This window comes from Arthrobacter sp. CAU 1506, assembly GCF_005047635.1.
Lineage (GTDB): Bacteria > Actinomycetota > Actinomycetes > Actinomycetales > Micrococcaceae > Crystallibacter.
The window spans coordinates 1-57671 of record NZ_SUKC01000018.1 but is presented as its reverse complement, the minus strand read 5'-3'; the positions used below and the strand labels follow the sequence as shown (position 1 = coordinate 57671).

Genomic DNA, 57671 nt, shown 5'->3' with positions numbered 1-57671 from the left:
CCCGCTCGGGCGATGCGCGATCACATTTGGGCGAAGCGGAATGGCTCGATCTCGAAGCCGCACTTCGGCTAGTTGCGGATTTTGGCGGAACGGAATGCGTGATATTTGGTTGGTCCATGGGCGCAACCATGGCTTTGGACACCCTACGGCGGTCGCCCTGGGCAGGAATGATCAAGGGGCTCGTGTTGGTCTCTCCGGTCCTGGCCTGGGAGGACGTGCTGCGCGCCAACGCACGCCGCCAGCGATACCCACAATTCCTAGGCTCATTGGTGACTCTGCTCCTGGCGTCCAAGGGTTTCAGCCAGCTGGTCGGTTTGAATACTCCTCTGGACATCCGGAACTCGGATCGCGCCAGGATTGAAAGTCCACTGAACACTCCCACCCTGATCCTCCACAATAGAAATGACTGGTCGGTCCCGTTTAAAACGTCTTCCCGCTTCGCGACCACCCACAAGGGCATGGTGGAGCTCATAGGGTTCGACTGCACCGGGCACACTCAAGAATGGAATTCCGACCCGGTAGGCTGGGATCTGGCAGTTCGCCGATGGTACGAAAATTTATTCCCCACGGGTCGTGAACGCGCTACGGCAGAAAGCCAAGGAATTTGAATGGGGCTGAATTGATGGTTGGCGGAGGCACCCCGCGGGATCGGCTCGAGCGGGCAGAAACACTAGCCCGCAAGGTGAATCTCCTTCTCGACGTCGTGGTCGCCGAAGGAGGCGAGCCCTACGAGTTTGCCGACATTCAAGCGGGCGTACGGGAAAACGGATACGTGCTCTCTCGTACCCGCTGGTGGCGGATACGATCCGGTGAGTCGCCTGAAGCCGTGCCCAGAGAGGCGCTGGTCGCCCTCGCCAAATTCTTCGAAGTTGATCCGGCCTATCTGACCGAGGAGACGGGCGAACTCCCCGAGCGGATTGAGCGAGAGCTGCAACTCCTGAAGAAAATGCGCAGAAACAAGCTCAAAAGCATTGCAGCCAGGACCCTTGGCGACATCGACTCAAAGACCCTCGATGCCATCAACGCTCTCTTGGACGACGTGAACGCCTTCGAAAGCGAAGATCCCCAGTCGGACTGAATCATGTTTGAAACATGTTTCAGTCCTGCTACTGTGGAAGCGTGCCCATCACAGTCAGCAGCATCGCCCAAGGCAGCATCGCCCAAGGTCGGCTATCTCTTTACCGAGGACGCGCCCTGCACCAATCGGGCTCAGTTTCCTTCGACGTAGCTGATGTACTCCCTCGCCAGTCCACGCAGCCGCGCCAGCTGAACGGCATAGACGACATCCCTACCTTGGCGCATTCCAGGGGGCGGGTCAGTCTGCACCAGGCCAGCCTTGGACAGGGCATCGAGGTGCCGGTTGAGGCTGGGGCGGCTGATCTCCATCGCAGCCTGGAGGCGGCCGATGGCCGACGGGCCCAGGATGGCCAAATGGCGCAGAATCTGGGTCTGAGCCCGATTGCCAATGACGCCGATCGCAATCTCAACCTCGCCGGGAAGCACTGGTCGAATGAGGTTTGGCATGCGTCCATCTTGCCTGATGTCTCGGCAGCTAAAGATTCGCACCTTTGCCCCACTTTATTACTAAGCAATAAGGTACGAGTTCCTTCGACGGCGTTAAGCCCATCATGAAGGCCCCGAAGCCGCTCACCGGGAATGCCGTCGCGGTTCCCTTGCTGTTGTTCGGCCTGATCTTCTCCGTCCTCCTGCTCGCACCCGGTAAGCCTGCTGCGGCTGACTGTGGCCCGGCTGTCTCGGTGTCCGTGGACGCCAACACTAAGGTCGATGGCTACAGCCAAGAGCAGTTGAAGAACGCCGCAGCGATCATGGGTGCCGGTAAGGCCCTAGACCTGTCCGTAAAAGGCCAGATGATCAGCGTCATGGTGTCCCTGGGGGAGTCGGGGCTGCGCGTCCTGGACTACGGCGACGGGCCGGGACCTGACTCGCGTGGTTTATTCCAGCAGCGAGACAACGGCGCGTGGGGCTCCTACGCAGACCGCATGGACCCAACCATCAGCGCCACGAACTTCATCAAAGCCTTGCAGAAGGTTGAGGGCTGGGAGCTGTTGGAGCCGACCCTTGCCGGGAACAAGGTCCAGCGCAACGCAGACCCGTACCACTACCAGAAGTACTGGCCCGAGGCCGTAAAGCTCGTCCAGGGGCTCTCGGACGGGAAGTTCTTACTGGAGGGCAGCGGCTGCGCCATCCCTGGGAATTCCGGTGCCGGGGATGACTACCCGTGGAAGGACTCTCCCACTTGGATGCAGGTGGGAGCCGGATCTGCCGCCGCGTCGCCGCTGGGCATGTTTTACCGCGAATGCGTGGACTTCGCCCTTTGGCGGGTGAACCAGCAGATGGGGTCGACCAGCGCACCGTTCAAGTTCCTCAACAGCAACTTCCGTCCGGATGGGCAGGGCCTTGGTTCGGCGCTGATGTGGAAGGCCGGCTGGGATGCCAAGGGCTGGCCCACCGGTTCCGTTCCTCGTGTCGGGGCGGTTGTCTGGTACGCGCCTGGGGTCGGGGGAGCGGATGCGAACTTCGGCCACGTCGCGGTGGTCAAAGCGGTCAAAGACAACGGCACCTACGTCGAAGAGGGCTACAACGGCAACCCGCCCCCGGATGACCACAACTACTACACCCGGACCGTCAGCAGCGATGTCCCTTCAGCCTTCCTATACCTGCCTACCCAAGAGGAGAGAACGTGAAAAAGTCTCTGGCCCTCATTGCGGTGGCCCTGCTCTGCGCCGCGTGCGCCCCGGCGGCGACCACCACGTCTGCACCGGCTGAAACCACGACAAGCACGCCTTCCGCACCGGTTTCGTTGAGCGCGGGCAGTGGCCCGCAGGCTCCAGGGGGCACGGTGCCGGCCACGATCGGCATTACCTGGGATCAGGCAAGCAAGGACGCGGCCGTCGACGTTGCTGAGAAGGCCATGGCGGACTTCGCCCGCCCGGGCGTGGAGGAAAAGCAGTGGGCCAACGACCTGGCCCGTTGGCTCACGCCGCAGGCCACCGCCGATTACTCCGCCGTGGATCCCGCCAATGTCCCCGCCACTAGGGTCACTGGCCCCGCGACGCTGACGGTCGATGAGGCGAACGGCTACGGCGTTATGGCAGCCGTGCCGACTGATGCAGGGACCTACACCGTGCAGCTGCTGCGTACAGGCCAGGAGGCCCCGTGGAAGGTCAACCGGCTCACCCCGCCCACGTCCTAAGCGCACGCACCTCGCCAACCCCGTCAACGTAAGGAATCAGGTTTCATGAGCACCCCTCCAACAGAGGTCCTGGCCTTCCCGAACATCAAGGCCATCATCAGCGACAACGGCACAGCCGAGGTCACCGTCGCAGGAAACTCCCGCCTCGTCCCTGCAGGGCAGACGCTGCAGGACCTGCGCGACAACGCCCTGGCCCTTGTCGTGGCCGAAGCCAGGACGCTGCAGCGCCCCGTCCGCGTCCGCATCGAAGATCCCGAAGGCCACGGCGAACTGATCGTCCACCCGGGCGGCAACGTCGAATCCGTCTCCTACGAGCCCCGGCCCGGCCGCCGCCGGACCGCCGCACCCGCCAGCACGCCCGCTGCGGCCGCCGCCGAAGTCACCGACACCACTCCAGGGCCAACGCCTGCGCTGAAGGCTGAAGCTGCCCAGCCGACGGTGGAACGCCACCCGTGGCCGCCCCTGGCCGGGGAGACTGCGTTGGCCGAGGACGTGGCTCCGGCCGCCGAGGCACCGCAGCAGGCTGTTGCAACCGACGCACCGGTGACCCGACGCAGCTTGAAGGAGACCTCCTTCCTGGTGAGCGCCCCGGTGCTGGAGCCAGCCACGCAGGGCTGGCGCGGGACCTTGACCCGCCTGGGCTTCCGGATGGACCCCTCAGAGGAGGAGCTGTCCGAGCGTGAGGATATCCGCACCGTCAGCCAGCACTGGCCCGGCCCGCGGACCATCGCCGTGGTCAACCGAAAGGGCGGGGCCAACAAGACGCCCACGGTTGTGATGCTCTCGGCGATCCTTGCCCGCTACAGCGGCGCCGCAACCGTGGCATGGGACAACAACGAATCCCAAGGCACCCTGGGATGGCGGACCGAGAAAGGCGCCCACGACCGCAGCGTCCTGGACCTGATCGATTCCTCCACCAAACTCCTGTCCCCGTCCACGAACGCGGCCGAGATCGCCAAGTTCGTCCACCACCAGACCGCCGACAAGTTCGATGTGCTGCGCTCGGACGAAAACGAAGAAGGCGACCACGAAGTCACCGCCGAGGAAGTGGACATCGCCCACCAGGTCCTCACCCGTTACTACCGGCTGGTCATCATGGACTCCGGCAACACCGCCAGGGCCGCCAACTGGCGGCGGATGATCGACCACACCAACCAGCTCGTCGTCCCCGTGACCGCCATCGAGGACCGTGCAGAAGCAGCCCGGCTGACGCTGCAGACCCTCGAATCCCGTGGTGGCCACGACGCCGAGCTGGCACGCAACGCCGTCGTTATCGTCTCCGAATCCACCGACGCCAAGCGCAGCATGACCGGAGACGCCCTCAAGCGCGCCAAAGCCGAGGCGCAGCGGATCGCGGACGGCTTCGAACCGTTCGTGCGCGCCGTCGTCCGTATCCCGTACGACCCCGCCCTGGTCAACGGGCCGATCCGTTACGAAGCGCTCCAGCCCGCGACCCAGCGGGCGTGGCTCGCGGCAGCGGCCGCTGTCGCCAAAGGCTTCTAGAACGATCCCTACGAAACATGAGAGTTGAGAGGAGGACCATGCAACAGACCCTGAACCCCTGGGTCACCCGCCCCACGGCGGACGATCCGGCTGAGGAAACCCCGGCTGCGGCTGTCCCCCCGGCGGCGGTCATCAGCAGACCGCTGCGGGGCATAGTCGAGCCAGACGCGGCAGACCGGTTGGCGTCCCGCAGCATGGCCGGCACAGCCCACCTCTGGGTTGTTGGTACCCATGGGGGAGCGGGTGAAAGCCGGATCGCTGACCTCATCGAATCTGCCCGTTCCACGGATCATTGCTGGCCTGTCCTCCCCGGCGGCGGCAGTCCGCAGGTGCTGCTGGTCTGCCGCGCAGACATGCGCGGCCTGACAACTGCCAGGAACGCACTCACCCAATGGGCGTCAGGTGCTGCCCCGCAGGTCGACCTGCTCGGCCTCGCCGTCCTGGCAGACGCCCCGGGAAAGACACCCAAAGCGCTTCGGGACTTCACCGCCCTCGTAGGCGGCGGGGCGCCACGATTCTGGGCTCTGCCCTGGGTGGACGCCTGGCGGCACACGGACACCACAGCGCTGCCGGCCGTCCGCGAATACCAGCGCTTCATTACCGACGTGGCCGCCCTGGCCACGGCAACCAACAACTGAAAGGTCTCACCATGAACACGTTCACTGCACTCTCAACCAGCGTCATTCCCAACCCCACCCCCGTCGTCCCCGCGCAGGCCGGCGGCCTGTTGACCATCCTGAACTGGGCCTCCGGTATCGGCCTGGTCCTCGGCGTCCTGGGCGTCATCATCGTCGGCATCGGCATGGTCATCCAACTCCAGCGCGGTGAAGGCGCACAGGCGATCGGCAAGCTCGGCTCGGTCCTCATGGGCTGCATCATCATCACCGGAGCCGCGGGCATCGTCCGCGCCTTCGTCTAAGCCAGCACCATCAACGGGAGGTTCCGTATGAGCCAGTCAACAGAGAGCACCACCGAAAGCAATCCGTTCACCAAACCCGGATTCATCATCGCCGCAGTGCTGGTGGTTGCGCTGGTTGCGGCAGGGATCGTCATCTTCCTTCTCCCCAAGGGGCAGAGCGATGCCCGCCCCATACCGGACACAGCGGAATCCGCCTCAGCTGCAGCAAGTCCCAATCCCGCCCGTGCAGACAAAAGCATCTGTGGGCTGCCTTCTTCATCTGACACAGCCCTAGGAGCGGCTCCCCAATCCAAGTGGGAACTGGTCGGCCGCATGGCTGCACCGACTGAGCCCACGACTTCCGGCCCAGGTTTGACCGACACCAGCGGCTTCCGTTCATGCTTTGCACACTCACCGACTGGAGCACTCTATTCTGCGGCGAACGCCGTCGCTCTCGGTTCCTCCGCTCAGGACGAGGTCAAGCTCGCGGAGCGGCTACTGGTACCGGGCGCTGGCAGGGACGCGGCCATCAAGGCTGCGACAACACGAAGTTCATCGACCGAATCCAGTCAAAGCGCACAAATCAGGGGCTTCATCCTGAAGTCCTACAGCCCCACTGAGGCCGATGTTGATCTGGCCTTTCAGCTCCAAAACGGTGCCTTGGCGCACAGCGTCCTCTCGCTGCGGTGGGTGGACGGAGACTGGAAGGTTAAAGCCTCAGATGATGGCCAGATATTCACTGGCACCGCCCAGCTCACCGATCTGAGCGGCTTCATTGCCTGGTCTGGGGTGTAAGCGATGGCTGACTGCAAACTGGGTGACATCACGTGTGTTGCCGGCAACGTGGTATCAGGAGCCGTGGACGACGCTATAACCAACCTGGGCAAGGCCATCACTGAAGGCATGAGCCAGATGGTGACGACGTTATCCACGTTCTGGGTTTCCATGCCGACCGTGAACCTGACCAGTGAGGACGGGTCAGCAGCGAGTCCCGTGGTATCCGCCGTGAACAGTGAGCTGATGCCCTGGACTCTGACTCTGGCCGTCCTTGCGGTGATTATTGGCGGCATCCGGATGGTCTGGGAACAGCGCGGCGCGCCCCTAAAGGATTTACTCCGGTCACTTCTCACACTCACCCTGGTTTCAGGACTAGGTCTGGGAGTCATCGCCATATTGGTGATCGCAGCCGACACCTTCGCGGCCGCGATCATCCAGCGGTCCACGGACGGTAAGGGTTTTGCCGAGGCAATGAATGGCCTGGTTATGACCGGTCAGAGCGGTATCGCCCAGTTCATTCTGATCGTTCTGGGCCTGGTTGGATTGCTCGCATCTTTGGTTCAGATAGTGCTGATGGTTGTCCGCAGCGGCATGCTGGTGATCCTTGCTGGCATCCTGCCCACCACCGCCGCATTCACGAACACGGAAATGGGCAGGCAATGGTTCCAAAAGGCCGTCGGCTGGACCATCGCCTTCATTCTCTATAAGCCGGCTGCCGCCATCGTGTACTCGGTCGCGTTTCTACTGATGGGCAACACCAGCGGCCGTGACGCTCTGGTGGGTTCCATCAGCGGGTTCACGTTGATGATCGTGGCATTGTTCGCGCTTCCAGCCCTGATGCGGTTCGTCACCCCCATGGTCGGAGCCGTTGCCGCTGGCAGTGGGGCAGCGGCAGGAGCCGCCGTAGGTGCCCTTGCCACCGGGGCTGTGTCAATGGGCCGAGTTGGCAGCGGACGCGGCAATGCAGCGCCCACCCCAGCCAGCACCAGCAACACAACCAACACGAACACAGGCAACTCTCCCAAGGGCAGTTCCGGACCTTCAGGCCCCCGCGGTGGGGGAGGGCAACCAACGCCTGGCTCTTCGAGTCCGCGGGGAGCCGCCGGCACCGCAGGCAAAGCGGGACCAGCAGCACCGGCCGGAGGTACTGGGGCCGCGACGGGAGCCACGGCGACGGGCCCGGCCGCCATGGCCGTAGCCACCGGCGTACAGGTGGCGTCCAGGACGTCAGAGGCACTCAAGACGACCGCGCAGGATTCAACCGGGGAGGGCCCCAGTGGCAGCAATTAACACCGAATACAAGGAACCGTCCTACGGCAACTGGCGCGTTCCGCGCTCAGCAGGTCTGGCGAACCTGGGCACTATTGGCACAGCGATTGTCATGGTCGGCCTCCTGCTGGGCATCGTCAGCTTCGCGATCTGGGGCCTTCTCGTTGGCCTGGGAGTTCTGGCCGCGGCCGGGACCGCTGCCTTGTTGCTGACGGTCAAGGACAAGCACGGTCAGTCCGTTATCGACCGCTTCGGCACCCGGATGAGCTTTCGTCTTTCCAAGTCCTCTGGAACGAATCTGTACCGTTCCGGTCCGCTGGGCGTGACCGAGTGGGGCATGTACCAGCTCCCAGGGCTGGCTGCGAAGTCCACTCTTTACGAGTTCACCGACTCCTACAAGCGCACCTTCGCCATGCTGCACGTCCCGGCCACCAGCCACTTCACCGTGGTCTTCTCCACCGAACCCGACGGGGCATCGCTGGTGGACCCGGAGCAGGTTGATGCCTGGGTCGCTAACTGGGGCGGCTGGCTCGCCGGTCTGGCCGACGAGGCCGGCCTGGACGCGGCCGCCGTCACCGTGGAGACCGCCCCGGACTCCGGCTACCGGCTGCGGAATGAGGTCACGTTGAATATCGACCCGGACGCCCCTCAGTTCGCCAAGGACATGCTCCATGAGGTCGTCGAAACCTACCCGGAAGGATCAGCCACGGTCCGCGCCTGGGTGTCCCTGACCTTCAACGCCTCCCTGCGCGCGGGCTCGAAGAAGCGCACCCCGGAGGATGTCGCCCGCGACCTGGCCTCGCGGATCCCGGGACTGTCGGCCCGGCTGCAGTCCACCGGGGCCGGGATCGCCCGGCCCATGTCCGCGCAGGAACTTTGCGAGGTCGTCCGGATCGCCTATGACCCGCCCGCAGCGCTACTCATTGATGAGGCCCACGCGGCCGGCACCCCGGTGTCGCTGACCTGGGGCGAGGTCGGCCCGACCGCGACGCAGGCCAGTTGGGACGACTACCGCCACGACTCCGCGTTCTCTGCCTCCTGGACCATGACCGGTGCTCCCCGCGGGTCCGTGAACTCCTCCGTCCTCTCCCGGCTTCTGGCCCCGCACGGGGACATTGACCGCAAGCGCATCTCCCTGCTTTACCGTCCGATGGACTCCGCCCGTGCCGCAGCGGTAGTTGAGCGGGACCAGAACAACGCCAACGTCCGCATCACCTCGGGCACCCGGCCGACAGCACGGGCGCTGGTGGATGCCCGCTCTGCTGTGCAGACCGCCCAGGAAGAAGCCCAGGGCGCCGGTCTGGTGAACTTCGGCATGGTCGTCACCGCTACCGTCACCGACAAGGAACGCCTGCCGGACGCCGTTGCTGCCATTGAGCAGACTTCCGGTACCGCACGCGTGCTGCTGCGCCGCGCTTACGGCTCCCAGGACACCGCGTTCGCGGCGTCCTTGCCCTTGGGGCTGGTGCTGCCCAAGCACAGCATGGTGCCGTCCGAGATTAAGGACGCCCTCTAATGGCCCGCCTGAAGCTTTTGACAGCAAAGAAGTCAAAGACAGTAAAGACAGCAAAAGCACCGGCGGACGAGACGCTGAAGCGCCCTGCACGGGAAGCTGGCCCTGGCTCGCGGGGCTGGACCGGACGGGGCGGCGGCATGGCCCAACTCCTGCCGTCCGTGCGGGAGTACCGGGGAACCACGGTTCAGGTCTGCGGGCTGTGGCCGTTCTCTTCGGGTGCATCCTCTCCCATGATTGGGGTGCCGCTGGGCCGCCACGAGGAAACCCAGGCAACGGTGTGCTGTGACCCGATCAGCTGGTTCCAGCGCGCACGGCTGATTTCCAACCCCTCGGCCTTCATCCTCGGCAAACCCGGCCTCGGAAAATCCACGGTGGTGCGCCGGATGTTCATCGGCCTCTCCGCCCAAGGCGTGCACCCGCTAATCTTGGGCGACCTCAAAGGCGAGCACGTCAAAGCCGTGAAGGCCTTGGGCGGGCAGGTCATCAAGCTCGGCCGCGGCGTCGGCTACCTTAACATCCTCGACCCCGGCCAGGCCGTCGAAGCGGCCCAGCTGCTCGAGGCACACGGCCACCACGAAGCCGCCACCCGGGTCCGGGCCGACGCCCACGGCCGACGCCTGACCATGGTCGTCTCCCTCATCACCATCAGCCGGAACAACCCGCCCACCGATCAGGAACAAACGATCCTGGACCGGGCACTGCGGGTCCTCGATGAACGCTTCGACGGCATTCCGGTCCTGAAAGACCTGCTCGATGTCATCGTCTCCGCCCCCGACGAACTGCGGCAGGTCGCACTGGACCGCGGCGACATGAACATCTACCTGCAGGAAACCCGGGCGCTGGAAGCAACGCTGCTGGGCCTGACCGGGGGAGGAAAGCTCGGCGAAATCTTCTCCCGTCAGACAACTAACCCGATGAAGCGGGACCGCGCCGTGGTCTTCGATGTCTCCAGCATCGACGAAACCGAAACCGATCTGCAGGCCGCCGTGCTGCTGGCCTGCTGGTCTTACGGATTCGGAACCGTGAACGTCGCCAACGCCCTCGCCGACGCGGGCCTGGAACCACGCCGGAACTACTTCGTGGTTCTGGATGAGCTGTGGCGGGCCCTGCGCGCCGGGAAAGGCATGGTTGACCGGGTCGACGCCCTCACCAGGCTCAACCGCTCCGTCGGCGTCGGACAGATCATGATCTCCCACACCATGTCCGACCTGCTGGCCCTGCCGGCCGAGGAGGACCGGATGAAAGCCCGCGGCTTCGTCGAACGCTCCGGCATGGTCATCTGCGGCGGCCTGCCCGCCTCAGAGATGCCTCTGCTGACCTCCGCGATACCTCTGTCCCGGCAGGAGCAGCAAAAGCTCATTTCCTGGCAGGATCCGCCCGCGTGGGACTCCCGCGGTGTGGACGTCGAGCCGCCAGGGCGTGGGAAGTTTCTCATCAAGGTCGGCGGCCGCCCGGGTATCCCGGTCCAGGTGGGGCTGACCTCGGTGGAGCACGGCCCGGATGGGGTCAACGACACCGACGGGAAATGGCACGGCTCCCCGGAACCGATCATGGACCCGACCGCACCCGTCCTGCCGACTGAAGGAGGCTCACTGTGAGCGCACCGAACCGCAAAGGCATGGGCCTCGGGGACGCCATCCTCGTGTGGCTGGCCATCGGCTTTATCGTCGTCTTCGGTGGCGGCACGTACGCCGCCGCGCAAATCGGATCCTGGATGGCCGGCATCGAGGCACCGCCGGCCCACCCGGTTGACCTGATCGTTGGGCTCATTAAGGGCAAGGTGCCCTGGCCCGTCCAGTCCACCGTCGTCGTCTGCGTGCTGGTGGGGTTAGTTCTGGCGCTGGCCGTCGTCGTGCTGGTGGCGTGGCGGCAGGGTGCGTCCAAGCGTGCCCGGGTCGACAAGGCCGCCCGCTACCTGGGCCGGGGGAAGTCGCTGGCCGCGTTCTCCGAAAAGGGAGCGCAGGCCAAGGCCGAACGGCTGGGCATCAAAGACAACCCCGGCATCGTCGTCGGCAAGGTCGTTTCCACCGGCCGGAAATTCGTCCAGTCCTGGGAAGACCTCAGCCTCGACATCTGGGGACCCCGAACAGGTAAGTCGACCTCCCGGGTGATGCCCGCCATCCTGAACGCACCCGGCGCCGTGGTCTCCACGTCCAATAAGCGCGACGTCGTGGACGGCACCCGTGGCGTCCGCGAGGCCACGGCTCCGGTGTGGGTGTTCGATCCGCAGAAAATCGCCCAGGAGGAACCTCACTGGTGGTGGAACCCGCTCTCCTACGTCACGGACGAAGAGAAGGCCTACAAGCTCACCCAGCACTTCTCGGTCGGTTCGCGGGTCCCGGGGTCCAAGCCGGATGCCTACTTCGATCCCAAAGCCGAAGACATTCTTTCCTCGTACTTCCTCGCGGCAGCGCTGGGCGGGCTGGCCATCACCCAGGTCTACCTGTGGGTGACGGAGCAGGTAAACCGCGAACCCATCAACATCCTCAAACAGCACGATTACGAGCTGCAGTACAAAGGTCTGGAGTCGACGCTGGAACTGGCAGACAAACAAAGGGACGGTATCTTCGGCACGGCCGAGAAAATGATTCAGTGCCTCAAGAGCAGGAACACGCTGCGGTGGGTAGCCCCGACCCGCGGCGCGGGCGTGGCCGCGGATAGGCGCCGCCGGTTCAATCCGCACGCGTTTGCTGCCTCACAGGAGACGATTTACATCCTCTCCAAGGAAGGGGCCGGCTCGGCGGCCCCGCTCACCACCGCCTTGACGGTGGCCATTGCCGAGGCGATGGAAGAACGCGCCGAGCGCAGCGGCGGCCGACTGCCCAAGCCTGCACTGTTCGCCCTCGATGAGCTGGCGAACGTGGTCCGCTGGGCCGGGCTGCCTGACCAGTTCAGCCACTACGGTTCCAAGGGCCTGATCGTGATGGGCATCCTGCAATCTTGGTCCCAGGGCGTCGAACTTTGGGGCGAGGCGAACATGCGCAAGATCTGGTCCGCCGCGAACGTGAAGGTTTACGGCGGCGGCGTGGCTGAAGAGGGATTCCTCCGGGCGCTCTCGGATTTGGTCGGGGACTACAGCTACATCAATGTCTCTGTCTCTTCCGGCAAGTCCGGGTCCAGCCGCTCCCGCCAGGAGGGCAAGGAACGCATTTTCGATGTCTCCAATCTCGCTGAGCTCGACCGCGGCCGGGCGGTGGTCCTCGCTTCGGGGGCGCCGGCAACGCTGGTGCGCACCCTGCCCTGGTACACGGGCCCGCACAAGGAAGCCGTGGAAGCGTCCGTCCGGAAGTACAGCCGGCAGCCCGAAGTTGAGCCAGTCCCGGTCCCGGCCGTGCCGGACGCTAATCCCTGGGTCACGAAGTAAGGAAGCGCCTCCCTCGTGGAAGATGATTTCGGATTATTCGATACCGACGCCCCCGCCCCCGCTGCCAGCCAGAGCGGGGACGGAAAGGCCGGGGAGACAGCGGAGCTTGTCTACGGTTCGGCCGAAGAATTCCTGCATGAACAGCTGCTGCCCACCTATGTCCGCAGCGTCACCGGGAAATCAGCGAAATGGTGCATCGAGTGGTACTTCCACCCCGAAGCAGTCTCACGTGTTGCGGCGATGTGGCGATCCTGGGAGCACCTGCGCCTCGATCCGGCCACCGGCATGAGTGTCTGGTGGCGTGACCATGCAGACCACCACATGAGGGTCCTCCTGGACCCACAAGGACCGTTCTACAACTGCGATATGAAAGAACACCGCGAACCCCAACACCTGGAACCAAAAAAAGCCCCGGAAGATTGGTTCCCAGACGTGCGGGTTCAGGAGAAGTAGCTCTGGCAGAACCAGGTGACTCTAAGCTGTCGATGGTTGGGGGCAATCCGGGTTATCCACGGCTGGAAAATCGGAAGCCGTTGGGGAGCTCCCTCAGCAGCAGCGGTGGATACCCAGCAGGATTGCCCCCGGTTGTTGGCAGCTGGCCTCTACCCTTGGCCCCCCAAGACACCCGGCAAAAGTGAACAGGCTGTTGCACCGTTGCCGAGCACCCTCGCCGGCAGCTTCGGTGGGGCCGTCCGGTTTGTATCTAGACTCTTTGGCGAATAACCCCGCATCAATAGCCCTGCATCCCAGCAGCCGCGCGGGAGTTGTCTCAAGAAAGACTTTCCAACCTGTCAGCAAAAAATTTACTATCACCACCGGTACCGCTGGCGCGGGTCCAAGGGGGTATCCCCCGCTGGGGGGCAAGTACGCTTCCATGATCGCCATCGAGAGAACAGGACAGCAGCAGTGGACGCAAGTCCAATCAATCCGCGGGTTGAGTCATCCCTCTAAACGAACCCTGATTACCGGGTTGACTTTTGGGGGCCGGAAGCGGCCGTGTGGTGGCTGACGGAAGCGACGAATGGCTGCTCACCGATGTGCGTGACGTTTATGAAGCCCTTGACTGGGCCAATGACAATGCTGATGGACGAAGGTTTGTGCTTTATGCCCGGTTCCCCGATGGCCAAAGCATCGGCGTGGCTCGCTTGGCAGGAGAGCGACCATCGCCGTGAATATTCGTCTCAAGAATGCGCAGTATGTCTCTCCGCTGGCCGGGTCAGGAGGGCGCAGGCTAAGGCGATCAGGGCCGGCACGTAGAACCAGCCGATGGACGCCAATCCAATCCAGGGAAAGACTGCCACGAGACCAGTTGCGGCGATGGACATACCCTTCCACTTTCCCGGGCATCAGGAGCGGAAGCCCGGTCAGGATCACCGGGATCAGCAGCAACGGCAAGTAAAGCGCCGGCCGGGTGGCGCCGAGCAAGGTCAGATGTTCGGTCACCACTGGGCCATTCGGATTCCCCGGCGGCGTCCCGAGCCAGCCCTGCGGGGTCGAAGGCACCGTGAAAGAAACCGACGACATCCCGATCCCAGGCGCCAGGATCGAAGTCTGGGAAGCCGACGGGGACAGCTTCTACGACGCGCGGTACGCTGACGGACACGTTTCCGGGCGGGCGCACCTGTTCACCGACATAGCGCCAAGAGCTGTCGGCCGCATAGGGAAAGCAGCAAGCCGGCAGGAAGGTCTGCGGTAGCGGCTCTGAGTAGAGGCCTCACGATGAACCGGGGCGCCATACCGCATCCTCATACTTGAGCCTATGCAGTAACAGGACACCTTCGGCGAAACGCACTAGGGCAACATCCAGCACAGGATTGGTGTCTAAACTATATCCATTGCCCCATGCACATATGGGGCCGGCCAAGGTATCTGCTAGTCGAAAACTCTCTCCATATTCTCCTTTAGGGCCACTAGTACTTCCGTATTGTAGTCCGCCTTAGCCCCAGGGTGATACGCAACTCTCAGATGCTCCTCAGTCCAAGGGAAGTGACCTCGGCGTGCAGCTAACTCAGCGTCAACGGGGCCTCCTTGATCTGCCGCAACGCTGATTCCTGTCATCGGCGCCAACCCAAAGAGCGCCATGACAGGGCCCAGTCGCGCCTTCTCTTGCCCATCAATGAGTATGGTGATTTCCCAGCGAAAATCAGGGCACGAGTTGAAATGTACTTCTACGTTGGCTTCGGCCGCGCTGTCCATCGGTTCTCGAAGTCGGTGGCAGCGGCCGTATTCGTTATAAGTAAGACAGAGCATATTGTCTTCAACGAAGATAACGTAACCACCGCTCTGGTCGCCGTGAGCCACCAAAACCCCGTTCCCTGATTCCACTCGGGCAGTAATGACGAAGGAGCGCAGGTTCGTCAACTTACTGGAACGGTAACGCTCCATGGGCGCGAGAGTGCGCTCCAGGACGATTGGCTTTTCAAGGACGCCTTCGGTGTCGGGCCGGAACCAGGACATTGACCCGTCATCGATGGGAAATACCTGATTCTCCCACGCTGCTGCGAGCCATTCGCTGCTCAGCGCAGATACCATTTCTGGATATTGACTTGCAATGTTCCTGGTCTCCGTGGGATCCGAGTTGAGGTCGTACAGTTCCCATTCATCATCAGTGAGCTTTGTCCCGAAGGGATGTAGAGTCACCAGCTTCCACCCTTTCGATATGTAGAAACGGTGACCCAGGAACTCAGAGTACTGCTCTGAACGAGTCTGCGGAGCGCTAGCGTCTCGTAGCCAAGGAGCGAATGATCTGCCGTGAGGGGGGTGGGCGTCAATATTTTTCCTGCCGCGAAGCATGGGGACACCGGCCAGGTTCAGAACTGTCTGCCCGACGTCGGAAACATAGGCGAACTGGTTGCGTAGACCGTCGTCGCCTGTCCGACGCGGAAGCCCTGACGGCCAAGAGACTACCAGCGGCGCTCGTACGCCGCCATTAAAAGTATGCCCCTTGTAAAAGCGAAAGGGCGTGTTGGAAACACTGGCCCACCCACGCGGATAGTGGACGGAAGAGAACGCTCCACCCAATAAATCCAGTTCCGAGGGCACGTCCACCTCCCAATCAGCTGGAGGCTGCGGCACATCGATAAATTTACTGAGGTAACTACGGGTACCTCGGCTTCCGCCTTCGCCCGACGCGCCGTTATCGGAGGTAAATACGATAATGGTGTTGTCGTATTGTTCGCTGGCTCGCAGATATTCGATGAGTCTTCCAAGGTTTTGGTCCACATTATCGACGGCGGCAGCATACACCTCCATGTACCGTGCGAAGCGAAGTCGCTCATCCTCGTCGAGCTCCTCCCACGGAGCGACTTCATAACCCGGTTCTGATGCTTTTGGCAACGCCGTTCCCTCAGGAAACAAGCCCCGGCGCAGCTGTTCGGAAAAGCGCCGGTGTCGCACTTCGCCCCATCCGGCCTCATACATCCCCCGGTACTTATCCATATCAGCTGGCTTCGCTTGCAACGGCGCATGGACTGCATGATGCGAGTAGTATAGAAAAAAAGGCCTCTCAGCATCGGATGCTTTCAACGTCCGGATCATATCCACGGCCTGGTCAGTCAGGTCATCGGTAAGGAAATAGTCTTCCGGGTACTGGTCTATCGGCACCGGACTGTTGTCCCGAATTAGCCGATGCGGATGGAACAGTTGTGTGAAGGCATCCATGCATCCGTAGTAGCGGTCAAACCCTCGCTGACAGGGCCACGATTCTTTGGTTGCTCCGTCGTGTAGTTTGGACTCCTTGGTGAGGTGCCATTTTCCGACCATAAACGTCGCATAACCGGCGGCTTGAAAGCTCTCGGCAATCGTAGGAGCGTCCTCCGGCAGTTCCAACCGACTGTTTGGATACCCTGGGTCTCCATGCGCCACCGTTGAAAAACCCGCGAAATGTGGGTTGAGTCCCGTCATCAAAGATGCTCTAGCCGGTGAACAAACTGGCGCGGTGTAGTAGTTGGTCAGCAAGTAGCCGCTCTCCGCAAGGCCTTCTACATGAGGTGTAGCGATTTCTGCTCCGTACGGAGAGATGTCGCTGAATCCCAAGTCATCTACAAGCACGATGATGACGTTTGGCGCTCCTACGGGAGGCTTGGGAGACGTCGGCCAATCCGGTACAGATTCGGAAGCCGTTTCACGGATGGTTCCTGGAAAGGCGTTCTTGCGGGCTCGTGAGTTCATCGAATCCTCGAATGTCAGTTCGGTGTGTGGTTACCGGGCCTGTTGGATGAGCTGAAGCACATGAGTGCGCGCTTCCGCAAACGCTGGCAACGCCCGTGTGCTGAACTGGCTGCGTGGTTCGGGGAAGCTGACCGGCAGTATCTCCGTGACGATGGCCGGCTTCTGGCCGATAACGACGATTTGATCCGAAAGATAGACCGCCTCGTCAATGTCATGGGTGACTACGACAATCGTCATATCGTAGTCTTGGCGAATTTGAAGGCAGAGATCCTCCAACTCGAATCGGGTTTGTGCATCTACTGAAGCGAACGGCTCGTCCATCACAAGCACTTCTGGCCGATAAGCGAGAGCGCGGGCTATCGCCACACGTTGTTGCATGCCGCCGGACAGCTGCCAGGGATATTTGCTTCCAGCATGTGCCAGACCAACCACTTCCAGGGCCTCGTCCAGCCTGGATGCTTCCTCTGTCGTGCCAAGCTTGAGATGCCGCAGCGGGAGTCTGATGTTCTGCCGAGCTGTCAGCCATGGCATGAGGGAACGCGAGTAGTCTTGAAAGACGAGAGCCATTTCTGCCGGCGGTCCTTGTATCGTCCTCCCGTCGATCGCTGCGGAACCCGCCGTAAGCGGATGCAACCCGGCCAGGCACTTCAGCAGGGTCGTTTTACCGACTCCGGATGGGCCGACAATGCAGGCGATCTCCCCTGCATGGACCTCAAAAGATAGATCCTCAATTACTTCTACCCTTGACTCACCGCTGCCGTAGCTTTTAGCGAGGCCTTCTACTGAAAGGCGCACCGGGCGATTGGTGAACCTGGCTTGTATGTTCGCAAACGAGGAAGATTCTATGGACGCCTTGCTCACGATGCCGCTCCTTGTTTTTGTGCTTTAAAGTACCAGCTCAGGATGCGCGCCCTAGCCATCTCGAAGAGAGCATTGGCCGCATAACCAATAGTGCCGAGCAACAGAATTCCCGCCCACATGTCGGCGCTTGCGTAGGATTGCTGGGCAAGCAAGGTCATGGCTCCGATACCAGTCGACGTCCCCATCATTTCGCTGGCAATCATGACAACGAATGCACTTTGCAGACTGATTTGTACGCCTGCCATGATCATGGGACTTGCTGCCGGAAGATTCACGACCAGTAGTCGTTCACTGAAGGTCAGGTTGTAGGCGCGCCCTACGTCCCTGAGGCCGGAATCTACTGAACGCAGTCCATCCACTGTGGCAATCAGTGTTGGAAACACCGCGGCTACAACAATGCTCACAAGACGGGTCTCGTTGCCATAGCCAAGGGTCGCAACGAAGATCGGCACGAGGGCTACCGGGGGTACCGCGCGCCAGAAGTGGATCAGGGGGTCCGCCAACCATGCGATTGGTCGCATAAGCGCCAGCAGAACACCGCCGATGACGCCCAACAAAACAGCAATGGCAAATCCCAGAACCAGGTTGGACATGCTGGGCACGACGTCGCTGTGCAGATGGTCGAACAGCCAAAGTTCGTGGAATCGATTCAGGATTTCTGCCAGTGGAGGGAAGAACGGGTTCGATGACCTCTGAGAAGAGATGAACCAGGCGGCCAACAAGACGATAGGTACGCCAATTTCCAGGCAGATATGAAGTGCCCGACGCGGGATGCCACGCTGGCGCTTGTTCGATGTTGTGTCAGTAGCCAGTAGGACTCTCATCGAGTTTCCTCGACTCTCTGGGACGGATGCCAATGTAGAACTCGCCGCTCAGCGACGACACTGATGCTCTGAAAAAGGAGACCAAGCATCCCCGCCACGAGCACTATTGAAAACACCTCAGTTTGCTGTCCTGAAGATGCCGCGCGCATCAGTAGGCGCCCCAATCCTGGCCCTCCTCCGAACAATCCTGCAACGACAGCGACAACCAAGGCGATAGGTGCAGTAATTCGAATCGAACTGCCAATAAATGCCATCGCCGAGGGCAAGACAACCTTGAGAGTGGTTTCCAGCTTTCCGATTCCGAAGGAACGAGCGCTGTCCAGGGCTACTGGATCCGTGTCCACAACACCGGCCGCGGTCTGCACGAGGATTGGGATAACGCAACCTATAAATACCAAGAAGACGCCCATTCCCATGGTTGGTCCGAGAACTAGCACGACCACAGGGAGGATGACTATCGGGGGCACTGGCTTTAAAAACTCAACTATCACCTTGCTGCCATGCCTTACAGTGGCAGACAAGCCAATCAAGATTCCCAACGCAACCCCCGCGACGATGGCCAAGAGTAGCCCAGATAAAGCCATTGCCACGGTCTCCCCAATGACGGCCCAACTGTTGGCCTGGCCAAGAAACTCAAAAGTATGACTCAAGGTCGTGAACATTGCCGGAACTGAAGAACCAAGCAAACCGGACCATGCGATTACTTCCCACGCTGCCAAGAAGAAGACAACACTGACGATTCCAAATACCAAACGAGGTGGACGAGAGAGCTTTAGCATTAGAAGTCGCTACTCCATGATTGAAACGGACGTGCCGGGCTGCCCCTTCAGGAAGCCCAAATCCGCCATCAACTTGGCTCGTGAATCGATGTCATTCGGCTCTAGGTCCGTCGCCCAGTACAAGGGCGTCACCTGAGAGGGATCGACATCGAATCCGGCTATTTCGATGCCCAAAGCGACTGTCTCATCCACGTGCTCGTTTGCGTAGGCGTTTGCTTTGTAGATCGCCCTGCGGAATTTCTCTAGTGCTTCGGTCTTGTCTTCTACGACTTGGTCGGAAGCTACATACATGCCACCAGCGCCAGGTCCGAAAGCTGTTGTTGAGGGTGTCCCCAATAATTTCATGCCATCATCAAGAGCCTGGGCAGTGAAGGGGCTGGTCATTGAAGCGACATCGATGCTGTGGTTCTTGACCGCTTCAATCGCCGCGCTGAAATCCAAGGCGACCCACTCGACTGTCTCCGGGTCCACCCCTGCCTTGATCAGAGCGTCAGTGATGACCATTTCGAACTGGCCGCTCCGCGCCGGCACCGCGACTTTCTTGCCCTCGAGGTCAGCAAAGGATTCAATTCCACTATCGGGGCTCGCAACTATGGCCCCGTCGTCGTACTTCTCGGTGTCTTCCTCTGGCAGTTCATCGGCACCTGCGACGGCAGTGAGACCGATTCCCTGAGACACGGCATTGATGAGCGGAACTGCTGGAAGGTATGAAATGTCAACCTCGCCGCTCTGTACAGCAGCAACCGCGGCCGGCGGGACCGATATCACTGTAGTTTCGATCCTTACTCCTTCTTCCGCGAAGTAGCCTTTGTCGATGGCGATTTGTAGGGCTGCATCCGCCATGGAACCCAGCGTGCTGACTTTTAGCACTTCAACGTCGGATCCACTCCCTTCTGAAGTGTCAGCGTTACCGCAAGCGGTTGCGATGAGGACGGCAGTCGCGGATACGGCCAGGGCGCGGTATATGCGTAGCTTCATATGGAGTCCTTAGCGTGGGACGGGTGTGTGGGTGTGAGCAGTCCGTGTGGGGAATGGAGCCGTGGCGAAAACAACCGAAGGAATTGGTGATCCACTTCACGGTGCATCGGCCATTAGTATGACCAGACCCCTGCGGAAGCCAAAATCTTCTGGTCCGGTGAGTGGACCCAAAGCCGCACGTTACCCAATGGGGTGTTGAGGGCGCCAGATCAGGTCTTCCCGTTACCGTGGCCCGGAGCCGTCGAAAAGATTGGCCCCCTGGCTCCCTCCCACTACGGAACGTAGGTTGACCTCAGGGGGCTCACTGCCGGCCAACGTCTCGACCAGAAACGCGGACCCTAGAGTTCATGCATCAAGACCTGGCCGCAGCAGCGCCCTATGAGGAAGTGAATGCCAATCAGATGTCGAGCGGTCGAGTTCTCTATTAGGTCGCAACTGTCCCCTGTCGCAAAGGTCCTCTGTGGCATCGACTGGGACAGAGGGACACTACGACATCGCACTCGTGGACCTGCAAGGCACCGTGCTGGCCTCGCAAGGGATTGAAGATACGGCGGCGGGTTTGGCAGAACTGCTGGACCTGCTCCACACCTATGGAGACCAGGCAGGCGACCGTCTGCCCGTGGCCCTCGAAACCCGCGCGGTCTCCTCGCCGCGGCCCTCCGATCGCGCGGCCGGGAGGTCTACGCCATCAACCCTATGGCGATGGCCCGGTACCGCGACCGGCACGCGGCCTCACACAAGAAACCCGATGCCCAGGACGCCCGGCGCTGGCCAACATCCTATGCACAGACCGCCACGCCCACCGCCCGCTTCCTCGGGACTCGGAACTGGTCCAGGACATAGCCGTGCTCGTACGGGCACAACAGGACGTGGTCTGGGACCGACAGCAGCACGCCAACCGCATCCGTTCGCTCCTGCGCGAATACCATCCGTCGGCGCTAAAGGCCTTGACAACCGTGACTGTGTCGAGGGCGCCGTTGGTAGTGCTGTGGACGCCGAAGCCACCCGAGGAAGGTTGCCCACGGGAGCTGACGTCTCCTCAGAGACGTACTCTTAGACTGCGAGTCGCAGGGCGCATAGAAAGGGAGACGCGGCACGTCTCTGACGAAATTCCGGCCACTTGCCTAGGCGTCAGTTAGGGCGCCCTTCGGCCGACACAAAAGCCTGCCCGCGCACCGGTAACCGGAGATGAAGCTTTGGTGCGACTACGTACCGGCAGAATTTACGCGTGGTTTGGTGGAATTCGGCGAGCTGATTCCCCTGGGGTGGCCGCGCACTCGAGCTCGCCGCTGGCAGGCATTACTGATCCAGCAAGCCATCCGGTGGAGCTGTTCGGGGGACCGTCCAAGGGCGCGATTCCCTCTCCGATGCAGTCGACCGTGGTGGCCAACAGTAGCGCCTCTGGGCAGCTGACCCTGGTAGTTGTGCTCCTGATGATGTCGGTGAAACGGCTGGGAAAGGAAGCCCATGTGGACACGGCCGCCCGCTACTATGCCACGAAGCAGTTTGGAGGACAAGGATCGGGTGGCGGATTGCCGCGATAAGTTGTTGTCCATTTGGACAACAAAGGAGATGATGATCACATGACTTCAATCATTGAATCGAGTCCCTCTCGTCAGCGGACCGCCACTGGTCCCACAGTGTTCCGCGTTCAGGACACGACTGCGGATGATTCGGTCCTAGGCAAGGTGCACCTCCTTTTGCGGGTTTTTTCTCCCACCTTGACCCGCGTCGGGTTGACCGAGTTGAGCCGCCGTTCAGGCATTCCAAAGGCAACGACGTACAGGCTCGCCAGTCAGTTAGTGGACTTGGGGTACCTCTCCAAGACGGGTAAGGAGTACCAGTTGGGCTGGAAAATCTTTGAGATGGGCCAGCTCGTCACCGGTCCCGCGCGCCTCTCCGCCGTTGCGCGGCCCACCCTCATCGACCTCCGAAGCGCATCGAATGCGTTAATAGTGCACCTTGCCATTGCTCGAGGTAACGAGTGTGTCTATCTCGAGCGGATCGTGGGCCGCCGCGAAGTACCGTTCCTCTTAACCCCGAGCATGCCGATCCTGTCATCGGCATCGGGTCGGGTGCTTATGGCATATCGGGATTCACGTCGACAAGCAGTCACGGAGTTAGTCGGACGGGAAAAGGCAGAAACTGCCCTCGCCCAACTTGAAACGATTCGATCGCGGAGGTGGGCGAGCGACAACGGGGAGCTGGTGCCGGGCCTGAAAACCTACGCCGTTCCCATTGCGCTTGTCGACCGCCAACGCGTGCCCGCAGTCATCAGCGTCACCGTACCCGCAGACCGGAAGGACGACCAGACTATTCTCCACGCACTATGGTCGGCCTCTGCAGATGTCGGACGTTCTCTCGATCGCAGATGAGCGCCCGCCGCTAGCCCTGTGAGCAGGCGGCACCTCGCGCATATCCGGAAGATATCGGGCGTGATAGACGTGGAAGAGCTCCTTCGTCGTGCTGTCACGGCGGTTGATTTTGGGCTTCCCGTTGACCAGATCACTGCCGCGCCGCCGACGCGTAACCTCGGTTGCCGCCAAGTTCCCATCTACACGCCGACGGCAGGGTGTATCGCGCGTCTGTTTCGGGCTAGTCGCGCCGGGGCCCACTCTCACCACCAAATCCGGCGAGCGAGCCGTGGAGCAGTCCACTGAACGGTCCAGGCGATTGGTTCGCTGGACTGTTGCGGAAAGAATCCCCGCAGGGGCACACATCGCCAGTAGAGGAGTCGGCAGCGCTTATGACGATTGGCAGCTGATCGGACTCCCATCCATATGGTCCCTGCGTCAGGATCCGTCCTGACTAGGGCATGTCAGTTAAGGCAGTACCCGGCCCGGGTCGTGACTTGGAACGGCCAGCGCGTAAACGTTGACCATCGCGATTATGGCCGCCCACCAACAAGGAGAACAACGTGAAGTTCGGCATCATCAGCGAAGCCCAGGTCAACCGGGGCATGTCTTATGGAGTACGTCTCCGGGAGAGTATCAAGGAGCTCGTATTCGCCGAGGAGATGGGCTTTGACTTCGTCGGCACCTCGGAACAACACTTTATGGGGGGCCAGTGGTCGATCTCTGCACCAGAGGTCGTCTTGCCGGTCATCGCGGACCGCACCCACACTACCCAAATTCGTCAGATGGCGATCTCCGCACTTTCGTTCAACAATCCAATCCGTGTTGCAGAGCGCGTGGCTACGATGGATATCCTCTCCAAGGGCCGGTTCAGTTTCGCCACCGCACGCTCAAACAATGACAAGTACATGAAGGGATTCGGCGTCAATCCCGAGACCACTCGAGAAGAGTTCCGGGAGCACCTGGAAGTCGTTATCCGGCTCCTCGCTGCAGACGGGCCCATAAGCTTCGACGGAAAATTCTTCTCCTTCAAGGATGTCGAGATCTCCCCAAAGCTCGAGAGCAAGACAATGCCTCCGATCTATGTCACCGCGACCAGCCCGGAGTCACACTTCCTAGCGGGCAAGTTAGGCCTTGGTCTGATGACGGCAGATACCTGGCTCGGGTGGGAGTTCCAGCAGATGCTGGTGGACTCTTACAATAAGGGCCTTGCCGAGGCGGAACCCATCGACAATCTTTATGACGTGAATCCTCACATTACCGCGTTCACCTTCCCGGCCTATTGCGCCGAGTCTAACGAGAAGTCTCTTTCGGAAGCTCGCGTCGCTATGCAAGCGATGCTCAAGAGCGTCGAAGGGATCGCAGCAGGACTGGCCGGCAATAAGGCCGAGGGATACCAGTACTGGGCCAAGCTGCACGACAACATCGTCAACCACTTTGATGACCTCGAGTATCTTAATGAGTCCTCTCCGATGTTCATGGTCGGTGACCCGGACTGGTTCATTGAACGCGCAGAAAAGCTCGAGACCATGGGCATCGATGAGGTCGTGCTGAAAATCGACGGATACGGTCATTCCAAAACACTTAAGACGATCGAGATGATCGGCAAGTATGTCATTCCGCACTTCAAGGCTCGCAAGGGCTCCATCCCTGAGAACGCACAGATGCGTGCAGGCATTAAAGATGTGGGCAAGTTCCAGCTTTGAGCCGCAGAGAGAATGCGAGGTGGTCGGGTTCCGGCGGCTGTTCAGCCGGTGGAACCCGACCGTCGAGTGTTTCCTGGCTTTTGGGGGACTCTCGTGGGCCCGAGTGGGGCAGGAAGCTGCGTGAACTGCTCCATGTAGCCCACCCGTTCTTGTCCAGGCGCTTCCGATTACGGCACCGACACGAGAACCCCTCCCTCGTCCCGCTCACCACCGGCGGGCAGAGTCCAATTCCGTTGCGAAAGAGGTATGACCATGATCGTCCTGGCCACTCGCGAGGGCTTCGACGTCACCGACAAGGACCGCTTCGACAGCCTCCACATCGAGACCGGTGACCTCGTGCATGAGGAGTTTATCGCTCTGGTGCGAGACAGCTCTGACATCCAACCTCATGAAAAGCCGCGTCACTTGTGGATCTCCATCGATTTCCTTCGCCAGGCGCTGGACACCGCTTCCAACGTCCAGCGTGCCTCCGAGCTGGAGGATATGTTTGCTTACGCAGGCACGCAGGGATGGCTGAATGTATCAGGCACTCATGTGGCGGCACACGTTGTCTTGCCCGGATGATAGGGATCACTTCGTTCGGCAGGGATACGTTGCCGTGATGCAAGCGCGGACAATTTTGGCAAGCGTTCAGGAACACCTGCCAAAATTTTCCGCGGAACGAAGTTCAGCGGAAGCGAACGACCGCTGAGAGGGAACTGATGGTCTGCGTCACGAAGCCTCGAAAGCAGTCGCCGCACCAACAACACTTGAACCACGGCGTCGCGAGGGCCGCCGGGTTAAAACTCGTTCAACCCAAACCGCCGCCCGCAGGGCCCCGATTTCATCGCGCGCCTTGCCAACGATTTGGAGGCCGAGGGGCAGCCCCTTAGAGTCCCGAAGCCCCGGAACGCCAACGGCCGGCAGGCCTAATGCCTGCCAGGCCCTGCTGAGGACAGGATCACCCGTGGTGTCTAGGTCAGCAGGGGCTGCGCCGGGTGCACCGGGACCGATGACAGCGTCGTAGCCAACCATCGCGTGGGCGATCTTGTCAGTGGCTCTCGCTATGGTCATCCTAGCCTCGGCGTATTCGGCCTCCGCGATCCCTGCTCCGGTGCGCAATAAATGCGCCAGCGCCGCGCTGAGCAGGTCCGCCTGGTCGCGTTCCCAAGAACGCTCCCGGGCGGCTTCATACGCCATCTCCACAGGATGCGCTGCGGTCACGCGGGCCACCAACTGTTCCAGGGGCAACAGGTCCACGACGGCACCGGCGGCGCGGAGCGCCTTCAACGTCTCGGATAGTGCGGAGGACATCTCCACGCTAACGACATCGAGCGGTGCCGCAGTCCAGAGCAAGAGCCGGGGTGGCCTGAGAGATTCCAGCCCAACGTCTGGATCGCCGGTGAGCGCCGACCAAGCGAGCGCAAGATCGGAGACAGTGGCAGTGTAAACGCCGTGGCTGTCTAGGCTCTTGCTTAGCCCCACAATGCCGTTTCCCGGGTAGCGGCCATGGGTCATCACCAGGGAGGCGACTCCGCAGTAGGCACCTGGCCGCGTCACTGATCCGGCTGTCTGGGAACCGAGTGCGATCGGGACCTGACCAGAGGCGACGGCGGCCGCTGAGCCACTGGAGGAACCCCCAGGTGTGTGCGCGGGGCTGGCAGGATTTCTGGTTGGTCCAGGGGCGAAAAAGGCGAACTCCGTCGTAACGGTCTTGCCGACCGGTACCGCACCGGCAACTCGCCAAGCGGAGACGATGGCAGCGTCCTTATCAGCCGGCGCCGCGTCGGCACGAAGCCCGGACCCGCATTTTGTCGGATAACCTTCGACGTCGATGATGTCCTTTACGCCAAGCGGCACGCCGCCCAAAGGGCCATCGGGCACCAGGATCGTCTGCGGCTCGTGGGCAGCCCAAGCGTGCAGGGTGGGATCCGTGGCCTCAATGCGCGCTATGCTACGTGCCGCAACGCGCTCCCCTGCAGCCCCGCCTCTGCGAAGTTCGGCAACAGCGTCACGTAACGACCAAGGCTGCCAGAAACTCATGCCTCGTCGCCCCACGCTGCATCCGCTTCCCAAAAGTCCATGCCGCTGGGACTCTGTCCGTGTCGCCACTCGGATGTGCGTCTGAGAGTAGGTTCGACTGTGGCAGTGACTCGGTCCGCCGCGTCGGGGCCGTCCTCCGGCACAGCCCAATGGACCCAGTTGAGTTCCAGTCCAGCGGCGTCGCGCGTGAAGAGGTCAACGTGCTTCCATCCCCAGCCATGCGTGTCGTTGTAACAGGTCAGTGTCATATGGGCCGCACGCATATTTCTCGTCATCGCTTAAGCCGGATTGTTGACGCCGTGAAACTTGCGCTGAAAGTAGACCAGGCCGCCAACCTCGGGCGTGGTCACCACCTGGTCAATCTCCACGAAGAGGACCGAGTGGGTCCCGTGGGTCGATACGGTGCCGATCCGTCCGACCAGCGAGGCGGCCGCCCCGGCAAGTACGGGGACTCCATAGGTCGTGAGGTCCCACCGTGCGTCGTCGAAGCGCTTTTCACGCGGGGTGTCTGTGGCGTTGGCGAAGACGAGCGCTACATCCTCCTGCTCGTGAGCGAGCACATTGATAGCGATCGTGTTATTCGTAACGAACGCGTCATGTGCCGAGGCGGACTTGTTGATGCAGACCGCCATGGTCGGTGGAGAGTCCGTAACCGAGCATGCAGCGGTCACGGTGGTGCCGGCACGGCCGGATTCACCCTCGGTCGTGACGACATTCACGCCCGCGGACAGGTTAGCCATCGCTGCACGGAATTGCCGCTGGGTAGGGTTGAGCTCCGCGGTCATCGTGGTCACAGTTCCTCCTGTGGTTGATCATGTGGGGGACAGCCCCGGTGATGATAGTGAGGCTAGATCGGTGGGAGTTCTGCGGTCAGTCCCAGGTTCGCTGACCGAACCGTGCCGTTGGAGAAGCTGCCCGAATCTCCAACGATGGGTACATGACCATGAAGTTGCCCCAAGTCACCGAAGCGATGTGGGAAACCCTCCTTGCCGAGCTCACCGAGAGGAGAGCTGAGTTTCACGAGCAGAGGTACATCCCACGCGACTTCATTGAGAAGGTCGTTCCGTTCGGCGTATATCGCCATGCAACACCAATCCAATTCGGGGGTGAGCCGATGCCACCCTCGGAATTCCTCCGGATCATCGAGCGGTTCGGGCGCGTCGACGGTTCCACCGCGTGGGTGATCGGATTCGCCTCCGCCAACACGTACCTTGGCGCACTTCCAGTGGAAACCCAAGCCAAGATCTACGCCGCCGGGCCGGACATCGTACTCGCCGGCGGTCTCTACCCCATGGCTGAGGCCGAGGTAACCGAGACCGGATACCGCGTCAGTGGACGTTGGAAGTTTGCCTCGGGATGTATGGCCGCCGACTACATATCCGTCGGCCTTCTCGATCCGTCCGCGGGCGGGAAACCTCGCGCCGCGATCGTCCCAAAGGAGCAGCTCAACATCATCCAGGAATGGGATGTGTCAGGCATGAGGGCCTCCGGATCTTTCGACACCTCCGTGGAAAACGCTCTTATCCCATTCGAGTGGACTTACGTCCGTGGTGGAGCGCCGCTTATCGATGAGCCTCTGTTTCGCTACCCCCTCATCGGTTACCAGGCTCAGTGCCACGCGGCCATTGGCCTGGGGGTGGCGCAAAATGCCCTCGACTATGCCCACGACGCCGGCTCCTATCGAGGCATCACGGGTGCCCCACCGGTCGCCCAGCGGGCCTACTACCGCACCGAATTTTCCCGCGCATACGCTGCCCTCCAGTCCGCCCGATCATGGTTCCTCGACGTGGCCGACGAGGTGTGGGTGTCTGTGACCGGCGGTGACGAGGTTTCCCCAGAGCAAATAGCGAGAATTCGGCTAAGCGCGGTGAACATGTCCGACGTCGCCGCACAAGTCGTCCACGACGTCTCGAAGATCTCGGGCGCCAAGATCATCGATAACTCCCACCCCCTCAACATCATCCGGATGGACGCCCAAGTGCCGCAGCTCCACGCCTCGCTGTCGCAGCACATGTACGACGACGCGGGCGCGGTCCTGCTCGGACTCGACCCGACCACCCCAGGCTTCCTATGAACGCCCGTGTCCACCACCGACCTAGGAGATTGAAAGCATGACCATCGAGTTCACCGCAGGGAACATCCACGATCTGGCGCCTGCCGATCTGGTGCAGGGCGACAGGGTGGCTGGCCGAATTTACACTGACCCCGAGATCTTCGAACTGGAGATGAAAAACATCTTTGAGAAGACTTGGGTCTGGGTGGCACATGAGAGCGAGTTGCCCAAGCCTGGCAGTTTCAAGTCCACCTACGTCGGCCGCAACGCCGTTATCGTAACGAAGGACCGCAAGGGAGCGATTCACACCCTGGTTAACCGCTGTCGGCACCGGGGAGCCAGCGTCTGCGAGCAGCGCACTGGCAACGCCAACGGCTTCACCTGCCCGTACCACGCTTGGTCGTACAGCTTGGACGGGAAGCTTCGCGGCATTCCATACCCCGAGGGCTACGAAGGCGTGATGAATAAGGAGGACATGGGCCTGCAGAAGCTTCGTACCGAAAGCTACCGTGGCCTGATCTTCGCGACATTCAATCAGGATGCCGAGCCGCTGGAGGAATTCCTTGGGGACGTGACACTTTGGGCCGACCACTTCCTCAAACAAGGCGCCGGATACCCACTGAAGGTGATCGGTACCCAACGGTTCAAGTTCAATGGCAATTGGAAGATTCAGTTGGAGAACACCACCGACGGCTACCACTTCCCGATCGTGCACCGATCTTGGATGGCGACCGTCGACGCAGAGACCGCGGACATGCTCTCCTTCATGACTGATCCGGAGTCGACCTGCCACGATCTGGGCAATGGCCACAGTGTGATGCACATGGTCCCGGAACACATTGATCTCGACGTTGATGACGGCACTGAGCCCCTCCAGGCCCGCTTCGACGGGCTCGTCGCTGAGCTCAAGCAAGCCGGCGTCGACGACGTGGAGATCCGCAAGCTTGTCCGCTCCATGCACGGAACCGGGTCAAACCTTAACCTCTTCCCGAACGTGGGCCTCTCTTCGGCCTTCTTCCGGGTGTTGCGCCCGGTCAGTGTTGACGAGACCGTTATCGAACACGTGGCGCTCGGACCAGATGCTCCCCCGGAGATAGCCGAACCGGTGATCCGTGAACGAATGCGAATCCACGAGCATTTCCAAGGCCCGTTCGGCTTCGGCACACCTGATGATGCTGAAGGCTGGGCCCGCGTACAACGTGGCGCGCAGGCCAGTCCTGAAATGCCGATCATGGTCAACCGCGGTCTCAATCGGGAGTACAAAGCCCCCGAGGGGTGGGTTACCTCGCACAGCACCGATGAGACTGGCATGCGCGCCGCGTATGCCAAGTGGAAGGAGATGATGAGCAATGACTGAAATTCTCGAGAGCTCTGTAACCGGGAGCGGCGTGTCCGTGTCCGATCCACGGATCGTACGGACGATTAACTTGATCTGGCGCGAGGCCGATCTCCTTGATCGCAAAGATTACTCCGCTTGGGGCCAGCTCTACGCTGAAGACGCCCTTTACGTTATCCCGATCGACACGTCGATCGAGGACTTCGACAACGTTCTCAACTTGGTTTACGACGACGCCCGAATGCGTGCTCTCCGAATCCAACGCTTCACCGAGGGCTACGCTATTTCCGCCGTCGACTCCGCAAGGACCGTCCGGACGGTGTCGCGGTTTGTCCCGGGCAGTGCATCAGAGGACATGATGACGCTGCGGGCCGCCCAAATACTCGTTGCCTACAAGCGAGGCACATACGACATTTGGGCCGCGGACGTTGACTTCCAGATCCGACTTGGAGACGAGCCTACGAGTGACCGGATTGTGAAGAAGGTTGTGCGGTTAGTGGACGCGGAGGACATGGTGCCAGCAGCGGGGTTCCTGTTGTGAACATGCTGGTCCGTGTCGCCGATATCGAGTCGGAGACGCCTGACATACGTACGCTGAGGTTGGTCCGTACAGACGGGACCCTTTTCCCGCTGTACTCCCCTGGCGCTCACATCGACGTAACCGGACCGACCGGGGTGCTGCGGCAGTACTCGCTATGCAGCCCGCCGGGGGACCCATCTTCCCTCCTCATAGCTGTAAAGAGGGAACCAAACTCCCGAGGCGGTTCCGTTGCGCTGCACGAAGTGAAAGTGGGCGACCACCTCAAGATCAGTGAGCCGCGTAACCTGCTCACAATCGCCGAGGACGCGAGCGAACATGTGTTGGTGGCAGGAGGCATCGGGGTGACGCCTCTGCTGTCCATGGCCTACGAGCTGTGGCAGCGCGGCGCGGACTTCACACTGCACTACTTCGCCAGCTCCCGGGAAAAGATGTCATTTCGCGAGTTCCTGGAAGAACGCGCGGAATTCCGGCATCGGGTCAGGCTACATTTCGGTGTCCCCCTCAAGGAACGGACGCGTCTCCTTACCAAAGTCGCCAAAGGCCTGCCCGCCGGAACACACGCCTACACCTGCGGTCCGGGTCCGTTTATGGAACACGTCACCTCGATCCTCGCCCCGGTCGTGGGCGAGGGCAACGTCCACGTTGAACACTTCGTGGCGGAGGGTATCGACACCAGCCGTGACAAACCGTTTGTGGTCGAACTCGACGGTGTCGAATATGACATCCCTGAGGATCAGTCGATCCTCGGAGTCTTGGAGGAAAACGGAGTTGAGGTCTTCAAGTCGTGTGAGGAGGGCATTTGTGGCTCCTGCATCTCCGGTGTCCTCGAAGGTGTACCCGACCACCGCGACAGTTGCCTCTCCAATGCAGACAAGGCCGCTGGCAAGGAGATGGCCCTCTGCGTCTCCCGCGCCTTGACAGATAAGTTGGTCATCGAGTTGTACTAACCATCGCAGTTCACTCATAGGAGTCGCCATGACCGAACAGACTCACGCCGGCAGCCTGGTGCGCACAGCCGAGCAGAAGTCATACTGGCGCCAGGTGCTAGGGCACTACCCGACAGGGATCACAATCATCACGTCGACGGACCGGGGCGGCCGACCCGTCGGCATGATTGTTGGCACGTTCACGTCTGTCTCGGCAGAACCGCCCCTCATTGGTTTTATGCCGCAGCGAACCTCGCAGACCTTTCGTGAGATTGAGCAGACGGGCCGATTCCGTGCTTCCGTACTTGGTGCCAGTCACGAGAAGTTCTGTCGGGACTTTTTCTCTGCACCGAAGGAGAGTCGCTTCAGCAGCGAAGCGTGGGAGTTCGACGCGCACGGCATCCCGCGCCTGACGGACTCTGTCGCCTGGTTTGATGCGACGGTGTACAGCGTTCTCCCTGCCGGCGACCACGTGTTGGTGCTGGGTGAGGTTGCCGACCTCGGTCTAGGGCCACGAGCTGGAGCCGTTCCGCTCGTATTCCTCAACGGGGGTTATGGTACGTTCACCAAGCCTCAGCCCGGGTTCAGCCCGGAGGACTTCGGTGGCCGGTTGCGGGTTGCGAACAGTGTCACAGGACTGGTCCGACAGCTGACGATGGAACTGGGCGTTGAATGCGCGCTATCGACTGTTGTGCACGATCAGGTCGTGGTGCTGGCCGCTGCTGATCTGCGTTCGCCGTACGTCGGCACCTCCTTTCCGTTCGCGGCGCCGATGGGTCCTGGCGCCGCTGCCTGGTCCCCCCTCGAGGTCCGCGAAAGGTGGATCAACAACGGGCTGCAGATAACGGGCAAGATGGATACCACTCTCATCAGCGACATCATCGATTTGACCCGCTTCCATGGGTATGCCATATCGTTTGGACACACTATGGACGACGGCTTCGAAGCAGTTCTCTCATCCGCCAAGGATGATGCACAAGCTTTAAGCCAAGTCTGGGAGGCTCTCGAGATGTCGTACAAAGAATTTCGTTCGGATCCCAGACCTGAGGCGCACGCGTCTGTCTTGCAGATCCCTATTTTCGGCCCCGACGAGCACACGGCGTACGAGCTCGTCGTAAGTGGCTTCGCAGGTAGTCACACTGAACGATTCAAACGAATCCTCGCCACATCACTCAGCTATGGCCAACAAATTACTGGCATGATCGGAGGGACGGCGCCGGCCCACTATTCCCCACAAATCCCCTAACACCCCCAGAGCGCCACGGCTGCCCTGTCACTGTCCACCGCGCCTCACCCACGTTTGTGGATTGAAAGCCGGCGTTCGTCGGCAAAGTTCCCGCCGGCTGCTGACCCCAAGATTACCAAGCCGTGTCCGTACCGTGTCGGGTCAGAACATTAAAGCTTTCGACGGGCATGGTGATCTTGACCCCGGGATCTGTCTGGACTCGGGTTTTCACTTGGGTATGATCTCTAGGTCCTGCCTGCTGCCCAAGACCGACAGCGGCATCCGGATCAGGAGGATGCAGTTGCCACCTGGCCTCTCGATCGGGTGGCCGGCGGGAAGGGGAAGCAGCAGTCTTCACCAGTCCATCGCCTTAGGCCATTGATCCGGAAATCCGGTTCCACTCGTGATTCCGAGGTGAGCTCCGGCCAAGCTAAAGCAGGAGGGCCTGCTCCGAGTCCATGCGTCTGGGGCAGCGACCGCCTATGGACTTCGATCCTGCGCCTGAACGCTTGGACAGGCTGCGCCTGTCCGACGCGCGTGCCGCGCAGGCCGCGGAGAAGGCCATCCGTGGCATTCGGAACTGCTCAGCTCACAGATCAAACTGTTGGCGGTGCCTACGCGGTTCCGGCGGGAATCTTCTATTAAAGAATGAGGTCTTCTTGAGGAGTTACACACCTATCTTGTCAAGGTAGGTCACAACGTGGGCCGAGAACTCCTCATACATATGCTCATCCGCGCACACAAAGCCACCCTCGATCTCGATTAGGTCCACCGAGGCGGCGTTAGTGTAGCCGGCCGCGACCTTGTCTTTGTGTGGGTAGGCCACCGGGTCGCCGGTGTTTGCGATGACGAGCAGCGGGGCGGTAACCAGGTGGGCCCTGTCCTCCATGACGTAGCGGGCACAGGCTATGTGTCCCTCGACCGGATCGACGGCAAGTGCGTCGCGGATAAAACGGTTGAGAATATCGGGACGGCCTTTCGGGTACAGCGGATAACGTTTGGCCCAGAGTGTCATCAAGTGCGATCCGTCTTCCCGGTTGGGTGCACGGTCAACGAAGTCATCTCGTGAGATCAGCGCCCACGCCTCGTCACGAGCTGCCTGGTCTCCGTACTCTCCGGCCGAGAATACACAGGCTAGGACTCGGTCCGGCACGGCCGCCGATATCTCCGACGCCACGAAAGCGCCGGTATGATGACCCACGACAGCAAAACTCTCCAGCCCTAGGGCGTCGGCCAGAGCAATCACTCCCTCGGCGTACATCTCAATCGTCTGCTCGATGCCCGGTTCTGGCTTGGCCGAGGCGCCGAACCCGTACATATCCATCGCAATGGCGCGACGGCCGGAGGCCGCGATGAGCGGGATGACATCGCGAAACTCGTCCCAAGACCGCGGAGTTTGGTGGAGCAGGATAACTGGAGTACCGCTGCCCGCCTCCGCGTAATGCAATTGGCCGAGCGCGGTGTCGGCATAACCGAAACGGACAGTCGGAGCGGGCATGGGAGATCCTCCTCGTTCTAATGAGTCAGTAACACCATCGCCTGTCGACGATAGCCGGATCAAAGCCTCGGTCCTCTGAGTGGTCCTCTGGTGCGTCAAGCGGTCTCGATGATTGCATCATCCGTAACAGGAGGCTAGCTACCGGAGGCCTAACCTTGGTCTCACGAACTCTTCAGAGCTCGCCTATTACGGACGTAACGACAACCATATTTATGGCCCCACGCACACCCCTGGAAAGCCGGTCATACCCCGGAGGTTGCAGTGGGGTTCCGCTGCCGCAGTGGCCGCCGGACTGGCTCGGCTGGTCGAGGGGACGGACGGAGCCGGCTCGGTCCCGGTTCAGGAGCGAACCGGAAGCGGGCCGTTTCAGGGCAGCCGGCCCATTGTGGTTCAGAGCGATTAGGCAGAGTGGACGATTTGGCCACCGACCATAGTGAGTCGTACCGGGCGATCTACCAACGAGTCCACTTCTGGGTCGTCCGGCCAAGCGCCTTCGAGCACCGCTAGATCAGCGGCTTGGCCGACCGCCAGCGTACCGCGCCAATCCTCGGCGTGGTCCCGAACAGCCGCCCCCTTCGTTAGAAGCGCCAGTGCGTCCAGGGTCGTAATGCCCTCGCCATCGTCCTGCGGCACCGGGCCCGCCCAACAGTGCTTTCTGGTTACGGCGTACACGACGGCGGGACGCCAGTCCGGGGATGCTACGGGAGCATCCGATGTAATGCCAGGGAGGACGCCGGCCCGCAGCACGGAACCGATTGGCTCCGTCCGCCGCACCCGGGCCTCGGAGAGCTGGGTGGCGAAGGTACTGATGATGCTCGGGTTGAAGGAGACGCCGATGCCATACTCCGCAAGGGCTTCACAACCGCTCGGCCAGAGTTCAGTGGCATGGATGAGGTAGTGGCGGTGCGGGCTGTTCGGCGCCAGCTCCGCGATCGAATCGATGACGGTCTCGATCGTCTGATCACCGATGCAGTGGATGGCCACCTGCAGCCCTGCGCCATCGACGGTTCGGATAATCTCGCGGAGCTCATTGACCTTGTCAGCATCGCTCTGGCCCGCCAAGACCATGTGGCCACACTGATGGCCAGGAGGGTTCATCTCATGGACCGGCTCTTTGTGCCAAGTGGTGCCATTCTGGGGGGTGCCGTCTGCGAAAACTTTAACGCCGGCTATACGCAGTCGTGTAGGGTCTATGCCGCGACTTTCGAAGACTTTGTGGAGGCCCGCCTCAAGCTGCTCCCTCACCGCCCCGGCGTTGCCGTCACCCGTGCCGACCGGCAGAGTGAGGACTGTTATGCGCAGAGTGAGATCCCCTGATTCGGCGAAGTCGCCGAGCACTTGCATGGCGGCGACTGAGGGCGACCCGTCGAGGAGCGCAGTTGCTCCCGGACCCATTCCCGGCTCGGTCAGCGCCGTGATGCCCATAGCGTGTAAGTCGGCTTGCCCTTTGCGATACGCGTCGAGCAGCTGCTCGACGGGGATCCGCGGAATGGTCTCGAGCAGAGGGATGATGGCGGCGTCTTGGAGGAAGCCCTCGGGGTTGCCCTCGGCGTCCCGATTAATTACCCCGCCCTGCGGGTCTGGGGTCTCCTTTGTGACGCCCGCGAGCTTGAGGGCGATGGAATTCGCGGTGAGAGCGTGACCGCTCCAGTCGAAAATGACGACGGGAGTGCCGGCGATGCCGTTGACGTCGAGAGCGTTGTCGATGTCGTTTGCGGTGATGTTGCGCCCGAGCACGAGTGGGTCGGAGCCGTGACCGCGGATCCATCCGCTCGCATCGATTCGGTCCGGCGTCAACAAGTCCGGGAGCTGGCCGAGGTCCGTGAAGACATCAGTGCCCATTTTTACGTAAGCGTGCGTGGCCACAGCGTAGGCAGTGAAGTGGAGGTGACCGTCGTCGATTCCAGGAATGACGGTGTTTCCAGCCAGGTCTATGACTTCGGTGTCAGGACCGGTGAGGGCTTCGGCGTCTGCGCCAAGCGCTGTGATCACCCCGTTAGCGATTGCCACTGCTTGTGGGCGGGAGGCTAAGTAGTCGGTAGTTGCCCTGTCACCCGGCCGCCAGTTGGTGAGGTCGAGGACGGGTCCGCCGCGGAGAACGGTATCGGCATATTTGGTGCTCATAGTGCTCCTAGTGTCGAGAGTGCAGCGGGGTGTTAGAACCGAATGATGGCGCGGCCGGTGATTTGGCGGGAGCTAAGTCGGTTTAAGGCCGTGGATACTTCATCGAGTGAGAACTCTTCCATGGCGAGGGTGAGGCTGCCGTCGGCAAACTTAGGCAGCAGCTCAGTTGCGTAGCGCTCCGCCGCAACCCCGTAAGCCATCAAATTGACCGGCAGGATCGCGACTGAGGAGAAGAACCAGTTCGGCAGGTCAAGGGTGAATTCAGTACCCGCCGTATAGCCGAGGATTGCCGCCTTGCCTCCGAACCGGACCCAGTCGATCCGCTCACGGAGGCCCTGGCCCCCAACGGTATCGACAAGGAGGTCAGCGGGGCGCGTCCTCGCCAAGGCCGCCGTCCCCACCGAGTCATCGAGTGCGACGCCAAGGACACCCGTGGGAAGGCCAGAAATCTGCGATGAGCGGGATACCAAACCGATGACCTTAGCACCGGCTGCTAACGCCAGCTGCGCGGTCATCGAGCCCACAGCGCCTGAGGCGCCGGAGACGATTACAGTCTGTCCGGCCTCTAACTTCCCGATCTCAAAGAGTGTCACGGCGGCTGTTGCCGTCGGAGTGAAGAACGCGGCTGCAACGGCGGCATCGACGGCCACGTCCAACGGCAGCAGCGCGCCATTTGGGGCCACGGCATACTCTTGCCACGTCCCGTTCTTGTCCAGGCCGACGGCTCCGTCGCGGAAAATTACTTGTGTGCCGGGTGTGTGCTTATCAGATTCGATGACAGTCCCCGCGCCCTCGCAGCCGGGCACGTATGGGAGAGGCGGGGTCAGCTCAAACTGCCCCGTTTGCACGGTAACATCCAGGTGGCTCACGGTGGCGGCCTCAATGCGGACCAGTGATTCGCCAATGCCCCGTTCCGGGATCGCCACTTCCTCGACGACTGGGGCGCTCTTCCATTCATGAATCCTGGCCGCGCGCATAAAAACCTTTCTCCGAGATAGTACGAACCCAGCCTGCCAGTTCGAGAAGGACATCGTTTGCACGTGGTCCACTGGCCGGACTCGCAGAAAGTGCCGGAAGCATATGCTGTTCTGATGGGAGCACATTAAGTTTCAACGGGCGTCCGGTATAGGAACACGCCTTTGGCAAAGGCCTGAATTCGGGAGAATGACATGACGCAGTACTTGGCCACGCAGCCTTCCGCAGCCGCAGACGAGGACACCCGCACCCGGTTATTGGACGCGGCGATTCACATCGCCAGCACCCAGGGGCTGGACAAGGTTACCTACCGATCAGTGGCAGCCGGGGCGGGGCTCTCGCACAGCCTCGTGCGGTTCTATTTCGGGACAGGCGAGGCGATGCTCACGCAAGCATTGGAGCGAGCAGCCATGCTTGACATTGCTGAGTCTCACCTCAACGCCGGCAGTATTGATGAGTTCGGCAAGGACTTCCTTGGGGTTATGGCCCGGGAGCACCAGCGGGGGATGCTGCAGTATGACTACCTCCTGCGTGCGGCGCGGGGCGGTCCTGATTCGGAGCGGATCACGGCCATTTACGACTATTACATCCGCGAGATCTCAGCGACGCTCGCTAACTTGGGAATTCATGACCCAGAAGGCTCCATTGCAGCGATGATCCAGGCAGCCATGGACGGGCTGGCCCTCCAGCACGCCGCGTACGGGTCGAACGAGCGCTCCGAGCGGATTCTGGAGCGTATTCGTGACATGCTCCGCTTGCTCAGCGGCATTTCTTCACAAACAGCACGGCAGCAATAGCAGTGCCCGCAAGCTGGGCCTGGACTATGCATGATGCATTGATCCGCCTTGAGCCACCGATTCCTTTTTAAAGCGGTTCGGCCAACGAACCGTGCGAGGGCCATCCGACGTGATTTCGTGTTTCATCTTATTGGGGAACACCAACGACTTAGGAGACACCGTGCGCACGACGCAGCTGCTTATCGGCGACCAGTGGGTCGACGCCGCCACCGGAGCGACCAGTGAGACGATGAATCCCGCGACCGGTGAGGTGATTGGACAGTTTGCCGACGGCGGAAAGGCAGACGTCGATGCAGCTGTTGACGCGGCGAGCGACGCTTTTGAATCCGATGCGTGGCGGTCAATTTCGCCGGATGCGCGCGGCAAGATGCTGTGGCGGGTGGCTGAGCTGCTCGAGGAGAACGCTGAGGAGATTGCTGCGCTGGAAACCCTGGATCAGGGTCAGCCCGCATTCGTCTCCAGGAACATTTCGCTGCCTCTGGCAGCCCAGGTTTTCCGCTACTACGCGGGGTTTGCTACCAAACTCGAGGGAAAAATCTCACCCGTCTCGATCCCGCACCAACTCAGCCTCCAGCACCGGGAGCCAATCGGGGTCGCGGGACTCATCACTCCGTGGAACTTCCCGCTCGACATCGCAGCGTGGAAACTCGCCCCTGCTCTCGCCACTGGCAACACTGCGATCCTCAAGCCGGCCGAACAGACGCCGCTGTCGACCGTCCGGCTTGCGGAACTCTGCCGCGAGGCGGGTATCCCGGCAGGTGTTGTCAACGTTGTCACGGGTGGCCCAGAGGTCGGCAAGGCACTCGTCGCTCACCCCGGGGTCGACAAGATTTCCTTCACCGGCTCTACGGCGGTGGGACAGGAGATCGTCAGGACCGCCGCAGTTGACCTCAAGCGGGTCGGCCTCGAACTCGGTGGCAAGGCCGCCAGCATCATATGCGATGACGCTGACATAGACGCCGCGGTTATGGGCAACTTGCACGGTGCATTGTTCAACACCGGCCAGGCGTGCGGTGCTTTTACCCGCTTCTTCGTCCACCGTTCCCGCGCCGACGAGTTTGTGTCTAAGCTTGCAGCGGCGGCGAATGCACTCAAGGTCGGGCCCGGTCAGGACCCGGCCACCGTCGTGGGGCCGCTCGTGTCCGAAGATCACCTCAACCGAGTCGACGGCTTCGTGAAGTCAGGCATCGAGCAGGGTGCCCAGCTGGTCACCGGTGGGAGCCGCGCCGGCGGCGCCCTAAAGAACGGCTTTTTTTACAAGCCGACGGTCTTTACTGAAGTCAAGGACGACATGACGATCGCCCGTGAAGAGATCTTCGGCCCCGTTCTCTCCGTCATGCCATACGACGACCTCGACGAGGCCGTTGCGCGGGCCAACAGCACGTCCTACGGGCTCGTGGGAGTGATCTGGACTCAGGATCTACAGCTGGCCCACAAACTGCCGCCGCGCATCAAGGCCGGCACTGTTTTTGTCAACCAACTCCCGCTAATCGATCCCGGCTCACCGTGGGGAGGGATCGGCCTTTCCGGCTGGGGTCGCGAACTGGGGTCCTACTCGATCGATGAGTACACTGAAACGCGGTCGGTTTTCATCAACTTGGGCTGACCCAACCAACCCCACTCCCAACCAGACGGTGAACTGCGGTCCGGAAGAAACGGACCGACGTGTCGTAGCCGAAGCGCGCACAGAAGGAACACCTCATGCACAGTCCACTCTTTGACGCCCTAACCGCGGATGAGATTACCAAGGTCTCGACCCTGATCAAGCAGAAAGGCATCGGGGGAGAGCGTCCCGGCTTCGGCTCGGTCTTCACCCACGAGCCGGACAAAGCCTTGCTCCGGAGCGGCGAGAAAGTGACGCGGCAGGCGCGGGCACTCGTCCTGGACCGTACCTCAGCGGCCACATTCGACGTCATTGTCGACCTCGAGGCCGATACCGTCGTGTCCTCAGTCCAGCTCACCGACGGCGGGGCACAGATGCTCGCCGAGGAGATCGTCCTCGTGGACGAGATCGCCAAGGCTTCCCCTGAGTACGTCGCGGCGCTCGCTAAGCGGGGCATCACTGACCTGACACTAGTCCAACTGGACCCGTTCGGTGTTGGGAACAGAAGCGACATCAACCTCGAGGGGCGCCGACTGTGGGCCTGCGTGTCGTACTTGCGCCACTTTGAGGACGACAACGCCTACGCTCATATCATCGAAGGCGTAATAGCCATCATCGACACGGTCAGGCGCGAGGTTTACGCCATCGAGGACTCCGGCGCAAAACCAATGCCGATGGCGTGCAGCAACTACACCCCGGATGCGAATGGGCCAATGCGCGATGACATCAAGGTCCTCGACATTGTCCAACCTGACGGGCCGAGCTTCACCCTCCATGGCCCGCAGATGAACTGGCAAAAGTGGCGATTCCGCATCAACATGCACCCCATCGACGGCCTGGTCCTCTCCGGAATCGAATACAACGACAGCAAAGCGGGGGAGGCCGAGAACTACCGCTCCGTGATGCACCGGGCCTCCCTCGCAGAGATGGTGGTGCCATACGGCATCCCTGAGGCTGCCCACTACTTCCGCAGCGCCTTCGACGCCGGCGAGTACGGCATGGGCAAGATGGCCAACTCCCTCGTTCTCGGATGCGACTGCCTTGGCGATATCACGTACCTGGACGCGGTCATGGCCGACGACGACGGGAACCCATCAGTAATCAAGAATGCCATCTGCATTCATGAGGAGGATGCCGGCATCCTTTGGAAGCACACGGACTGGGTGACCGGGAAGGTCGACGTACGGCGCTCCCGGAAGCTCGTGGTCAGCTTCATCGCCACGATCGGCAACTACCACTACGGCTTCTACTGGAACTTCTTCCAGGACGGGCATATCGAAGTGGACACCAAGCTCATGGGCGTCGTGCAGACGATCGCCTACGAGGACGGCATAGTGCCCTCGAACGCCAGCCCCATCGCACGGAACCTGGCGGCTACATGGCATCAGCACCTGTTCAACTTCCGCCTTGACATGGAGGTCGACGGCTGGCAGAACTCCGTGTACCAGAACGACGTGGATGGCGAGCCGGTCGGCCCGGCAAACCCGTACGGCAACGCCATCCGGTTGACAAAAACTCTGATTGCCCGCGAGCAGGACGGAGACGGCCTGACTAGTCCGCAGACAGCACGTACATGGACCGTGGTCAACCCCAACAAGCCGAATTCCTGGGGCGTACCGGTCGGCTACAAACTCATTCCCGGCTGGGCTTCGGACACACTAATCGCGCAGGAGCCGTCGCTGATGGTCAAGCGGGCGGGATTCGCTACCAAGAACCTCTGGGTCACGCCATACGCGCCCGATGAGATGCATTCCGCAGGCGACTACCCCAACCAGGACCGCTCCGGCGCTGGCCTGCCTGCATGGACGGCTGAGAACAGATCCGTGGAGAATACTGACGTGGTGCTCTGGCACACGGTAGGGGTCACCCACATCCCGCGGTCGGAAGACTGGCCCGTCATGCCAAATGAGGTTGCAAGCTTCATGCTGGTGCCGAACAATTTCTTCGACAAGAGCCCCGCACTCGACGTCCCCGACCTTTCGAAGGACCGCTGCTCATCGGGTGGCTGCTCGCACTGCCCTCCCGGTGCCTGCAACTGCGGCCACTGAGGTGGCAAATTCGGGCCACCGGAGATTTAGTAGGTCTTTGAAGGAGACGCGGACTGACTGAGTGTAGAGGAGGGGCTCCTCGCGCGTGAACTGGTCCCCGAAAGTTGGACTGGCCAAGTAAGATCCTAAGCCGCGAGGGCCTGGGCACGGTATTGCACCGGACTCAGGCCCTCAAGCTATGTCGAGATCCGTTCGGTGTTGTACCAACGGATGTACTCCTTCAGCGCTGCGGTTAGTGCGACGGTGTTGAGGAATCGGACACGGTGGAAGAGCTCTTCCTTGAGATGTCCGAAGAAGTTCTCCATCACTGCGTTGTCGTAGCAGTTGCCCTTCCGGGACATCGATTGCACGGCGTCGGCGCCCCCCAGGAGAGCCCGCCACGAGGCGTGCTGGTGCTGGATGACGTCCCCACTTCTCGATCAACTGCGGAGAGGACAGCTGGAGCTCTTTAGCCAGGGCGACTTTGCTCTCTCCAGCTTGAAACCGGCGCACAGTATCGAGTTTGAGCTCGAACGAGAACACGCGCTTGGTTGGCTTGGTCACTAGCGTTGTCCCTCCGCGAACTCTCCACCGGTATAACCGGCGGATCGCTTGTCGCGCACCCCGAGCCTTGTTGCCACGGATTTGGCACCCCAACCGGTTTCGAACAACGCTACCGCGCTCTGGCGTTGGTCCTCTGACAATGAACTGCATGCATGCATGAAGCTGCTCCCCGTAAGTCAGAACTGATTTCAGTCCAACTTTCGGGGAGCAGTTCACGCGCGAGTGGAGCCCCTCCTCTACACGTAGAGACGCGGAGCCTGGCGGGTTTTCGTCTTGCTCGCTAGCAGTTGGAAGATGGTCGAGACGCTCGTCAATTTCTCATACCTACGGTGGAACCAGGCTCTAGTGAGTTCTTAATACGTCGTTCGTGGGCTCGTAACAGGACCTTAGCGTTTGGTTCTTCAGCCGTATGAAACCGCGCACAATGGCAATGCTGACGGACAAGCCGCCCTAGTAGGAGCCGGGTTGGCCGGCTCCTACCGTCCTGATGTCCACCCCGCGGACAGGGGACCTAGGTGTCGGTGGAAGTGTTCTGCCGTCGCGCGGATGACCACTGACCGCTCATATTCCGCGCCGCTTCGTAGGTCTGAGAGTTAAGGAATAGCGCCGCCTCGGACCTTTCCATGGGTATTTCGCTGGCCTCGAGCCAGGACCGGGTCAACATGGCCGCGAGATCGAGAGGTGCCCTTCCCCAAGTGGCTTCGACTTGGGTGACAGGTGACAGAGGCACTTCAAGTAAGTGCCCATTATCGTCTATCGGAGACGCCAGGCCCAGCAGGGCCGCCAATGTGCTAACGGCCGAAGATTCCCAGCTGCCACGCCGTGCAACAGAGAGCCCATATGCTGGCCCGACCTCCCGCACCCATCGCACCGCTGACCGCGCATCGAGCAGCTGCGCTGGAAAAGACGCGACATCCGTCAGGCGGTACTCCACCGACACAACAGCTATCCCGGTAGCGGCCAACGGAAGAATACGCGCGTCGAAGGAGTCCTTGCGGTCACCGCCGGCCCAGCCTCCACCATGAAAGTAGAGAACCGTCGGCGCTGGACGATCCATCTCGGGCCGATGGATGTCAGCGAGTAGTTCAATACCATCGACCAGAGAGTAGATGAGGTCGTTGACCGAGATGACCCGCCGGTCTTGAACGCCTCCCGCGGTAGTCACGACTCGCGAAGTTCCCGTCGAGCACCCCGCACGGCGACAGCCTCAATTTCAACCTTCATGCGCGGATCTACCAAAACCACGCCACCCAACAGCCCGGCTGAAGCGGGCGGGGCTTCCCCGAATGCCTCGGTCATCGCCGGCGTCAGTGCATCGACGTCCGCGATGTCGCTGAGGTAGGGGTGAACCCAGACCACTTCTTCAAGGCTTGACCCCTCACGTTCGAGGAGGGCAGCAATGTTGCGCAGGGTCTGGCGGATCTGCTCATGCGCGTCATCAGAAATGGACCCGTCCGGCAGATGGCCACCAACACCCGACACAAAAATCGTTTCCTCGTTGGCGAGCGTGAGAGCGGCGGGGTGCGAGGTCCCTTTGGGCCGAAAAGACTTCCATACCGACATGTAGATTCTCCTTACTAATTGCGGTACTGACCGCCGAGCAGGACACCGCACGCGTTCGATGATCTTAGTCAAGCTGAACCCAGTCCGGCCGGAATGCTCCGGGTCTGTCCACTGGACCGAAGCCACGATTCCTACACCAACCCTTACCCGAGCGGCCACTCGTCATGTTGCTGTCTCAGCAGGAATGGCTTCACAGCAAGGAGATGCACCACGCGTTTCGACACGAAACGACGTTGTTCGTCTCGCTTCAGTCCATTGAACGGACCGTAAGGTTGGGTCGGAGGCCAGCATGACCAAGATTGGTCTTCATGACGACTAACACCCTGATCGATACCGAAACACTTACCGGCCTAGTCAAGCGCTTGGAAGTCCTTGAGGCCGAAGCAGATATCCGCCGCATCCAGGCACGGTACATGTTCCTCTGCGATGTTCCGCTCCCTGAGTATGGAGTAAAGGACAACCAGGAGCGGATCGAGCTCCTGTTGGACCTCTATGCGGACGACGCCGTATGGGAGGGTGTCGGAGAGTACTACGACAACCAGTTCGGTCGCTCTGAAGGCAAGGATCAGCTTCGGGCCCATTTCAATAACTTCTTTGACGACACACGTGAACCCAAGCTGCTCCTCAACGCGCACTACTTGACCTCGGAGCAGATCCACGTCCACGAAGACGGCGCTACTGCCGACGGACAGTGGATTCACTTCCAGCCGTGGCTCTTCGCCGACGGCAAGAGCTTGATCCGTGGCAGCAGGCTCAACAACCTCTTCCGTAAGGTCGACGGTGCCTGGAAGGTCGCCAGAACCCGCACCGAGAACGTCTTCATCGTTGACCTTCCCGATAACTTCGCCAGCGACTTTCCATCCACTTCCGTACTCCTTGGGCCCTAAGCAGCCGAGGTGGCACAGGCGATCCTGGCAGGAAGCGCAGCGGCGCCGCTGACGAGCTTCCATTCCAATGCCGCATAGTTCTCAAAGGAGCCCCACTGCGAGAGGAACCAGAGGAGGTAGAGAAACGAGGTCTCGCGGAAGTCACCATGGAAGTGAAGTCAAGAGCGACGAGGTTTCGCACCGCGTCGGACGCCACGTTGGTCGTTAGCCACTGCGCGGCGCTCATCGCGTCCCACTCTGCCGCGCGAGAAGCATCCAAGGCGCAGCTGCCCGCACTTCAGCCGCGAGTTCGGCAAGTAGCTCGTGTGCGGCGGCGTACGCGACGGCTTCCTCGGGGTTGCTCACGCGGTGTGGTCTCGGTAATTCGCGTGCCGCGATGCACGCGGACGCCTGCGCCTGAAGATCGTGCGTGGTCGACGGTCATCCCGAGTTCCTCGGCGAGTGCACGCAAGGCGAATTGCCCCGGCTCCGTAAATTCACCGCCACCCAGCAACACCGTTCCGTTCGGGCGAATGAAGGGCTTCAGACGGCCGCCGATTTCTGGCTGCGCTTCCAGGACGGCTACCTCTGCCCCCGCAGCTGCCAGGTTTCGCGCAACCACCAGTCCAGACAGACCTGCGCCGACCACGGCACTGAGATCGACTCCGGAATTCTTCCAGAACTATTCATGGGAACAGTTTTAGTGTTCTTGCTCACAAAGCGAACGTCGTGGTTCGGTAACCGGACCGGATGGGATGCGAGTGCCGTGCGGTGAGCGTCGGCTGGCGCTACCCAGTGCGCCCATCGCCGTGGTGGCACGCGGTGGGGCGAGGCGGCTCGACTAAGGGTACTTACGAGGGAGGCCGGGTGCCGCCGTCTTTGGTGACCACCACTTCGGCTATCGAGTGGGCGATCTCGAGTTGGGCCTCTTCCCAAGGGACGGAGGGATGGAGACCTTTCATGGAGGTGCTTCCCTATGCGTCAAGCTGGATCCTCACCTACAAGTGGTTCAGCTTGAGGTCCTCATGCATGCGCGACGGCAGCCGAAATAGGTACCTTGGCTGCGCAGCTGCGGGAGGCGTATCGTCAGGCTACGTGCACCGGTCTCACCGGTTCGGCATCCTCGCGATTGTCGTGACGGTCATAGCTGCGATCGATGGGCTGGTTCTCAATCAGTCACAGTTGGTACGTCGGAAAATTCTCGCCCACGGGGATGCCGGCGTTGAGCGTGGCGGGGCATCCGTTCCAGGCGCCCCCAGATCTTAGGAGGTGGGGAGCATGACAAGGCGGTAGACCTCAGGGGGTAATGGCCCGCCGGGTCCTCGCACGCCCAAGTCATGTCGTGGGGGACTCGGTGCCGACCGCGACACTAAAGGCATCGTGACGCTTCCGGATGGCGAGTGTCCCCTACCAGCCGCGGACACCACGGTTGCGTCGTGGGCTAGGGCACTGGGCAACACCACAACAGCGCCGGCAGACAGTCAGGAAGACCTGTCCCAGGCATCGCGTTCTTCGGTGCGGCCGAAGGGAACCTCATCGCTGAGCCCGACGGTGAAGTGACCTGCCCCCCCAGACGGGTGACCTGGACGCCATGTCGGCGGTCTTGTAAGGCGACCGCCATCATCTGGTCGACCGCGGCGTTGAGGCACTCGTCCCTGGAGGCCCCGTCACGGACCCTGACTTCGGCGATGATGTCAACCGAGGTGTCCATGGTCTGTCCCTTCGTGATCGGCAACCGACAGCACCGTGTGGCCCTGCGCCTTCTCGTACAGGGCCCGCCGGTCGATCCCGTGGGCCGTAATCCATAATGCGTCCGCGGGCGCGGTCACCTCCTCGACGTAGCCGGTGCGGATGGTGCGACCGCGGTGCTGGATCTGCACCTTCCGGCCGACCAGATCATTCCAGTCGCTAAAGCTGCCCATGACGAGGCCTTTCCCTAATTGCCATTTGTATATGGTTTATGCGCCGATGCGTAGCCTTTCGCGTTCCACTACGTTCAGCACGCGGTTTTCCTGAGAGAGGAAGGCCACCGGCGCAAGGGCAGGGCCGTCGTGTCAACGTTAACGCCGGTGCGTCTAGGACAGGACGCGATGGCAACCCTGGACTCGCTTCAGGCCTTCGGGCCGTATCGGTACCCGGTAAGGCACCGCCCGCGTTCACCTGTTCGGCAACCTTCCCCCTGCCCATACCTGATCCGGCTATGGCAAGAAGCAGCCACGTTCTAGGCCACGGCGGGTGCGAGGACGATGTCGAAGCGTGTACGGGCCCAGGTTTGGTCGGCCAAGGCGCGGCCGTCGGGGGTGGGTGTGCCGGCGAGTTGTTCGTCAAAGTTCTTGATGAGGGATTGTTTGACGCCGAAGACAGTGTCGGATTTGAGTAATTCGTCGCCTGTGACGAAGATGTGTGTGACGAGGGTGCGATAACCTTCGGCGGCGACCATGAAGTGTAAGTGGGACGCACGCATCGGGGATCGTCCGGTGGCTTCGAGCATCTGGCCCACGGGTCCGTCGTGCGGAATGGGGTATGGGGTGGGGGTCAATCCCCAGAAGTTGTATGTGCCATTCTCGTCGGTAAACAGGTGCGCCCTTCCTGAAACGCGTCCGTCCGGGTATTGGACGTCGTAAAAGCCGTCTTCGTCGGCTTCCCAGACCTCGATACGGGCGCCGGGGATCGGATTGCCATCGGTGTCTTTGACGGTGCCTTCGACCCAGCAGGGCTGGCCGGAGGCGCCGTTGGCGATGTCGCCACCGATCGGGATTTCGGGGGCGTCGTCCACGAAGAACGGGCCGAACACGGTGGCTTCGGTAGCGTTGCGGTAGGCTTCGTTGTTCACGTTGATGGTCTGCATCGAGGCGCCCAGAACGTCGGAGAGCAGGATAAATTCCTGCCGCTTGTCATCTGTGATGTGCCCGACTGCGGTGAGGAACTCGATCGCTTTGTTCCATTCGGCCTCGCTCAGGCGCACGTCGCGGATGAACGCGTGCAGGTGGCGCACGAGTGCCCGCATGATCTGCTTCAGTCGGGCGTCCGAGGCGTTATCGAAGGAAGCCAAGACATATTCGGTCAGGCGTTCTTCTACGGCGGTTTGTTCCGCAGACACTGGGGCGCTGCAGCTGATATGGGTGGTGTCGGTCATTGTGGTGTCCCTTCAGATGCCCGGCGTAGTGCCGGCCCAGGCAGCTGTGAGCAGCTCCGTGAGATTTTCAGCAGTAGCGGGGCGGGGGTTGGAAGCCGGGATGATCGGAAGGATGATGTCGACTGCTTCGGCAATGTTTTCTTGGGTGAATCCGTAGTCCCTCAGTGCTCGGGGCGCATCCAGGACCTCGCGAAGGTGGTTCAGTCCGTCCACAGCGTCGGCGGTGCCGAACGCGGCAGCGATGCGGGCGGCCGCGTCAGGGGCGGCCGGGGCATTGAAAGCGAGCACGTACGGCAGCACTGTCGCGTGGGTCTGAGCGTGTGGCATGTTCCAGGTCCCGCCGAGCACGTGGCAGATCTTATGGTGCAGGCCGGAGGTAGCGGAGCCAAACGCGACCGCTGACAGATAAGCCCCGTACAGGGCCTGTTCTCGTCCGATGAGGTCCTGCGGGTGTTTCTTGATCAGCGGCAGGCCCTGATCAAGCGCCCTGATGCCTTCTGCGGCCAGGGCCTGGTTAATCGGATCGGCCCGAGGTGCCCACATCGAATCGATGCAGTGCGCCATGCCATTCAACCCGGAGGCGACTGAGAGGTCAGCCGGCAGGGACAGGGTCAGAACGGCGTCGTAGATCACCGTCGCTGGCAGCACGCAGTCTGCAACGCCGGTGGTCTTGCGGGCAGCCTCGGTCAGGCCCCAGACGTTGGTTGCCTCGGACCCGGCGTAGGTGGTGGGCACGGCCACGATCGGCAGACCGGAGGTCAGCGCGATGGCCTTAGCCAGGCCGGTGGTTGAGCCACCGCCGACACAAACCAGCAAGTCAATACCGTGCTCGGCAGCCGCGGCCCTGGCTTTTTCGGCCTTCTCGACCGGCACATGCGGGGCCACGTCGTCGTAATTCAACGCCACTTCGATGGCGGAAGCGACCTTGGCGGCAATCGGCGCCTCACGCTCGGAGGCAATCATCATCACCTTCTTCGCCTCGAACCGGGCGACCTCGGCCGCAAGGTTCTCCGCTGCCTTGTCGGAACCGAAGAGGACCCGTTGGCCCAGGGTGACGTGTTCGAAGGTCAGGCTCACGGCCGGTCTTCCTCTCTGATAGGGGACTGTTCGTTAAGGTCCCGTTTGCATTCGTGATCCATTTCCGGCTCCAGCCCGAGCCACGGATGGGCTACATAAGTGGAAGGAAGTTCTTTATCGTTTTTCATGACTTCGTTTCCCTTGCCGGTCGAAGCGGGCTTTACAGAAGCTTTTGCAATCGTGCGATTCCCGTAACGGCTTGACATACCGAGAGTGGTGGCAATCTGAGCCATCGCCGCCGGTTCCGCGAGAGCGGAGACGTCGCCGGTCTCGCGGCCCTCGACGAGGTCCTTGAGCAGGCGTCGCATAATCTTGCCCGAGCGTGTCTTGGGCAATTCTGGGACCACAAGGATGTGCTTAGGCTTAGCGATCGGACTGATCTGCTTAGCAACATGCTTGCGCAAGACGGCGGCGACGTCTGGGGCGTCCTGTGCAGCAGTGTTGAGAATCACGAACGCAACCACAGCTTCGCCGGTGGTCGCATCTCTGGCTCCGACCACCGCCGCTTCGGCGACGGACGGGTGGGCGACCAAGGCAGATTCGATTTCGGTAGTGGATAGCCGGTGGCCCGAAACATTCAACACATCGTCCACCCGGCCCAGTATCCAGAGGTCGCCGTCGCCGTCCTTCTTCGCGCCGTCGCCGGCGAAGTAGATGTTTTCGAAGCGGGACCAGTAAGTTGCCACAAAACGTTCGGGATCGCCCCAAATTCCTCGCGCCATGGCTGGCCAGGGTTCGCGAATGACCAGGAACCCGCCCTCCCCGCGTTCCACAGGCGTGCCCGTCTCATCAACAACGTCAACCGAAATGCCTGGTACAGCGACCTGCGCGGATCCGGGTTTTGTCGCGGTGCTGCCGGGCAGAGGCGCGATGATGTGTGCTCCGGTCTCGGTTTGCCACCAGGTATCCACGATTGGGGCAGGCTTATCCTTGCGCGGTCCGGGCTTCCCGTTATTTCCGGGCCCGGCGTTGGAGCCGATTACCTCGCGGTACCACATCCATGCCTCAGGATTGATGGGCTCGCCCACCGAGCCGAGCACCCGCAGACTGGAGATGTCATAGCTGTCCGGGATGGCTCGCCCCCATTTCATGAAAGTACGGATGGCAGTGGGAGCGGTGTAAAGAATGGTGACACCATACTTTTCGACGATCTCCCACCAGCGGCCTTGATGCGGGGCATCCGGTGTACCTTCATAAATTACCTGCGTGGCGCCGTTGACTAATGGTGCGTATGCCACGTAGGAATGGCCTGTTATCCAGCCGACGTCCGCAGTGCACCAGTAAACGTCGGTTTCGGGGTGCAGGTCGAAGGTGTCCTTGTGAGTTACGGCGGACTGGGTCAAGTAGCCGCCGGTGGTGTGCAGGATGCCTTTGGGAGTTCCCGTGGTACCGGATGTGTACAAGATAAACAGCGGGTGTTCCGCCTCATGCGCGATGGCGGTGTGCTGATCGTCTGCTGCCCCCACGGTCTCGTGCCACCAATGGTCCATGCCTTCGGTCCAGGCCACGGTCTGATTGTTTCGCCTGACCACCACGACGTTTTCCACACAGTGCCCGGGAGCGCTCAGCGCTTCATCCACAACAGGCTTGAGCGAAGAAGGTTTGCCGCGACGCCAGGAGCCGTCCGCCGTAACGACCAGCTTTGCGGCAGCGTCATCGATGCGCGACCGGAGCGCTTCAGTAGAAAAACCACCGAAGACTACCGAGTGGATGGCTCCGATCCTTGCGCAGGCCAGCATTGTGATCACTGCCTCAGGAATCATGGGCAGGTAGATGGCCACTCGGTCCCCTTTAACGACACCAAGGGACTCGAACGCGTTGGCCGCCTTCTTGACCTCTGCGGTTAACCGGGCATACGTGTAGGTCTGAGTGTCACCGGGTTCACCCTCAAAGTGGATCGCTACTCTGTCCCCCAGTCCGTTTTCCACGTGCCGGTCCAGGGCGTTGTATGCCGCGTTAACCGTCCCGTCGGCAAACCACCGCGCCATGGGCGCTGCCGACCAGTCCAGGACCTGGGTGAAATTTCGCTCCCATGTCAGCACTTCTCTGGCTCGGGAAGCCCAATATCCCAGGCGGTCGACGTTTGCAGACTCGTAAAGTGACTTGTTCGCTACGGCGTTCGCGGTGAATGCAGGGTCCGGGGGAAAGCTCCGGCTCTCATGCAGGCTGGCCAGGGTGCTGGATTCCGACACGGTGGTCCTTTCAGTTCCGTAGGAGTAAAGGGTCCATCTGGATGATCCGTCTAGCGCGGGCCGAACGGGTTGCTGACTCCAAGTAGGACCATTTGGCGCGCCGGCGCCCGTCGGATTCCTGTCTGGCTTCCCCGGCTCTCCTCTCGACGGATCAGGGATTCGACGATCACACTGCTCAGTGATGAGTAGAGTCTTAGCCACCTACGTCGACGTGTGAACACCGCGGTCCAAGGACCGGACCGCCGTCGTCGTTCGCCAGCTGGCAACGCCTTGCGGTGCTGCGCGGCACCACGCGCCGAAATCTGTCCATCAGCCGGAATGGGTACTGTGCTGAGGTTCACCAACCGGACCGGGACCGCGCCGGCGGTGACCTGACGGATAGCATCGATAGATGCGGCCATGCGCCCTGAGAGTCAAGACGGAGATGAGGAGCGTTGACGTTGCCTAGTAGCGGGAGCACACAGGAAACTTTTTATGCGGTTGGGCTGGAGGTAAGCAAACGTACTCCGCTGAGCGGCCAGCACAGGTTTGACGCCGTCGTGGTCGGCGCAGGGTATGCAGGGGTTTCCGCGGCGCTCACTTTCGCCGAGGCCGGGATGAGTGTCATCGTTTTGGAGAAGGACCGTGTTGCGTCCGGGGCATCTGGTCGTAACGGAGGAATCCTTTTGCTTAGCGAAGGGACCCACTTGGCGGATCCGGAACAGTCCAGCGGCGTAGACGACACGCTTGGAGCTGCGGCGCAAGAACTCTTCCAATTGATGGAAGAGCACAAGATCGACGCGGATGCCCGGCGGGGAAGTCTTCGTTTGGCGATCACTAGCGGCCAAGCTAAGCAGCTCGCCAAAGCGGCGCGTTCAGCGGGGGAGACGACGTCGGGGCGTTCTTATCTGGACCAAGACGCCTTGCGGGAACACATCCGTTCCGACCGATACGTCGGCGGCCTCCATGAGCGGGATAATATCGCGCTGAACCCGCACCGGCTGTTGGAAGGGCTGGCTTCCTTGGCTGAACGTCGGGGTGCAGTTATAGCTGAGGACTCCGAGGTGGTGGAAGTGCAGACCTCGAGTGATTCCATCGTTGTGCGGACGGCCGCCGGCGAAGTGAAGGCCCGGAGGATGGTCGTAGCGGCCGGTGCAGGTACGGGGAAGGTGTTGTCGTGGCGTCGGCAGCAGCTCATGGTCGGCTTTTCGCAGATCGCGGTGACAGACCCGATTCCGGCCGACCTGCTTGAGTCGGTACTTCCGTCATGGGTGGCAACCAGTGAAATCGCCACGTTCTCGCGGTACTTCCGCCGACTTCCCGATAACCGACTCCTCTTCGGCATCAGCACGCTCTTCGAATCGATATCCGGAGACAGACTCGAGGAACGAATACGCCGTGAACTCCGTGACACGTTCCCAGCCCTCGGCGATGTCCTCTTCAACTACTCATGGGAAGGGGAAGTGGCTTCGACGATAGAAGAGACGCCGTTACTGGACCGAATTGCTCCCTCAGCAGTGGTGACTTCGAGCAACGGCGTACTGCCATCGTGGAATACCGGCCGGATCGCTGCCCAAGCCACCGACCCCCGTTACGCGTCCTATGACGTGGTGCGCAGCCACCGCCACCGCTCGTGGCCGCCGCTGGGGTTGCCCGACACGTTGGTGCGACGCGGAGCGAAGGTGTTCTTCGCGTTAAAGGACCGGATCTGATTCATCGTCCGGATCTTCCTGGACCTTGACTGTGCCAGGGTGGCCGCGAGTGGCGAGAAGTATCCTGCTGGAACGGTTGTTGCAGCCAGTGCGTCTGCTTTCGAAATGGAAGCGGACCTAGGTAGACCAAAGCACAACGACAACGTGAGCTTTACTCTCGTTCAGTGGACCATGCAGGTTGGGAAGTTGAAGGCTTAGTTAAAGTGCAGGCAACGTCGACGTGGGCCGCCCAGGCGTTGCGTCATCAAGGAACAGGCGGGGCATCCAAGCGTCGTTCACTTGACTGCGGCAATTGGTCCGAGGGGACGAGCCCCCGACGGAGAGGACTTCTCCGGTTCGGAAACACTGCTAGAACAGTGATCGCCATAGCGGAAGTCCTAGCCCCTGTCTTGCTGTGAGCCGGACTACACTAATCGGTTCGGTAGGTGAACCGAAGCGTTCTTCCCCTGCCGCTGTCCTGTCACGCTCAAACTGCATGGCCGCGCCTGAGTGCCCTCGTGATGGACTCGCTCGGTCGAATGACGCGTCAAATTCAGCGGCGCCCGGCTGGGAGCCACACGGTATGAGGAGAATGAATTGACCGAACGAACCGTTTCACTGGATGGCCCCGAGGGACTTAGTTCCGGGGCTGACGCTCAACTCAAGGGCGAGAGCATCGCCACTCGACATATCGTCGCAAGCGTTATCGCTGCGGCCGCGCCCATTGCCGGCATTGTAGGTCTGGTTCCTCTGGCCATTCTGTTGGGGAACGGAGTCGGCACGCCGGGAGCGATCCTACTCATCGCGATGCTGCTGGTCCTCTTTTCGGTGGGCTTCGTACGAATCGTCCCCCACGTGCGGAACGCAGGCGCTTTCTATGCTTATGTCTCCCAAGGCATTGGGAAGGCGACCGGTCTGGGCACCGCCTACGTACTAACGTTGTCGTACATCGCGCTGTCTATCGGTGTAGTGGGCGGTTTTGGGTTTTTCGGTCAGGAGCTTCTCCACCGGGTCGGAATAGATATTCCATGGATCTGGTGTGCCGTCTTCGGAATTCTAGCAGCGACTGCCTTGTCCATAAGCGGGATCCAGGTGGCAGCCCGCGTGCTCTTGGCCATTTTGGTTCTCGAGACACTAGCCCTCCTCGTTATGGACGTCGGTATCCTTGCCCAAGTAGGTCTCGGAGCCTTCTCATTTGACGCTTTCAACCCGAACGTGGTTTTCAGCGGCGCGATCGGCGTCGCAGCAATCTATGGTTTCTCCTGTTTCCTCGGTTTTGAGGGCACCGCGATCTACGCGGAGGAGGCCAAGGATGCAAACCAGGCGGTCCCTAAGGCCACATACATTGTCATCGTCCTTGTCGGCTTGTTCTACGGCCTTTCTGCATGGGTTCTCATCGCAGGCGCTGGCTTTGACCAGGCAGTTGGTCGCAGCGGTGAAGATCCTGGTCTCTTCGTCTACGGGCTTGCTGAACAGTACGTCGGCTCTGGCCTATCAAACGTGATTGGAACCCTCAACATTGTCAGTCTGTTTGCCGGCGCTCTTGCCTTCCAAAATGCAGGCGCCAGATACCTCTTCGCCTTGGGTCGTGATGGTGTCCTGCCCAATCAATTTGCTCATACATCGCCGCGCCTCGGTTCGCCGATTCCCGCTCTGCTTGTTGTGGGGGGACTCGCACTCGTTGTAACGGTCGCCTTCTACGCAGCGGGCCAGGACCCCTTCGTCGGACTGTCCACCACAATGACCGGATTCGGCACCATCGGGCTAATCGCTAGTCTGACAGTGACGTCCTTTGCCATTGGCATCTTCTTTTTTCGCCGCGGGGAGAGGACAGTGGCGAAAGTCGGCGCGCCCATCCTGGCCGGCGTCCTGCTAGCCGCCTGCGCCGTTGCTGGGATTGTCAACTACGATGCCCTCGCAGGCAGTGAGTCGTCGATGACTTGGTTGCCGGTGATGCACGTGGTGATGTTCGCCGGCGGGATCGCGTTCGCCATTTGGTCCCGAACAAAGAAGCGCTCTACTTACGAAAACCTGGGCACAACACGCGTCTGAAATTAAGCGTTCGATCCGTCGGGTGTGTCTAAGGTCCTTCGTCGACACACCCGGCGCCGCTCTGCTATTCGCCACGTGTAGACGGGGGTCCTCACGCTACTAACACGGAATCACCCACTCGACCCCGAATGGGGTTCATTCGCTATGAAGATCAACGGTAATCTGCATTCAATTCAGGGAAGGAAAACGTGCAATACGAAATTTTGCACATTGCCCTAGGGGTTGTCCTGTTGGGCCTCATCATCTTCCACGTTGCGTGCCTCGTGGGTTCACGAGGAATCGTGACACGTATAGATGCGGGCATCCATGCTTTCATGTCTCTGGTCATGGCAGCCATGGCGTTCGGGGTGGCACTTCCGATTCTTCCGATATTTGCCCTTCTTCCTTCCTCGGCCTGGTGGTTCGTGATCCGAGGCACTGCTCGTACCGGTTCTTCCATGTCCGGCCAAACCCGGCAACGAGTAAAGAGCTTTTACAACGCAGCAATGATGACCGCCGCATGGGTCATGGTGGCACTACCCGTCATACAGAAATCGGGAAGCTCGGGTCCACCATTGCCTCATCATCACATGCATGGACGAGTAGGGATGCCAGACACAACAGGACTACCGGCACCTAGCGACGCACCGAATTGGAACCTTTTCTATCCTCTACTTGGCGGGCTGTGCCTGGTCGCAGCGCTGGTCTTCGCCGCTCGGTCAGTGCAGTATTGCTGCCGACACACGAGTTTGACGCGCGGTGCGGGGACGGCACCTCAGCAGTTGTCGACAACGGTGGCGGAGATGTTGGGTGCGGGGACAATGGGCCTGATGTTCATCTTCATGTAGGCGGGTGAGCCCGGCTGGATGGGCGCCAGCACAGCATGTCGGAACTGCTCTTGGGCACCGAATGGGACTACGAGTTCGATTCAATAGGAGTCGATGCCACGGGCAGCCCTTGCTCCCCGGTCAAAAGCTGAATGTTCGACACCGCACCAACGTATCGCTGCAAAGGCACCTCGGCTCCTCTCGGAGGGGGTGGAACAGAATGACTTGTAATTATCGCTGGCTTCGGGTATGGCCGGCATGGCTAGCGCATCGTGCCCGGGTCCATAACTTGGCATGGCCTTCACTACGCCGGTGCACTCTGCCTCGCTAGAGTCAAGGTCGCGTAGCTACGACGTCAAAAAAGATACGGATGCATCACTATGTTGTAGGCTAGCTGCATGAAGTAGCCAAACGCACGGAATAGCTATCCGCCCATGCCTACGAAATTACAAAGGTGACACTCCATGCCGCAATCGAACCAACTCGCCAGCAAAGCTGCCAACGTAGTCGCCGGAGCTGCTGTTGGGGCCTTTACTGCATTGGCACTCTCTTCCCAGCCACGATGGCTGCTGGAGTCTGGACACCCGCGGGCCATTTTCACGGAAACTGATCCGATTTCTCAGATTCCCAGTGAAGCCGACGTCGTTGTGATCGGCGGGGGAATCGCCGGGATCTCCACCGCGCTGTTCCTGAATGAGTACGGGTTGCGGACTGTCGTGTTCGAAAAGGGGTTCGTCGGCGGTGAGTCCTCAAGCCGCAACTTCGGCTGGGTGTACTCCAATGGCTTCCATGAGGACAAGCTTCCGCTGGCCGTGGATGCCAAAAACATTTGGACGGGACTCGCAAATCGGTTTGGTTTCGACGTCAGCGTCCGGCAGGGCGGTAACCTGCAACTGGCCTCCAACGAGGAGGAATTGGAAGCGCAACGAGCTTGGCAACGGGAGGCTTCCCAGCGTTTTCCGAAGGATATCGATGCCAAGATCCTCCGAGCCTCGGAACTCGACGAGTTGATTCCCCGCGCTAGTGCGAAGTACATCGGTGCCCTTCATCAGCCAAGCGACGGGTCGGCGGAGCCGACCCATGCCGTGCCGCTCATCGCCAAGGGGGCGCGTGCGGAGGGTGTCAAGGTATTCGCTCCTGTAGCTGTGCGCGCCGTGGAGACGGAAGGCGGCGCGGTGCACAGTGTCGTGACCGAGCACGGCGAGGTCCGTACTAAGCGGGTTGTGGTCGCTGGTGGAGCGTGGTCAAGGCTGTTCCTCGGTAACCTCGGCATCAATCTCCCGCAGCAAAACATCACCTCAAACGTGATTCGGGTTAAGGGCGGCACTGCGCATCAAGGGGCTGGCCACGGTGGTGGGGTCGCCTGGCGGGAACAGATCGATGGCAGCTACTCGATCGGCGTAACCCCGCACCCGATTCCGGTCACTTGGGATAGCTTCCGGGTACTCCCTGACTTCATGCCAGCCTTGCGCCAACTGCTCAAGAACCCGCTGAACTCGCCTTTGACTATTCGGGTTGGAAGTGATCTGCTGCAGTCCATGCGCACGAATCGCCGATGGCGAAACGATGAGATCACCGAATTTGAGCGGGTTCGTATGCTCACGGCGAAGCCCCTTATGCGCGCGGGAGATCGCGCTGTCGCTGCGACGAGGGAGTTTTTCCCGGCATTGGCAGACGCTCGAATCATAGAGAGGTGGGCCGGAGTCATCGATGCAACTCCTGATTACACCTCGGTCATCTCTGAAGTGCCCGCTATGCCGGGTCTCTTTATCAATACCGGGCACGGCGCTCAGGGCTTCGCGCTCGGTCCCGGCGCCGGCCGGCTAGCCGCGCAGCTCGTAGCCGAGCAGGCTCCACTCGTCGATCCAGAGCCCTTCCGGCTCAGTCGGTTCTCTGACGGACAACCCTTGCTCCTGCGTGAGTTCCTCTAACGTTGGAGATGTCAATCGTTCGTCTCGGATCGTGCCGAACCCCGCGACTAATGGTTTAGTCGCGGCTTGTTATCGTGATGCTATGGCTCCCCCCGTTACCTAATGGGTTGTGAGGGAGCCAGATGAGGACTTCCCGTTACCGTGGCCTGGAGCCGTCGAAAAAGATGGTTCCTCTGGCTCCCTCACGCCACGGAACGTAGGTTGACTTCGGGGGCTTGCTGCCGGCCAACGTCTCGACCAGGAAAGCGAACTCAGAGTTCTCACGCTAAGACCCGGCCCCGGCAGCTTCCGACAGGGATGAGAATGCCAATCAGATGTCGAGCCGTCGAGCTCTTCCATTAGGTCGCAACTGTCCCAAGTCGCAACGGTCCTCTGCAGCTACCGACGACAGGGGAAGGAACAGCCACATGACGGAAGTGTTCTGCGGCATCGACTGGGCAGAGGGACACCACGACATCGCACTCGTGGATCAAC

Annotated in this window: 47 protein-coding genes and 2 pseudogenes; 31 read left to right on the top strand and 18 right to left on the bottom strand. The window is 61.1% G+C overall.

The window, feature by feature from the left end:
- Positions 1 to 116: 116 nt before the first annotated feature.
- Both E4J89_RS16990 and E4J89_RS19815 read left to right on the top strand, forming a co-directional pair.
- On the top strand, positions 117 to 608 hold the full coding sequence (locus tag E4J89_RS16990; RefSeq protein WP_136787406.1) for a hypothetical protein: 492 nt from the start codon (positions 117 to 119) through the stop codon (positions 606 to 608).
- Between the two features lie 74 nt (positions 609 to 682).
- Complete coding sequence (locus E4J89_RS19815) at positions 683 to 1078, top strand: hypothetical protein (RefSeq protein ID WP_240691954.1); 396 nt, start codon at positions 683 to 685, stop codon at positions 1076 to 1078.
- Between the two features lie 131 nt (positions 1079 to 1209).
- Here the strand turns inward: E4J89_RS19815 and E4J89_RS16980 are convergent, their stop codons facing one another.
- The gene (locus tag E4J89_RS16980; RefSeq protein ID WP_136787405.1) at positions 1210 to 1524 is read right to left on the bottom strand and encodes a MarR family transcriptional regulator; all 315 of its coding nucleotides are present in this window, start codon (positions 1522 to 1524) and stop codon (positions 1210 to 1212) included.
- 104 nt (positions 1525 to 1628) lie between these two features.
- Here E4J89_RS16980 and E4J89_RS16975 point away from each other — a divergent pair, with 104 nt between their 5' ends.
- From E4J89_RS16975 to E4J89_RS16925, 11 genes are all read left to right on the top strand, one after another.
- A complete protein-coding gene (locus E4J89_RS16975) occupies positions 1629 to 2705 on the top strand; it encodes a CHAP domain-containing protein (protein WP_136787404.1) in 1077 nt (358 codons plus the stop codon).
- A complete protein-coding gene (locus E4J89_RS16970; protein ID WP_136787403.1) occupies positions 2702 to 3214 on the top strand; it encodes a hypothetical protein in 513 nt (170 codons plus the stop codon). Before E4J89_RS16975 ends, E4J89_RS16970 begins: the two co-directional genes overlap by 4 nt.
- A gap of 45 nt (positions 3215 to 3259) precedes the next feature.
- On the top strand, positions 3260 to 4717 hold the full coding sequence (locus E4J89_RS16965) for a chromosome partitioning protein ParA (protein ID WP_136787402.1): 1458 nt from the start codon (positions 3260 to 3262) through the stop codon (positions 4715 to 4717).
- Between the two features lie 38 nt (positions 4718 to 4755).
- On the top strand, positions 4756 to 5355 hold the full coding sequence (locus E4J89_RS16960; protein ID WP_136787401.1) for a DUF6668 family protein: 600 nt from the start codon (positions 4756 to 4758) through the stop codon (positions 5353 to 5355).
- An 11-nt stretch (positions 5356 to 5366) separates the two neighbouring features.
- On the top strand, positions 5367 to 5636 hold the full coding sequence (locus E4J89_RS16955; RefSeq protein ID WP_136787400.1) for a hypothetical protein: 270 nt from the start codon (positions 5367 to 5369) through the stop codon (positions 5634 to 5636).
- Between the two features lie 27 nt (positions 5637 to 5663).
- Complete coding sequence (locus E4J89_RS16950) at positions 5664 to 6410, top strand: hypothetical protein (RefSeq protein WP_136787399.1); 747 nt, start codon at positions 5664 to 5666, stop codon at positions 6408 to 6410.
- Between the two features lie 63 nt (positions 6411 to 6473).
- Positions 6474 to 7682, top strand: coding sequence for a hypothetical protein (locus E4J89_RS16945; protein ID WP_240691953.1), 1209 nt, complete (start codon positions 6474 to 6476; stop codon positions 7680 to 7682).
- Positions 7669 to 9177: an SCO6880 family protein gene (locus E4J89_RS16940; protein ID WP_136787397.1), complete on the top strand. Its 1509-nt coding sequence runs from the start codon at positions 7669 to 7671 to the stop codon at positions 9175 to 9177. Before E4J89_RS16945 ends, E4J89_RS16940 begins: the two co-directional genes overlap by 14 nt.
- Complete coding sequence (locus tag E4J89_RS16935) at positions 9177 to 10775, top strand: DUF87 domain-containing protein (protein ID WP_205754524.1); 1599 nt, start codon at positions 9177 to 9179, stop codon at positions 10773 to 10775. Before E4J89_RS16940 ends, E4J89_RS16935 begins: the two co-directional genes overlap by 1 nt.
- Entirely contained in the window at positions 10772 to 12541 is a 1770-nt protein-coding gene (locus E4J89_RS16930; protein WP_136787395.1) for a type IV secretory system conjugative DNA transfer family protein, read from the top strand. Before E4J89_RS16935 ends, E4J89_RS16930 begins: the two co-directional genes overlap by 4 nt.
- Positions 12542 to 12556: 15 nt before the next feature.
- Positions 12557 to 12994, top strand: a complete 438-nt coding sequence (locus E4J89_RS16925; RefSeq protein ID WP_136787394.1) for a DUF4913 domain-containing protein — start codon at positions 12557 to 12559, stop codon at positions 12992 to 12994.
- Positions 12995 to 14413: 1419 nt separating this feature from the next.
- Here the strand turns inward: E4J89_RS16925 and E4J89_RS16915 are convergent.
- From E4J89_RS16915 to E4J89_RS16895, 5 genes are read right to left on the bottom strand one after another with little or no spacing between them, the layout of a single operon-like run.
- Positions 14414 to 16711 (bottom strand): arylsulfatase, encoded by a 2298-nt coding sequence (locus E4J89_RS16915; RefSeq protein WP_136787393.1) that lies wholly within the window; start codon positions 16709 to 16711, stop codon positions 14414 to 14416.
- A 30-nt stretch (positions 16712 to 16741) separates the two neighbouring features.
- Complete coding sequence (locus tag E4J89_RS16910) at positions 16742 to 17557, bottom strand: ABC transporter ATP-binding protein (RefSeq protein WP_205754526.1); 816 nt, start codon at positions 17555 to 17557, stop codon at positions 16742 to 16744.
- An 11-nt stretch (positions 17558 to 17568) separates the two neighbouring features.
- Positions 17569 to 18396: an ABC transporter permease gene (locus tag E4J89_RS16905; protein WP_136787391.1), complete on the bottom strand. Its 828-nt coding sequence runs from the start codon at positions 18394 to 18396 to the stop codon at positions 17569 to 17571.
- Positions 18393 to 19175: an ABC transporter permease subunit gene (locus E4J89_RS16900; protein WP_136787390.1), complete on the bottom strand. Its 783-nt coding sequence runs from the start codon at positions 19173 to 19175 to the stop codon at positions 18393 to 18395. Before E4J89_RS16900 ends, E4J89_RS16905 begins: the two co-directional genes overlap by 4 nt.
- Positions 19176 to 19184: 9 nt before the next feature.
- Positions 19185 to 20153: an ABC transporter substrate-binding protein gene (locus tag E4J89_RS16895; RefSeq protein ID WP_136787389.1), complete on the bottom strand. Its 969-nt coding sequence runs from the start codon at positions 20151 to 20153 to the stop codon at positions 19185 to 19187.
- A 435-nt stretch (positions 20154 to 20588) separates the two neighbouring features.
- Here E4J89_RS16895 and E4J89_RS16890 point away from each other — a divergent pair.
- From E4J89_RS16890 to E4J89_RS16875, 4 genes and pseudogenes are all read left to right on the top strand, one after another.
- A pseudogene (locus E4J89_RS16890) lies at positions 20589 to 21100 on the top strand (IS110 family transposase); the annotation flags it as partial.
- Between the two features lie 636 nt (positions 21101 to 21736).
- Positions 21737 to 22528: a helix-turn-helix domain-containing protein gene (locus E4J89_RS16885; protein ID WP_136787387.1), complete on the top strand. Its 792-nt coding sequence runs from the start codon at positions 21737 to 21739 to the stop codon at positions 22526 to 22528.
- Positions 22529 to 23070: 542 nt separating this feature from the next.
- Positions 23071 to 24213: an LLM class flavin-dependent oxidoreductase gene (locus E4J89_RS16880; RefSeq protein ID WP_136787386.1), complete on the top strand. Its 1143-nt coding sequence runs from the start codon at positions 23071 to 23073 to the stop codon at positions 24211 to 24213.
- 246 nt (positions 24214 to 24459) lie between these two features.
- Positions 24460 to 24777, top strand: coding sequence for a hypothetical protein (locus E4J89_RS16875; RefSeq protein ID WP_136787385.1), 318 nt, complete (start codon positions 24460 to 24462; stop codon positions 24775 to 24777).
- 147 nt (positions 24778 to 24924) lie between these two features.
- Here the strand turns inward: E4J89_RS16875 and E4J89_RS16870 are convergent, their stop codons facing one another.
- Entirely contained in the window at positions 24925 to 26235 is a 1311-nt protein-coding gene (locus tag E4J89_RS16870) for an amidase (RefSeq protein ID WP_136787384.1), read from the bottom strand.
- Between the two features lie 278 nt (positions 26236 to 26513).
- Positions 26514 to 27020 (bottom strand): flavin reductase, encoded by a 507-nt coding sequence (locus tag E4J89_RS16860; protein WP_169304043.1) that lies wholly within the window; start codon positions 27018 to 27020, stop codon positions 26514 to 26516.
- Positions 27021 to 27172: 152 nt separating this feature from the next.
- Between E4J89_RS16860 and E4J89_RS16855 the strand changes: the two genes are divergently transcribed.
- Genes E4J89_RS16855 through E4J89_RS16835 form a run of 5 tightly spaced genes read left to right on the top strand, consistent with a single transcriptional unit; the run spans position 27173 to position 32337 of the window.
- On the top strand, positions 27173 to 28309 hold the full coding sequence (locus E4J89_RS16855; RefSeq protein ID WP_240691952.1) for an acyl-CoA dehydrogenase family protein: 1137 nt from the start codon (positions 27173 to 27175) through the stop codon (positions 28307 to 28309).
- A gap of 37 nt (positions 28310 to 28346) precedes the next feature.
- Entirely contained in the window at positions 28347 to 29645 is a 1299-nt protein-coding gene (locus tag E4J89_RS16850; RefSeq protein ID WP_136787381.1) for an aromatic ring-hydroxylating dioxygenase subunit alpha, read from the top strand.
- Positions 29638 to 30165 carry an aromatic-ring-hydroxylating dioxygenase subunit beta gene (locus E4J89_RS16845; protein WP_136787380.1) on the top strand — a complete coding sequence of 176 codons (528 nt, stop codon included), beginning with the start codon at positions 29638 to 29640 and terminating at the stop codon, positions 30163 to 30165. Before E4J89_RS16850 ends, E4J89_RS16845 begins: the two co-directional genes overlap by 8 nt.
- A gap of 2 nt (positions 30166 to 30167) precedes the next feature.
- Positions 30168 to 31112 (top strand): PDR/VanB family oxidoreductase, encoded by a 945-nt coding sequence (locus E4J89_RS16840; RefSeq protein WP_136787421.1) that lies wholly within the window; start codon positions 30168 to 30170, stop codon positions 31110 to 31112.
- A gap of 28 nt (positions 31113 to 31140) precedes the next feature.
- The gene (locus E4J89_RS16835) at positions 31141 to 32337 is read left to right on the top strand and encodes a flavin reductase family protein (protein WP_136787379.1); all 1197 of its coding nucleotides are present in this window, start codon (positions 31141 to 31143) and stop codon (positions 32335 to 32337) included.
- A gap of 646 nt (positions 32338 to 32983) precedes the next feature.
- Here the strand turns inward: E4J89_RS16835 and E4J89_RS16830 are convergent.
- The 3 genes from E4J89_RS16830 to E4J89_RS16815 form a co-directional block, all read right to left on the bottom strand.
- On the bottom strand, positions 32984 to 33814 hold the full coding sequence (locus E4J89_RS16830) for an alpha/beta fold hydrolase (RefSeq protein WP_136787378.1): 831 nt from the start codon (positions 33812 to 33814) through the stop codon (positions 32984 to 32986).
- Between the two features lie 399 nt (positions 33815 to 34213).
- Positions 34214 to 35938, bottom strand: a complete 1725-nt coding sequence (locus E4J89_RS16820) for an amidohydrolase (protein WP_136787377.1) — start codon at positions 35936 to 35938, stop codon at positions 34214 to 34216.
- A gap of 32 nt (positions 35939 to 35970) precedes the next feature.
- Complete coding sequence (locus tag E4J89_RS16815) at positions 35971 to 36915, bottom strand: zinc-binding alcohol dehydrogenase family protein (protein ID WP_136787376.1); 945 nt, start codon at positions 36913 to 36915, stop codon at positions 35971 to 35973.
- Positions 36916 to 37107: 192 nt separating this feature from the next.
- Between E4J89_RS16815 and E4J89_RS16810 the strand changes: the two genes are divergently transcribed.
- The 3 genes from E4J89_RS16810 to E4J89_RS16800 all read left to right on the top strand — a co-directional run bounded on the left by E4J89_RS16810 (position 37108) and on the right by E4J89_RS16800 (position 41361).
- Entirely contained in the window at positions 37108 to 37710 is a 603-nt protein-coding gene (locus E4J89_RS16810; RefSeq protein ID WP_136787375.1) for a TetR/AcrR family transcriptional regulator, read from the top strand.
- A 160-nt stretch (positions 37711 to 37870) separates the two neighbouring features.
- Positions 37871 to 39316, top strand: a complete 1446-nt coding sequence (locus E4J89_RS16805) for an aldehyde dehydrogenase family protein (protein ID WP_136787374.1) — start codon at positions 37871 to 37873, stop codon at positions 39314 to 39316.
- 95 nt (positions 39317 to 39411) lie between these two features.
- Positions 39412 to 41361: a primary-amine oxidase gene (locus tag E4J89_RS16800; RefSeq protein ID WP_136787373.1), complete on the top strand. Its 1950-nt coding sequence runs from the start codon at positions 39412 to 39414 to the stop codon at positions 41359 to 41361.
- A gap of 176 nt (positions 41362 to 41537) precedes the next feature.
- Here the strand turns inward: E4J89_RS16800 and E4J89_RS16795 are convergent.
- From E4J89_RS16795 to E4J89_RS16785, 3 genes and pseudogenes are all read right to left on the bottom strand, one after another.
- Positions 41538 to 41708, bottom strand: a pseudogene (locus E4J89_RS16795) (IS3 family transposase); the annotation flags it as partial.
- A gap of 707 nt (positions 41709 to 42415) precedes the next feature.
- Positions 42416 to 43069, bottom strand: a complete 654-nt coding sequence (locus tag E4J89_RS16790; protein WP_136787371.1) for an alpha/beta hydrolase — start codon at positions 43067 to 43069, stop codon at positions 42416 to 42418.
- Positions 43066 to 43467 (bottom strand): Rid family hydrolase, encoded by a 402-nt coding sequence (locus tag E4J89_RS16785; RefSeq protein ID WP_136787370.1) that lies wholly within the window; start codon positions 43465 to 43467, stop codon positions 43066 to 43068. Before E4J89_RS16785 ends, E4J89_RS16790 begins: the two co-directional genes overlap by 4 nt.
- A gap of 308 nt (positions 43468 to 43775) precedes the next feature.
- Between E4J89_RS16785 and E4J89_RS16780 the strand changes: the two genes are divergently transcribed.
- Together E4J89_RS16780 and E4J89_RS19805 are read left to right on the top strand one after the other, a co-directional pair.
- Positions 43776 to 44354: a nuclear transport factor 2 family protein gene (locus tag E4J89_RS16780; RefSeq protein WP_136787369.1), complete on the top strand. Its 579-nt coding sequence runs from the start codon at positions 43776 to 43778 to the stop codon at positions 44352 to 44354.
- 409 nt (positions 44355 to 44763) lie between these two features.
- Complete coding sequence (locus E4J89_RS19805) at positions 44764 to 45108, top strand: hypothetical protein (RefSeq protein ID WP_240691951.1); 345 nt, start codon at positions 44764 to 44766, stop codon at positions 45106 to 45108.
- A gap of 919 nt (positions 45109 to 46027) precedes the next feature.
- On the opposite strand, the gene E4J89_RS16765 is transcribed toward E4J89_RS19805, so the two are convergent.
- From E4J89_RS16765 to acs, 4 genes are all read right to left on the bottom strand, one after another.
- Positions 46028 to 46255, bottom strand: a complete 228-nt coding sequence (locus E4J89_RS16765; RefSeq protein ID WP_136787367.1) for a hypothetical protein — start codon at positions 46253 to 46255, stop codon at positions 46028 to 46030.
- 299 nt (positions 46256 to 46554) lie between these two features.
- Positions 46555 to 47469, bottom strand: a complete 915-nt coding sequence (locus E4J89_RS16760; RefSeq protein WP_136787366.1) for an intradiol ring-cleavage dioxygenase — start codon at positions 47467 to 47469, stop codon at positions 46555 to 46557.
- Between the two features lie 12 nt (positions 47470 to 47481).
- A complete protein-coding gene (locus E4J89_RS16755) occupies positions 47482 to 48546 on the bottom strand; it encodes a maleylacetate reductase (RefSeq protein ID WP_136787365.1) in 1065 nt (354 codons plus the stop codon).
- Complete coding sequence (gene acs, locus E4J89_RS16750) at positions 48543 to 50738, bottom strand: acetate--CoA ligase (protein WP_240691950.1); 2196 nt, start codon at positions 50736 to 50738, stop codon at positions 48543 to 48545. The genes E4J89_RS16755 and acs overlap by 4 nt, the downstream gene beginning before the upstream one ends.
- A 539-nt stretch (positions 50739 to 51277) precedes the next feature.
- Between acs and E4J89_RS16745 the strand changes: the two genes are divergently transcribed.
- The 4 genes from E4J89_RS16745 to E4J89_RS16730 all read left to right on the top strand — a co-directional run bounded on the left by E4J89_RS16745 (position 51278) and on the right by E4J89_RS16730 (position 57197).
- Positions 51278 to 52429 (top strand): FAD-binding oxidoreductase, encoded by a 1152-nt coding sequence (locus E4J89_RS16745; protein WP_169304040.1) that lies wholly within the window; start codon positions 51278 to 51280, stop codon positions 52427 to 52429.
- A 576-nt stretch (positions 52430 to 53005) separates the two neighbouring features.
- Positions 53006 to 54460, top strand: a complete 1455-nt coding sequence (locus E4J89_RS16740; RefSeq protein WP_169304039.1) for an APC family permease — start codon at positions 53006 to 53008, stop codon at positions 54458 to 54460.
- Positions 54461 to 54648: 188 nt separating this feature from the next.
- Positions 54649 to 55287 carry a DUF5134 domain-containing protein gene (locus E4J89_RS16735; protein ID WP_136787362.1) on the top strand — a complete coding sequence of 213 codons (639 nt, stop codon included), beginning with the start codon at positions 54649 to 54651 and terminating at the stop codon, positions 55285 to 55287.
- A gap of 443 nt (positions 55288 to 55730) precedes the next feature.
- Positions 55731 to 57197, top strand: coding sequence for an FAD-binding oxidoreductase (locus E4J89_RS16730; protein WP_136787361.1), 1467 nt, complete (start codon positions 55731 to 55733; stop codon positions 57195 to 57197).
- Positions 57198 to 57671: the final 474 nt, after the last annotated feature.

Bases quoted from the DNA above. Each gene is read 5' to 3' on its own strand.
- E4J89_RS16990 (WP_136787406.1), top strand. From the start codon at position 117: ATGGGCGCAACCATGGCTTTGGACACCCTACGGCGGTCGCCCTGGGCA.
- E4J89_RS16980 (WP_136787405.1), bottom strand. From the start codon at position 1,524: ATGCCAAACCTCATTCGACCAGTGCTTCCCGGCGAGGTTGAGATTGCG.
- E4J89_RS16975 (WP_136787404.1), top strand. From the start codon at position 1,629: ATGAAGGCCCCGAAGCCGCTCACCGGGAATGCCGTCGCGGTTCCCTTG.
- E4J89_RS16965 (WP_136787402.1), top strand. From the start codon at position 3,260: ATGAGCACCCCTCCAACAGAGGTCCTGGCCTTCCCGAACATCAAGGCC.
- E4J89_RS16960 (WP_136787401.1), top strand. From the start codon at position 4,756: ATGCAACAGACCCTGAACCCCTGGGTCACCCGCCCCACGGCGGACGAT.
- E4J89_RS16955 (WP_136787400.1), top strand. From the start codon at position 5,367: ATGAACACGTTCACTGCACTCTCAACCAGCGTCATTCCCAACCCCACC.
- E4J89_RS16950 (WP_136787399.1), top strand. From the start codon at position 5,664: ATGAGCCAGTCAACAGAGAGCACCACCGAAAGCAATCCGTTCACCAAA.
- E4J89_RS16935 (WP_205754524.1), top strand. From the start codon at position 9,177: ATGGCCCGCCTGAAGCTTTTGACAGCAAAGAAGTCAAAGACAGTAAAG.
- E4J89_RS16915 (WP_136787393.1), bottom strand. From the start codon at position 16,711: ATGAACTCACGAGCCCGCAAGAACGCCTTTCCAGGAACCATCCGTGAA.
- E4J89_RS16905 (WP_136787391.1), bottom strand. From the start codon at position 18,396: ATGAGAGTCCTACTGGCTACTGACACAACATCGAACAAGCGCCAGCGT.
- E4J89_RS16900 (WP_136787390.1), bottom strand. From the start codon at position 19,175: ATGCTAAAGCTCTCTCGTCCACCTCGTTTGGTATTTGGAATCGTCAGT.
- E4J89_RS16895 (WP_136787389.1), bottom strand. From the start codon at position 20,153: ATGAAGCTACGCATATACCGCGCCCTGGCCGTATCCGCGACTGCCGTC.
- E4J89_RS16885 (WP_136787387.1), top strand. From the start codon at position 21,737: ATGACTTCAATCATTGAATCGAGTCCCTCTCGTCAGCGGACCGCCACT.
- E4J89_RS16875 (WP_136787385.1), top strand. From the start codon at position 24,460: ATGACCATGATCGTCCTGGCCACTCGCGAGGGCTTCGACGTCACCGAC.
- E4J89_RS16870 (WP_136787384.1), bottom strand. From the start codon at position 26,235: ATGAGTTTCTGGCAGCCTTGGTCGTTACGTGACGCTGTTGCCGAACTT.
- E4J89_RS16860 (WP_169304043.1), bottom strand. From the start codon at position 27,020: ATGACCGCGGAGCTCAACCCTACCCAGCGGCAATTCCGTGCAGCGATG.
- E4J89_RS16855 (WP_240691952.1), top strand. From the start codon at position 27,173: ATGACCATGAAGTTGCCCCAAGTCACCGAAGCGATGTGGGAAACCCTC.
- E4J89_RS16850 (WP_136787381.1), top strand. From the start codon at position 28,347: ATGACCATCGAGTTCACCGCAGGGAACATCCACGATCTGGCGCCTGCC.
- E4J89_RS16845 (WP_136787380.1), top strand. From the start codon at position 29,638: ATGACTGAAATTCTCGAGAGCTCTGTAACCGGGAGCGGCGTGTCCGTG.
- E4J89_RS16840 (WP_136787421.1), top strand. From the start codon at position 30,168: ATGCTGGTCCGTGTCGCCGATATCGAGTCGGAGACGCCTGACATACGT.
- E4J89_RS16835 (WP_136787379.1), top strand. From the start codon at position 31,141: ATGACCGAACAGACTCACGCCGGCAGCCTGGTGCGCACAGCCGAGCAG.
- E4J89_RS16830 (WP_136787378.1), bottom strand. From the start codon at position 33,814: ATGCCCGCTCCGACTGTCCGTTTCGGTTATGCCGACACCGCGCTCGGC.
- E4J89_RS16820 (WP_136787377.1), bottom strand. From the start codon at position 35,938: ATGAGCACCAAATATGCCGATACCGTTCTCCGCGGCGGACCCGTCCTC.
- E4J89_RS16815 (WP_136787376.1), bottom strand. From the start codon at position 36,915: ATGCGCGCGGCCAGGATTCATGAATGGAAGAGCGCCCCAGTCGTCGAG.
- E4J89_RS16810 (WP_136787375.1), top strand. From the start codon at position 37,108: ATGACGCAGTACTTGGCCACGCAGCCTTCCGCAGCCGCAGACGAGGAC.
- E4J89_RS16800 (WP_136787373.1), top strand. From the start codon at position 39,412: ATGCACAGTCCACTCTTTGACGCCCTAACCGCGGATGAGATTACCAAG.
- E4J89_RS16785 (WP_136787370.1), bottom strand. From the start codon at position 43,467: ATGTCGGTATGGAAGTCTTTTCGGCCCAAAGGGACCTCGCACCCCGCC.
- E4J89_RS16780 (WP_136787369.1), top strand. From the start codon at position 43,776: ATGACGACTAACACCCTGATCGATACCGAAACACTTACCGGCCTAGTC.
- E4J89_RS16765 (WP_136787367.1), bottom strand. From the start codon at position 46,255: ATGGGCAGCTTTAGCGACTGGAATGATCTGGTCGGCCGGAAGGTGCAG.
- E4J89_RS16760 (WP_136787366.1), bottom strand. From the start codon at position 47,469: ATGACCGACACCACCCATATCAGCTGCAGCGCCCCAGTGTCTGCGGAA.
- E4J89_RS16730 (WP_136787361.1), top strand. From the start codon at position 55,731: ATGCCGCAATCGAACCAACTCGCCAGCAAAGCTGCCAACGTAGTCGCC.